The 53,988-nt window shown below is 60.4% G+C and carries 62 protein-coding genes and 3 pseudogenes (1 of these 65 only partly in view); 31 read left to right on the top strand and 34 right to left on the bottom strand.

Annotated elements, in window-relative coordinates; all coding sequences use genetic code 11:
• On the bottom strand, positions 1-960 hold the start of the coding sequence (locus tag ATI53_RS07050) for a bifunctional class I SAM-dependent methyltransferase/DEAD/DEAH box helicase (protein ID WP_111550049.1). Its footprint begins 3,423 nt before the window's first position; the window shows 960 of its 4,383 coding nt (coding positions 1-960); the start codon lies at positions 958-960; the stop codon falls past the left edge of the window.
• Between the two features lie 175 nt (positions 961-1,135).
• Between ATI53_RS07050 and ATI53_RS07045 the strand changes: the two genes are divergently transcribed.
• Positions 1,136-1,432: a hypothetical protein gene (locus ATI53_RS07045; protein WP_111550048.1), complete on the top strand. Its 297-nt coding sequence runs from the start codon at positions 1,136-1,138 to the stop codon at positions 1,430-1,432.
• Positions 1,433-1,460: 28 nt separating this feature from the next.
• On the opposite strand, the gene ATI53_RS07040 is transcribed toward ATI53_RS07045, so the two are convergent.
• The 9 genes and pseudogenes from ATI53_RS07040 to ATI53_RS07000 form a co-directional block, all read right to left on the bottom strand.
• The gene (locus ATI53_RS07040; protein WP_111550085.1) at positions 1,461-1,817 is read right to left on the bottom strand and encodes a hypothetical protein; all 357 of its coding nucleotides are present in this window, start codon (positions 1,815-1,817) and stop codon (positions 1,461-1,463) included.
• Between the two features lie 52 nt (positions 1,818-1,869).
• Positions 1,870-2,124 carry a type II toxin-antitoxin system prevent-host-death family antitoxin gene (locus ATI53_RS07035; RefSeq protein WP_240778553.1) on the bottom strand — a complete coding sequence of 85 codons (255 nt, stop codon included), beginning with the start codon at positions 2,122-2,124 and terminating at the stop codon, positions 1,870-1,872.
• 77 nt (positions 2,125-2,201) lie between these two features.
• Complete coding sequence (locus ATI53_RS07030) at positions 2,202-2,846, bottom strand: DUF8835 domain-containing pootine (protein WP_111550046.1); 645 nt, start codon at positions 2,844-2,846, stop codon at positions 2,202-2,204.
• The gene (locus ATI53_RS07025; protein ID WP_111550045.1) at positions 2,839-3,258 is read right to left on the bottom strand and encodes a hypothetical protein; all 420 of its coding nucleotides are present in this window, start codon (positions 3,256-3,258) and stop codon (positions 2,839-2,841) included. Before ATI53_RS07025 ends, ATI53_RS07030 begins: the two co-directional genes overlap by 8 nt.
• A 75-nt stretch (positions 3,259-3,333) precedes the next feature.
• Positions 3,334-3,531, bottom strand: coding sequence for a hypothetical protein (locus ATI53_RS07020; RefSeq protein ID WP_111550044.1), 198 nt, complete (start codon positions 3,529-3,531; stop codon positions 3,334-3,336).
• Position 3,532: 1 nt separating this feature from the next.
• Positions 3,533-3,910: a DUF6915 family protein gene (locus ATI53_RS07015; protein WP_111550043.1), complete on the bottom strand. Its 378-nt coding sequence runs from the start codon at positions 3,908-3,910 to the stop codon at positions 3,533-3,535.
• A 10-nt stretch (positions 3,911-3,920) separates the two neighbouring features.
• Positions 3,921-4,412, bottom strand: a complete 492-nt coding sequence (locus ATI53_RS07010) for a DUF6878 family protein (protein WP_111550042.1) — start codon at positions 4,410-4,412, stop codon at positions 3,921-3,923.
• 103 nt (positions 4,413-4,515) lie between these two features.
• A complete protein-coding gene (locus ATI53_RS07005; RefSeq protein WP_111550041.1) occupies positions 4,516-5,034 on the bottom strand; it encodes a DNA repair protein RadC in 519 nt (172 codons plus the stop codon).
• 106 nt (positions 5,035-5,140) lie between these two features.
• Positions 5,141-5,473 (bottom strand): annotated as a pseudogene (locus tag ATI53_RS07000) (JAB domain-containing protein); the annotation flags it as partial.
• A gap of 166 nt (positions 5,474-5,639) precedes the next feature.
• On the opposite strand from ATI53_RS07000, the gene ATI53_RS06995 reads away from it, so the two are divergent.
• The 3 genes from ATI53_RS06995 to ATI53_RS06985 are packed head-to-tail and all read left to right on the top strand — an operon-like array spanning position 5,640 to position 8,757.
• A complete protein-coding gene (locus ATI53_RS06995; protein WP_111550040.1) occupies positions 5,640-6,854 on the top strand; it encodes a tyrosine-type recombinase/integrase in 1,215 nt (404 codons plus the stop codon).
• Positions 6,851-7,771 (top strand): tyrosine-type recombinase/integrase, encoded by a 921-nt coding sequence (locus ATI53_RS06990; RefSeq protein WP_111550039.1) that lies wholly within the window; start codon positions 6,851-6,853, stop codon positions 7,769-7,771. The genes ATI53_RS06995 and ATI53_RS06990 overlap by 4 nt, the downstream gene beginning before the upstream one ends.
• Positions 7,768-8,757, top strand: a complete 990-nt coding sequence (locus tag ATI53_RS06985) for a tyrosine-type recombinase/integrase (protein WP_111550038.1) — start codon at positions 7,768-7,770, stop codon at positions 8,755-8,757. Before ATI53_RS06990 ends, ATI53_RS06985 begins: the two co-directional genes overlap by 4 nt.
• A 43-nt stretch (positions 8,758-8,800) precedes the next feature.
• On the opposite strand, the gene ATI53_RS06980 is transcribed toward ATI53_RS06985, so the two are convergent.
• The 5 genes from ATI53_RS06980 to ATI53_RS06960 form a co-directional block, all read right to left on the bottom strand.
• The gene (locus tag ATI53_RS06980; RefSeq protein WP_240778552.1) at positions 8,801-8,953 is read right to left on the bottom strand and encodes a hypothetical protein; all 153 of its coding nucleotides are present in this window, start codon (positions 8,951-8,953) and stop codon (positions 8,801-8,803) included.
• Positions 8,954-9,080: 127 nt separating this feature from the next.
• Complete coding sequence (locus ATI53_RS06975) at positions 9,081-10,280, bottom strand: DUF932 domain-containing protein (RefSeq protein WP_111550037.1); 1,200 nt, start codon at positions 10,278-10,280, stop codon at positions 9,081-9,083.
• A 173-nt stretch (positions 10,281-10,453) separates the two neighbouring features.
• Positions 10,454-11,593 (bottom strand): three-Cys-motif partner protein TcmP, encoded by a 1,140-nt coding sequence (gene tcmP, locus ATI53_RS06970; protein WP_111550036.1) that lies wholly within the window; start codon positions 11,591-11,593, stop codon positions 10,454-10,456.
• Positions 11,594-11,605: 12 nt separating this feature from the next.
• Positions 11,606-12,361 (bottom strand): DUF5131 family protein, encoded by a 756-nt coding sequence (locus ATI53_RS06965; protein ID WP_111550035.1) that lies wholly within the window; start codon positions 12,359-12,361, stop codon positions 11,606-11,608.
• Positions 12,362-12,601: 240 nt separating this feature from the next.
• The gene (locus ATI53_RS06960) at positions 12,602-13,006 is read right to left on the bottom strand and encodes a single-stranded DNA-binding protein (RefSeq protein WP_111550034.1); all 405 of its coding nucleotides are present in this window, start codon (positions 13,004-13,006) and stop codon (positions 12,602-12,604) included.
• Positions 13,007-13,439: 433 nt separating this feature from the next.
• On the opposite strand from ATI53_RS06960, the gene ATI53_RS06955 reads away from it, so the two are divergent.
• Together ATI53_RS06955 and ATI53_RS06950 are read left to right on the top strand one after the other, a co-directional pair.
• Entirely contained in the window at positions 13,440-13,760 is a 321-nt protein-coding gene (locus tag ATI53_RS06955; protein WP_111550033.1) for an H-NS histone family protein, read from the top strand.
• A gap of 233 nt (positions 13,761-13,993) precedes the next feature.
• The gene (locus tag ATI53_RS06950) at positions 13,994-15,004 is read left to right on the top strand and encodes a hypothetical protein (RefSeq protein WP_111550032.1); all 1,011 of its coding nucleotides are present in this window, start codon (positions 13,994-13,996) and stop codon (positions 15,002-15,004) included.
• 159 nt (positions 15,005-15,163) lie between these two features.
• On the opposite strand, the gene ATI53_RS23220 is transcribed toward ATI53_RS06950, so the two are convergent.
• The 7 genes from ATI53_RS23220 to ATI53_RS06920 all read right to left on the bottom strand — a co-directional run bounded on the left by ATI53_RS23220 (position 15,164) and on the right by ATI53_RS06920 (position 23,154).
• Positions 15,164-15,328 (bottom strand): hypothetical protein, encoded by a 165-nt coding sequence (locus tag ATI53_RS23220; protein WP_007803240.1) that lies wholly within the window; start codon positions 15,326-15,328, stop codon positions 15,164-15,166.
• Positions 15,329-15,714: 386 nt separating this feature from the next.
• Positions 15,715-16,188, bottom strand: a complete 474-nt coding sequence (locus ATI53_RS06945; protein WP_111550031.1) for a UCP036055 family protein — start codon at positions 16,186-16,188, stop codon at positions 15,715-15,717.
• Between the two features lie 100 nt (positions 16,189-16,288).
• Positions 16,289-18,466 (bottom strand): ParB/RepB/Spo0J family partition protein, encoded by a 2,178-nt coding sequence (locus ATI53_RS06940; protein ID WP_111550030.1) that lies wholly within the window; start codon positions 18,464-18,466, stop codon positions 16,289-16,291.
• Positions 18,467-18,580: 114 nt separating this feature from the next.
• A complete protein-coding gene (locus ATI53_RS06935) occupies positions 18,581-19,714 on the bottom strand; it encodes a helix-turn-helix domain-containing protein (protein WP_111550029.1) in 1,134 nt (377 codons plus the stop codon).
• A gap of 203 nt (positions 19,715-19,917) precedes the next feature.
• Complete coding sequence (locus ATI53_RS06930) at positions 19,918-20,841, bottom strand: ParB/RepB/Spo0J family partition protein (protein ID WP_111550028.1); 924 nt, start codon at positions 20,839-20,841, stop codon at positions 19,918-19,920.
• A complete protein-coding gene (gene repA, locus ATI53_RS06925) occupies positions 20,831-21,976 on the bottom strand; it encodes a plasmid partitioning protein RepA (RefSeq protein WP_157729110.1) in 1,146 nt (381 codons plus the stop codon). Before repA ends, ATI53_RS06930 begins: the two co-directional genes overlap by 11 nt.
• A 293-nt stretch (positions 21,977-22,269) precedes the next feature.
• Positions 22,270-23,154: a recombinase family protein gene (locus tag ATI53_RS06920; RefSeq protein ID WP_111550027.1), complete on the bottom strand. Its 885-nt coding sequence runs from the start codon at positions 23,152-23,154 to the stop codon at positions 22,270-22,272.
• A 125-nt stretch (positions 23,155-23,279) separates the two neighbouring features.
• On the opposite strand from ATI53_RS06920, the gene ATI53_RS06915 reads away from it, so the two are divergent.
• Together ATI53_RS06915 and ATI53_RS06910 are read left to right on the top strand one after the other, a co-directional pair.
• Positions 23,280-23,525 carry a type II toxin-antitoxin system ParD family antitoxin gene (locus tag ATI53_RS06915; RefSeq protein WP_111550026.1) on the top strand — a complete coding sequence of 82 codons (246 nt, stop codon included), beginning with the start codon at positions 23,280-23,282 and terminating at the stop codon, positions 23,523-23,525.
• A complete protein-coding gene (locus ATI53_RS06910; protein ID WP_311135981.1) occupies positions 23,431-23,820 on the top strand; it encodes a type II toxin-antitoxin system RelE/ParE family toxin in 390 nt (129 codons plus the stop codon). Before ATI53_RS06915 ends, ATI53_RS06910 begins: the two co-directional genes overlap by 95 nt.
• A gap of 2 nt (positions 23,821-23,822) precedes the next feature.
• On the opposite strand, the gene ATI53_RS06905 is transcribed toward ATI53_RS06910, so the two are convergent.
• Positions 23,823-24,938, bottom strand: a complete 1,116-nt coding sequence (locus ATI53_RS06905) for a tyrosine-type recombinase/integrase (protein ID WP_111550024.1) — start codon at positions 24,936-24,938, stop codon at positions 23,823-23,825.
• Positions 24,939-25,094: 156 nt separating this feature from the next.
• Between ATI53_RS06905 and ATI53_RS06900 the strand changes: the two genes are divergently transcribed.
• A complete protein-coding gene (locus tag ATI53_RS06900) occupies positions 25,095-25,979 on the top strand; it encodes a DUF1403 family protein (protein WP_111550023.1) in 885 nt (294 codons plus the stop codon).
• Between the two features lie 3 nt (positions 25,980-25,982).
• A complete protein-coding gene (scpB, locus tag ATI53_RS06895) occupies positions 25,983-26,579 on the top strand; it encodes an SMC-Scp complex subunit ScpB (RefSeq protein ID WP_111550022.1) in 597 nt (198 codons plus the stop codon).
• Here scpB and ATI53_RS06890 read toward each other — a convergent pair.
• The 3 genes and pseudogenes from ATI53_RS06890 to ATI53_RS06880 all read right to left on the bottom strand — a co-directional run.
• The gene (locus tag ATI53_RS06890) at positions 26,576-26,953 is read right to left on the bottom strand and encodes a hypothetical protein (RefSeq protein ID WP_111550021.1); all 378 of its coding nucleotides are present in this window, start codon (positions 26,951-26,953) and stop codon (positions 26,576-26,578) included. The two genes, scpB and ATI53_RS06890, sit on opposite strands and share 4 nt — an antisense overlap.
• Positions 26,954-27,198: 245 nt before the next feature.
• A complete protein-coding gene (locus ATI53_RS06885) occupies positions 27,199-28,401 on the bottom strand; it encodes a Fic family protein (protein ID WP_111550020.1) in 1,203 nt (400 codons plus the stop codon).
• Between the two features lie 278 nt (positions 28,402-28,679).
• Positions 28,680-28,847: pseudogene (locus ATI53_RS06880) on the bottom strand (IS256 family transposase); the annotation flags it as partial.
• Positions 28,848-29,403: 556 nt separating this feature from the next.
• Here ATI53_RS06880 and ATI53_RS06875 point away from each other — a divergent pair.
• The 3 genes from ATI53_RS06875 to ATI53_RS06865 are packed head-to-tail and all read left to right on the top strand — an operon-like array spanning position 29,404 to position 32,709.
• A complete protein-coding gene (locus ATI53_RS06875) occupies positions 29,404-31,038 on the top strand; it encodes a TnsB C-terminal domain-containing protein (protein WP_111550019.1) in 1,635 nt (544 codons plus the stop codon).
• Between the two features lies 1 nt (position 31,039).
• On the top strand, positions 31,040-31,921 hold the full coding sequence (locus ATI53_RS06870; RefSeq protein ID WP_037932131.1) for a TniB family NTP-binding protein: 882 nt from the start codon (positions 31,040-31,042) through the stop codon (positions 31,919-31,921).
• Positions 31,918-32,709, top strand: coding sequence for a TniQ family protein (locus ATI53_RS06865; RefSeq protein WP_037932134.1), 792 nt, complete (start codon positions 31,918-31,920; stop codon positions 32,707-32,709). The genes ATI53_RS06870 and ATI53_RS06865 overlap by 4 nt, the downstream gene beginning before the upstream one ends.
• 194 nt (positions 32,710-32,903) lie before the next feature.
• Here ATI53_RS06865 and ATI53_RS06860 read toward each other — a convergent pair whose 3' ends face one another.
• Positions 32,904-34,223 (bottom strand): MFS transporter, encoded by a 1,320-nt coding sequence (locus ATI53_RS06860; protein WP_067293074.1) that lies wholly within the window; start codon positions 34,221-34,223, stop codon positions 32,904-32,906.
• Between the two features lie 8 nt (positions 34,224-34,231).
• On the bottom strand, positions 34,232-34,492 hold the full coding sequence (locus ATI53_RS06855; protein WP_007120627.1) for a metal-sensing transcriptional repressor: 261 nt from the start codon (positions 34,490-34,492) through the stop codon (positions 34,232-34,234).
• A gap of 501 nt (positions 34,493-34,993) precedes the next feature.
• Between ATI53_RS06855 and ATI53_RS06850 the strand changes: the two genes are divergently transcribed.
• The 12 genes from ATI53_RS06850 (at position 34,994) to ATI53_RS06795 (ending at position 43,134) form a co-directional block, all read left to right on the top strand.
• On the top strand, positions 34,994-35,722 hold the full coding sequence (locus ATI53_RS06850) for a HupE/UreJ family protein (RefSeq protein WP_067293076.1): 729 nt from the start codon (positions 34,994-34,996) through the stop codon (positions 35,720-35,722).
• Between the two features lie 17 nt (positions 35,723-35,739).
• Positions 35,740-36,363 (top strand): hypothetical protein, encoded by a 624-nt coding sequence (locus ATI53_RS06845; RefSeq protein WP_037929504.1) that lies wholly within the window; start codon positions 35,740-35,742, stop codon positions 36,361-36,363.
• A 655-nt stretch (positions 36,364-37,018) separates the two neighbouring features.
• Positions 37,019-38,458: a multicopper oxidase family protein gene (locus ATI53_RS06835; protein ID WP_082899302.1), complete on the top strand. Its 1,440-nt coding sequence runs from the start codon at positions 37,019-37,021 to the stop codon at positions 38,456-38,458.
• A gap of 40 nt (positions 38,459-38,498) precedes the next feature.
• On the top strand, positions 38,499-38,954 hold the full coding sequence (locus ATI53_RS06830; RefSeq protein ID WP_037929510.1) for a DUF411 domain-containing protein: 456 nt from the start codon (positions 38,499-38,501) through the stop codon (positions 38,952-38,954).
• A 66-nt stretch (positions 38,955-39,020) separates the two neighbouring features.
• Entirely contained in the window at positions 39,021-39,155 is a 135-nt protein-coding gene (locus ATI53_RS24195) for a hypothetical protein (protein WP_007121580.1), read from the top strand.
• Positions 39,156-39,304: 149 nt separating this feature from the next.
• Positions 39,305-39,730 carry a c-type cytochrome gene (locus ATI53_RS06825; protein ID WP_037929512.1) on the top strand — a complete coding sequence of 142 codons (426 nt, stop codon included), beginning with the start codon at positions 39,305-39,307 and terminating at the stop codon, positions 39,728-39,730.
• Positions 39,727-40,323 (top strand): DsbE family thiol:disulfide interchange protein, encoded by a 597-nt coding sequence (locus tag ATI53_RS06820; protein WP_037929514.1) that lies wholly within the window; start codon positions 39,727-39,729, stop codon positions 40,321-40,323. The genes ATI53_RS06825 and ATI53_RS06820 overlap by 4 nt, the downstream gene beginning before the upstream one ends.
• Positions 40,320-40,832, top strand: a complete 513-nt coding sequence (locus tag ATI53_RS06815; RefSeq protein WP_037929516.1) for a TlpA family protein disulfide reductase — start codon at positions 40,320-40,322, stop codon at positions 40,830-40,832. The genes ATI53_RS06820 and ATI53_RS06815 overlap by 4 nt, the downstream gene beginning before the upstream one ends.
• A gap of 82 nt (positions 40,833-40,914) precedes the next feature.
• Positions 40,915-41,205: a hypothetical protein gene (locus ATI53_RS06810; RefSeq protein ID WP_037929519.1), complete on the top strand. Its 291-nt coding sequence runs from the start codon at positions 40,915-40,917 to the stop codon at positions 41,203-41,205.
• Entirely contained in the window at positions 41,205-41,909 is a 705-nt protein-coding gene (locus ATI53_RS06805) for an SCO family protein (RefSeq protein ID WP_037929522.1), read from the top strand. Before ATI53_RS06810 ends, ATI53_RS06805 begins: the two co-directional genes overlap by 1 nt.
• Positions 41,906-42,397: a hypothetical protein gene (locus ATI53_RS06800; protein WP_081855445.1), complete on the top strand. Its 492-nt coding sequence runs from the start codon at positions 41,906-41,908 to the stop codon at positions 42,395-42,397. Before ATI53_RS06805 ends, ATI53_RS06800 begins: the two co-directional genes overlap by 4 nt.
• Positions 42,394-43,134: a cytochrome c biogenesis CcdA family protein gene (locus ATI53_RS06795; RefSeq protein ID WP_037929528.1), complete on the top strand. Its 741-nt coding sequence runs from the start codon at positions 42,394-42,396 to the stop codon at positions 43,132-43,134. The genes ATI53_RS06800 and ATI53_RS06795 overlap by 4 nt, the downstream gene beginning before the upstream one ends.
• Here ATI53_RS06795 and ATI53_RS06790 read toward each other — a convergent pair.
• The 5 genes from ATI53_RS06790 to ATI53_RS06770 all read right to left on the bottom strand — a co-directional run bounded on the left by ATI53_RS06790 (position 43,131) and on the right by ATI53_RS06770 (position 49,037).
• Positions 43,131-44,240: a permease gene (locus tag ATI53_RS06790; protein ID WP_037929531.1), complete on the bottom strand. Its 1,110-nt coding sequence runs from the start codon at positions 44,238-44,240 to the stop codon at positions 43,131-43,133. The two genes, ATI53_RS06795 and ATI53_RS06790, sit on opposite strands and share 4 nt — an antisense overlap.
• An 86-nt stretch (positions 44,241-44,326) precedes the next feature.
• Positions 44,327-45,052, bottom strand: coding sequence for a MauE/DoxX family redox-associated membrane protein (locus ATI53_RS06785; protein ID WP_037929534.1), 726 nt, complete (start codon positions 45,050-45,052; stop codon positions 44,327-44,329).
• A gap of 61 nt (positions 45,053-45,113) precedes the next feature.
• Positions 45,114-45,983 (bottom strand): DUF305 domain-containing protein, encoded by an 870-nt coding sequence (locus ATI53_RS06780; protein WP_037929537.1) that lies wholly within the window; start codon positions 45,981-45,983, stop codon positions 45,114-45,116.
• A gap of 107 nt (positions 45,984-46,090) precedes the next feature.
• Entirely contained in the window at positions 46,091-46,510 is a 420-nt protein-coding gene (gene cueR / locus ATI53_RS06775) for a Cu(I)-responsive transcriptional regulator (RefSeq protein WP_037929540.1), read from the bottom strand.
• Between the two features lie 19 nt (positions 46,511-46,529).
• Positions 46,530-49,037 carry a heavy metal translocating P-type ATPase gene (locus ATI53_RS06770; RefSeq protein WP_067293079.1) on the bottom strand — a complete coding sequence of 836 codons (2,508 nt, stop codon included), beginning with the start codon at positions 49,035-49,037 and terminating at the stop codon, positions 46,530-46,532.
• A gap of 138 nt (positions 49,038-49,175) precedes the next feature.
• Between ATI53_RS06770 and ATI53_RS06765 the strand changes: the two genes are divergently transcribed.
• From ATI53_RS06765 to ATI53_RS06740, 6 genes and pseudogenes are all read left to right on the top strand, one after another.
• The gene (locus ATI53_RS06765; RefSeq protein WP_037929722.1) at positions 49,176-49,385 is read left to right on the top strand and encodes a heavy-metal-associated domain-containing protein; all 210 of its coding nucleotides are present in this window, start codon (positions 49,176-49,178) and stop codon (positions 49,383-49,385) included.
• 280 nt (positions 49,386-49,665) lie between these two features.
• Positions 49,666-49,974, top strand: a complete 309-nt coding sequence (locus ATI53_RS06760; RefSeq protein WP_232367722.1) for a hypothetical protein — start codon at positions 49,666-49,668, stop codon at positions 49,972-49,974.
• 73 nt (positions 49,975-50,047) lie between these two features.
• Positions 50,048-50,269 carry a hypothetical protein gene (locus ATI53_RS06755; RefSeq protein WP_223865963.1) on the top strand — a complete coding sequence of 74 codons (222 nt, stop codon included), beginning with the start codon at positions 50,048-50,050 and terminating at the stop codon, positions 50,267-50,269.
• A complete protein-coding gene (locus tag ATI53_RS06750; RefSeq protein ID WP_037929551.1) occupies positions 50,269-51,729 on the top strand; it encodes a TolC family protein in 1,461 nt (486 codons plus the stop codon). The genes ATI53_RS06755 and ATI53_RS06750 overlap by 1 nt, the downstream gene beginning before the upstream one ends.
• 11 nt (positions 51,730-51,740) lie before the next feature.
• Positions 51,741-53,099 carry a multicopper oxidase family protein gene (locus ATI53_RS06745; RefSeq protein ID WP_111550018.1) on the top strand — a complete coding sequence of 453 codons (1,359 nt, stop codon included), beginning with the start codon at positions 51,741-51,743 and terminating at the stop codon, positions 53,097-53,099.
• A gap of 46 nt (positions 53,100-53,145) precedes the next feature.
• Positions 53,146-53,661: pseudogene (locus tag ATI53_RS06740) on the top strand (cupredoxin domain-containing protein); the annotation flags it as partial.
• A gap of 25 nt (positions 53,662-53,686) precedes the next feature.
• Here the strand turns inward: ATI53_RS06740 and ATI53_RS06735 are convergent.
• Positions 53,687-53,988: IS66 family transposase (locus ATI53_RS06735; protein ID WP_146609892.1), on the bottom strand; the 302-nt coding region annotated here is incomplete at its 5' end.

Here is a 53,988-nt window from a genome sequence, read left to right as displayed (position 1 = left end):
CGCCAGATCGGCGGTGATGCCGCCCGCCTCGCCACCACGACATTTGTCGAAGACCGAAATCCGCGTCTCGAAGCTGGTGCCGTGTTTGGCGAAGGCAGCACCAGACACAGCGCCGGTGAAGACCAGATGCGCGGACTCGGTCAGGCGAGCGAAGGTCTCGGCCCAGGCGGGGGCATCCGGCGCGAACCCGGCGCCGGTGATGGCGACCAACCGTCCGCCGGGGGCCAGACGCGCAAGCGCCGAGCGCAGATGCCGGGCTGTCGCCTCGGTGGTGCGGGCGTCGACATTGGCCACCGCCGAGAATGGCGGGTTCATCACGACGACGCTCGGGCGGACGCCCGCGTCGAGATGATCGTCGATCTGCGCCGCGTCAAAGCCTGTGACAGGCCGCCCCGGAAACAGGCGGCGGAGAAGATCGGCGCGGGTGTCGGCCAACTCGTTCAACGCGAGGCTGCCGCCCGCGATTTCTGCGAGGACCGCCAGAAGGCCCGTCCCAGCCGATGGCTCCAGCACCAGATCGCGCGCGGTGATCTGTGCTGCAGCCAGTGCCGCCAGCCCCATGGGCAGCGGTGTCGAGAATTGCTGGAACCGCTCCATCTCTTCAGACCGCCGCGTATGGGTCGGCAAAAGGCCCGCCACCTTGACGAGGATCGGCAGCAGCGCCGCGGGCGAGCCCGCCCGGGCCAGGAGCGCACGGCCGAACTTCCGCAGGAACAGGACCAGCGCTGCCTCGCCCGCTTCATAGGCCAGCTTCCAGTCCCAGGCGCCGGTCGCATCAGAGCCGCCAAAGACGCGCTCCATCTCAACGCGCAGGCGAAGCGCGTCGATCTGGAAACCCTGCGCCAGATCGGGCTGCAGCGCTTCGGCCACGCTCAAGATCGCAGCGGCCGTATCGAGGGACGGGATGGGGGAAACAGGCGCAAGCGCGCGCTCGGTCGCAAAATGGGCGAGATGGGTCATCGGGAAACTCCGGAATGAGGAACAGGATCAGGCCCGGACACCCTCTTTCGGGCACCCTCAGGCCTGACCTTCCCCGGCCCTCCTCTCCCTCTCAAACCCCATGATTTCCGCAGGCGGCTTGCTTTTGTTCCTGTTATGTTCTATTTTAAAACCAAGCTATGAAGGGAGATCCCCGATGGAAAGCACCACTTACGCCCTGCCCGCGACGCCCAAGCAGATCGCCTATGCGCGCGCGCTGGCCCTGCGCAACCAGACGCTTCTGCCGTGGGAGGTTCAGCAAGATCGGCGGTCGCTGAGCGCGTGGATCGACGCACAAGCCAAGCTCACACCCGCGACAGCGCTGGACAGCCTGCCCTCGTCCAAACAGGTCGCCTTCGCCGAGCGCCTCGCCCGGATCAAACGCCGCGCCGTCCCGGATGAGTGTTTCCGCGACAAAGGGCTGATGTCGACGTGGATTGATGGGAACAAATGAAGCTGGTCTGATCCTGCGGTGACCGAGATTACTTCAGCCGATCGACAACGGATGCCCCGCCCGACCTGGCAAGCGCGATGAGGCTGGATTGGATTTTGGATGTGAAGACGGAACTGAACGTGCCGATGGGCGTGCGGTCCTCCCAGACATAGGACCGCTCCAGAATATCCGTGTTGATCTCGTCCAGCATGACCCATTTGCGGACATGGGTCTCTAACCCCACGCGCTGCGACTCGATCTGTGGCAACTCGATAAATTTGCGCGAGGGCAAGGGCGGCTGCGTGGTGATCGGCAGGATGAACACCACAGTCTCGCTATCGGACTTGGCGACAGTGACGGCGATACAGACAGGCCGCGTCTTGCGGCCCTCAGTCTCGCCCGCCATCTGCTCGCGTTTCCATAGGAACGGGTAGCGGAAAACCTCTCCCGCACTCGGCTTAGTCATCCGCCTGCGTCAAGTCCCGCTCGAGCCCCTCTATCATCAGCGCCTTGAGATCCTCTGGCATCTCGTCAACCATGTGAGCCTGTTGCGTGGCCCCCCGGGTGAGCTGCTGGTACTGGTCCATGCTCATCAGCACGAATTTCGGCTTGCGGTGCTTGGTGATCGCAATCGGCGACCGAATGGCCGCGTCGAACAGGTCACTGGTGTGCCGCGTCAGGTCGGCCGCCTTGAACTCGGGAAGATCATGCACGATCTGGGTCTCCATTTGTGCAGAATATACATACATTCTGGATATTCTGCAAGAGATGGGTTGAGCCCTCCCATGTGTCATCCGAACCGCCGCCCCCCTGCGGTGAAGGTGTATTCATTGGCAATGATGCCGTCCTCAACGGACTCGTCCGAGGTAAGGTGGTCGTATTCAGCCTGAAGCTGGCGGTAGAGCCAGCGGGCAAGGTCGCGCAGCGCCTCGGTCACGATCTCCTCCGCGTCCTCGGTGGGCGGCTGCCAGGTCGGGCTATCACGGGTGACGTCCACGGACATGGCGTATTCGTGGTAGTAGCGGCCCCGATGGCTGACCTCGGCGGCAAGCTGGTAGAAGTTCCGCCGCTGGATGGCCTGCAGCCGGTCGGCAATGCCATGCAGCGTCGCATCCTGGGGCGCATAGTCCCGGATGCGCGCGGCCGCGCCCTTGGTGTGGCTGAGGTATGCTTCAAAACAGGCCCCATCCCCTTGGCTCCAGAACCCTGAAAACCAGATGCAGGGCTTGGTGCGTGTCCCGCCGCCCATCAGGCGGACGGGGGTTGTTTTGAGCCGGACGCCGAGAATATCGCAGATGCGCTCGAAATCCTCATAGACCGCGTCCCACCAGTCGTCGTGGGGCCCGAGCTCACGATACCAGCTGCGCGCCTTTTCCTTGGCGACGTCGGAGAGTTCAGGGAACTGGTAGACTGTTGTGCAGATGACCTCAGGCATCGACGTCCTCCCCGTTCAGCGCCGCGACCAACCATTCTTGCGTACTGGACCAGCCGATGGATTTACGAGCGCCGAGATCGATGGCATGCGCGCCGCCACCAATGGCGTCGAGCCGTGGCCGGGAGCAGGTCAGAGCATACTGGAACCCCCAAAGGCCGGTGAGGTCGAGGTCTGCGGCGAGGCGCAAGACGAAGCGGATGACGGCTTCGACATCGCCGTGGTCGTCGTCATGGATCCAGAGGGTGCTGCCCTCGGGAGCATCCTGGCGCACGAGATCGAAGCCAGCGACCTCCGGGTCGTCAGCGTCCTGATCAGCTTCGCGCAGTTCTTGGAACAGCGCGAGCGCGCGGGCGGCCTTGTCGGGCGTGCCGACGTCGAGCAGGCACGAGAATTGGGTGAAGTAATCCGCCATGGGGACCTCCTGAATGGGAAAAACCCGGCCGGGCGGCCGGGCGTTGTGTTGGAATGAAGGGGTGGTTGGGGGCGATCAGCCGGCGGGCTCGTCGCCCCCCGCCTGTCGCGCGGCATGCGCGCAAAGCATCTGCCGGTAGAAGCGCTTGCGCGCGCCCCGGAAGCCGCGAACGGCGCGCGTGTCGGGGTGAAGCGCCCGGACCGCCGCGCGAACCACTGCCAGTGGCGAAGCGGTCGGCGGCAAGGCAAGACGTAGATAAGTGGGATCGGTCATGTCACGTGACCTCAACCACGGGCGAGGCGAGATGCGGATCGACCAGTGCCTCGATCCGCGCGGTCCGACCCATCCAGGGCTCGGGCCGGACGGCCTTCACCCAGTCAGCAAAGCTCGGGATGAAGCCGAGGTCTTCCTTCACATGTTGCTCGCCGACCCAGCGGGTCGGGATAATGCGCCCGGTCGAGAGGGTGAGGGTCGGACCGAAGATCGTCTCGGCCATGAATATGCCCTCGGCATGGTGGCGCAGCGCCCGGTGACGGAAGTCGGCGGTGATCTCCTTGCTCAGGTCGAACCAAGCATGCACCGCGATGAAATCGTCGACCGTGCCGCCCCATTTCTTCACTGAAGACAGGGCATGGTGATAGGGATGTGCCATTGCTGCCCCCTCAGAAATCGTGCGTGTAGAGTTCGGACGAGGTGAAGCGCTCGTTGAACTCGAGATGGATGCAGCGTGCGGACGCGTCGAAGCAAAACTCACCCCACGCGCCGTCGTTGTTTTCCCAACCGCCATGTGTGTCAGACAGGAAGTCGTAGGTGAGCTGCTCGACAACATCCTCCAGTGACAGGCTGCGCATCTCGACCTCGGGATCATCCCACGTCAGCGCGGCATAGGGGATTTCGGTCGCGGGGAAATCGACAGCCGTCTCGCCCGCCCAGGCGCCGATGCTTTCGATCTGGCCGCTGTCACCGGAACCGTCGAAGGTCACGGTGACATGGGTGATGCCGGCGGCCATGAGGCCATCGAAGAGACGATCTTTGTTGCCCGGGCGCATGGCGAGGGTCCGGGCGGCGCGTTCGGCATGCGCGGCAAGGATCGCCCCGAAATCGACGGTGGATGGTCGCAGCGGGGCGGCCAGAGTGGGTTCAGTCTGGGTCATGGATAACTCCTTTCGGTGAGGACAGGTCAGACCCCCCGGGTGGCGCACTCTTCTGCCCCCCGAAGGCTCAAACCCTTCCCATCCCTCCTCTGTCTCTCGGGCGTCACGCCGCGTTCTGCAGCGCGCGGGCGGCAAAAGCGCGCCAGAGCGGGTCGACAAGGCGGGCATCCAGCAGATCGGCACGGTGACGCAGCCGCTGCGCCAACTCAGGCTCGCGCCAATCAATGGCACGGCCAGCCTGGGCGCGCAGCTGAACCGCCTCGGTCACGACGGCCCGCGCCTCAAGAGCATTGGCGACAGGCTGGCACCAAGCCACAGCGCCATGACTGGCGGCCCCGGCAAGAACCAGGCGCTGGTCGCAATCAAGGATTGCCAGAAGCTGCGGCGCTGCATCGGAGCCGTTGTCCTCGGCAAGCTCAAACGCCCCCTGCATGGCATCAGCCAAGGTCGCAAAACGCTCAACGACCACGGGGGCAGCGGTGCCCGACATCAGGGCTGCAGGCGTCCTGTGCATCCGCGTCAGCGCGAAAGGCAAGCTGGGATCAGGAGCGACAGTCGGGCCATTTGGAACGGGGCCCATCGGACGCGGGCCCGACTGGTTCGGCAGGGGAAGGTCAAACATGGCAATGTCTCCAACGGAGCGGAAAGCCACTCTCCCCGCCTCATCCGTCAAAGACCAAACCGCCGCCCTCTTACTCGAAGGGGCGACGGCAGGTCTGCTGGCACCATCAGAGCTTGCCGAGGGCCCGCAGGCTCAGCTCCGTTCCGGCACCCACGATGATGTGGTCATGCAGCGTCAGGCCGAGATACTTGCAGCCCTTCTGGATCTCCTTGGTCATGCTGAGATCAGCCTCGGACGGCGTGGGATCACCCGACGGGTGGTTGTGGATCAGGATCAGGGCGCTGGCGTTCAGCAGCAGCGCCCGCTTGATCACCTCGCGCGGACAGACCGGGACATGATCGACCGTGCCGGTCGACAAAAGCTCATCGGCGATGATGCGGTTCTTGCGGTCGAGATAGAGGACATGGAATCGCTCGATGGGGCCTCGGACGGTGAGCGCATTATGCAGACTTCGGCATAATGCGCTTTATGCCGAGGCCAAGATTATGCCGATATAGGCACTCTAAGTGCTTATATTCCCTCGAAGCCTTTGCATCGTAGTTGGCATAATCCTCGGGACTGAAACTGGTAGCGTCTTCTCGTTCACGACGAAACGAGGAGATATCATGGTGATTGAACCGAAAAAGAAACGGAGTGCGAACCCGGTCACGGCCCTTTCCAATGGCCTCGAAGAGGATTTGCAGAGGCAGGGCTACGGGGTCGGCACGATCTGGAAGCAACGCAGGCTATTCAATGACCTCCTCATTTGGTTGGAGGGCAAACAGCTCGCGATGTCCGATTTGACGGTGGCCAAAGTAGACCTGTTCATGGCCGACCGCCGTGCTGGCGGTGTCCGCAAGCTGAAGACGCGCAAAGCACTGGGTGCCATTTTGGTCTATCTGCGTGGGTTGGGGCTGGTACCACCCGCCGAAAGCCCCGTTGAAGACGGCCCCGCTGGTGAAATCCTGGAGCGGTACACGCGGTTCCTGGCAGTAGAACGCGGGCTGACAGCTGCGGCGATCCTTCGATATGTCGATTGCCTGCGTCCGTTCCTTGATCGTCAGACGAGAGATGGCAATCTCGATCTTGCCAGCCTGACCTCTTCTGATGTCACCTCCTTCGTGGTGGCTTGGTGTCCCTCCGTGAATTCCTGTGTCGCGAAGCTGACCGTCACGGCGCTGCGATCTTTCTTCGGGTTTCTCCATCTCGAGGGTGTTTTGAGGCGCTCGCTTGTCCCGGCAGTACCGACGGTCACATATCGACACCAGGCCGGACTGCCCAAGGGGCTCGAACCCGATGAGGTGCGGCGCATTCTCACATCTTGCGATATCACCTCGGACAATGGCGTCCGCGACTTGGCGATCCTGACCCTTCTTGTTCGGCTCGGCCTGCGGAGGTGCGAGGTCTCCAGACTAGGGCTTGACGATATTGACTGGCGTGCGGGCACGATCTGCGTGCATGGCAAAGGAAACTGTCTTGAACGACTACCCCTTCCCGTGGACGTAGGCCACTATCTGGCTCAGTATCTACGTCACGCACGACCAGCGAAGGCGCGGGGCCGGACCGCATTCGTCCGACACTTCGCACCTTATAACGCGCTCAGCGCGTCTCGGGTCAGTACCATCGTGGCGGATGCCGCGCTACGGGCAGGCGTCGGGCGGGTGCACGCGCATCGCCTGCGCCATACCGCGGCGACGCAACTGCTGCGTGCTGGCGCATCTTTGCCGGAAGTCGGGCAAGTCTTGCGTCATCGCCGTGCGCAAACCACGGCGATATATGCCAAGGTCGACCACGATACCCTGCGCGTGATAGCACGCCCCTGGCCGGAGGATGCGCAATGAGCCATCTGCGCAAAGTTCTGGCCGACTATCTGAGCATGCGGCGCGCCTTGGACTACAAGATGGACCAGGTCGAGCGACGTCTCCGCCAGTTTATTGCCTTCGCAGAGGATCATGGCGAGACCCATGTCCGGACCGTGACGGCGCTGGCCTGGGCAACGCTTCCTCCTGGCGCTGATCCGATCTGGACCCACGCGCGACTGGCCGATGTGCGCATCTTCGCCCGGCACCTGCATACGCTCGACGATGTGAGCGAAGTGCCGCCAGACGATCTTCTTCCGGCGCGGAGACGGCGCACAACGCCCTATCTCTACACACCGCAGGAGGTGGCCGACTTGATGCGCGCCACGGATATCCTGCCCAAGACACACGTGCAGGCAACCTACCGGGTGCTGGTCGGCTTGCTGGCTGTGACCGGCATGCGGATTGGCGAGGCGATCGGCCTCGACCGCGACGACCTCGACATGGGCGGCGGCATTGTGACGATCCGGAAGGGCAAATTTGGCAAGGCGCGGGCATTGCCGCTGCACCCGACGACAGTCGCTGTCTTGCAAAACTACCTGCTTCGAGCTGATCGTCCGAGTCCTTCCGGCGCGCCGGTTCTTCTGAGTAGTTCAACGGGCAAGCGGCTGCGCTATAGTAACGTGCATCCGACTTTCCAGAAACTGCTGCATCATTGCGGGATTGTTCCACGTTCGGCAACCTGCCGACCCCGGATTCACGATCTAAGGCATAGCTTCGCCGTCAGCACCATCGCCGAGGGGTACCGGTCAGGTAATCCCGGCTCCGGCCTCGCAACTCTGGCCACCTACCTCGGTCATGTCGATCCTAAGCACACCTACTGGTACTTGTCGGCAGCGCCCGAATTGCTTGGCCTGGCTGGTGACATGCTTGAGCGCCACCTTGCAGGTGAAGCATGACTGGGCTCGCAACGACACTGCAAGCGTTCTTCACTGACCGCCTCGTCCGCCAGCGTCAGGTCAGCGCCAACACGATCCAAGCCTATCGCGACACTCTGCGCTTGCTTCTGGTCTTCGCTTCGGAACGACAAGGCAAGTCACCGGTAAGGCTCGACATCGACGATCTTGATGCGCCGCTGATCGGTGCCTTCCTCGATCATCTGGAGCGCGAACGGAAGAATGGGGTACGCACCCGAAACGCCCGGCTGGCCGCAATCCGTTCCCTGTTCCGTTATGCAGCCCTGCGCCATCCCGAACATGCCGCCACCATCGAACGCGTTCTCGCAATACCGCCGAAGCGCTTTGAGCGACGGCTGGTGACCTGGTTGACCGAGGCCGACATCGATGCATTGCTGGCCGCTCCGGACCGGGCGACATGGACCGGGCGGCGCGACACGGCGCTGTTCAGTCTCGCAGCCCAGACAGGACTGCGGGCGTCTGAACTGATCGGGCTGACCCGTGCAGATGTCCAACTCGGAGCAGGTGCGCATGTCAGTTGCACCGGAAAAGGGCGCAAGCAGCGTATCACGCCGCTCACATCTGGCACCATCGCGATCCTGAGGGCGTGGCTTGCCGAGCGGTCAGGTCATCCTAGGGACCCGCTGTTCCCGACGCAGACCGGACGCGCCCTTAGCCGCGATGCGCTTGAGCGCAGGCTGGCCAAATACGTTGCGGAAGCACAGGTCAAATGTCCAACAATGGCAAAAAAGCGCGTCTCCATGCATGTGCTGCGCCATTCTGCCGCCATGCGCCTCTTGCGCGCCGGGATCGACACCTCGGTGATCGCACTCTGGCTCGGCCACGAACAGATCGAAACGACCCAGATCTACCTGCACGCGGATCTGCAGATCAAGGAAAGAGCCCTCGAAAGGACAGCCCCGATCACCATGAAGCCCGGCCGCTTCCGGCCAACTGACAATCTCCTCGCCTTCCTCGAGGCTCTCTGATTATGCCAACTCCTTCCCAGCGATCTCCGCCAGAAACAACGATCTAAAAAACGAACATCGGCATAATCTTAGCCTCGGCATAAAGCGCGCAATAGTCCATCAGCGCCTGCCAACTGCCGATGACCGGGTTCTGGCTGAGGTAGCGGCCGAGGATGTCACGGGCCTCGAGGACGATAGTTTCTTCTTGGGGAGTCATGGGTGTCTCGCTGAAATCCGCACACCGACGCCCCCTGCCCTTTCGGGGCAAAGCCAACGGCGTGCATGTTGAGAAAAAGGCTACAGCGACCGCCTCGGTGTCGGGCGATCGCTGCTTGAGCGCTCTATCAGCCGACCCGGTCGAGCAGCTTTTTGGCGCGCCCTTCCATGTCGAGGCGCGCATCCTGCTGTGTCTTGTCGCGCGCAAGCCGCGTGATGCCCTGCACGAAGTCGAAGATACTCTCGGGCGGGCGGCCTTCTTCCATCAGCACTTTCTCGATGATCTTGCCGGACTCCGCCTTCGAGAAGCCCCGCTTGCGCAGGAAATCCGCGCGATCCTCGTCGGTCCGTGCCACGATCTGCTGCCGCGCGGCCTTGATGCCGTTCACGAAGCCCTGCGGCGAGGAATTGGCGAAGCGCGTCAGCGCCGGGGCCGCTTCATGGGCAAAGCGCGAGGCGGCGTATTTCGAATGCCGGATGCGAATCTCCCGGAAATCCTCGACGCCCCACAGATTCCTGTTCTGGCACACGGCCCGCAGGTAGAAGCTCGCCATGCCAAGGGTCTTGGCTCCCACCTCCGAGTTCCAGCAGTAGAAGCCCCGAAAGTAGAGATCGGGGGAGCCGTCCGGCAGCTTGCCCGCCTCGATCGGGTTGCGATCATCGACCAGGAACAGGAAGACATCGCGATCCGAGGCATAGAGCGTGGTCGTGTCGCGGCTGATTTCGACATCGGTGTTGTAGACTCCTGTCGACCAGTCCAGCACGCCCGGCACCTTCCAGCGCGTGTCGCCGGTGCCATTGCCCGCAATGCGCTGCACCGCCTCGACCAGTTCGAAATCGTGGATGCGGCCATAGTCGGGACCCGTCACGGCGCGCAGTTCGGTGCGGCCGTCTTCGGTCTCGAAGGTTTTGACCTGTTCGGCGCGGTGGTTGGTCAGACCATATTGCAGGTTGATGCCCGCCAGCGGCGCAGGCAGCTGCCGCAGGTAGGAGGCCGGCGCGCCGACGATGCTGGCAAGCTGGCCGAAGGCCCAATGCGTGGGCGCGACCGGTTCTTGCGCCTTCGGCAACATCAGGTGCAACCGCTCGGGATTGTCGCGAGCGGCCTCGACCCGGATATCCGCCGTCTGCACCACGCGGCTACGGCTGCGCTCCGACCGGCCTTTCACATTGGCCCAGAGATCATCGAGCGACAGATACCGCTCGTCATCCGGCCGGTTGAACCATTCGGACGACACCCGCCCGTTCCGCTCACCCCGGCTCACATCCACTTTCCAGCCACCCGCCCGCGCCGGTGCGACCGGATCCAGAACTTCCACAACACCCATCGGTATTCCTCCGTGACAGGCGCCGGAAGCCACTCTCCCAGCCTTTAACCTGTCGCGAAAGCAACCAGCCTTTCTCTCACTCTAAATCGGTTTGGGAAGAGGGTGGGCGTCTGATGAACATGCGAAGGCCAGCTTGCGCTTGGCGCGAGCCGCTATTCGTGGCTTTAGGTCTCTCAGACCAAGAAGATCGCGGTATCCGGCTGGGGAACTCGCTTTCTCGGCGGAAGTTCGAAATTGATGACGCCCCGCTCCCGCATATCCAAAAGGACACTGTTCAGATGCTTGCGGCGAATTGGAACTTCCTCCATCGCCTGATTGAACATCGGGCCAGGAAATGCCCGCATTCGGCCTTTCAGGAAACTCACGATTATCTCCTCAGCCCGTTTTCTATTCGCTTTGCACCCGACGCCTTTCTGTTCCTGCTGGATCGCTGCGATGTCGGCAGAAGAGAACAAGCTGACTTGCGGGCTGTCACCTTCGCGGAGGTTGTGACGCATCACTAGTTCCTGCTTCTCGACCTTCTCTTGAACGTCGCGGAATACTTCCAACCCGGACGGGCTCTGCGTACCGAGTATTAGACGCATCTTCACTCGCTCGCGCCTCGGCACCATGATCGAGAAATCGGGTAGATATGATGCCACTTTGTTCGAGCGCATCGCGGCCTTCATCAGGTACAGCATCTTCTGCTCGTTGCTCCAGCCGGCGGGTAGGTGCGCGAACTCATCAGCCCATGCCGCGTCCGCTAGGAACCGCCCGAAGGACGCCTCAACCTCGTGATATTCAGCATGTCGGTTGATGTGGTCCGACATGAAATTCAGCATGAACTCGCCATTCTGTTCACGCAGGAAGCGGAACACCTCTTCGTTACGAATGTTCCATCCGGTCGGGTCAATGAAGGTGAACGTGAAACCGTCAGTCAGTTTGGCGGCGATCGCATTGAGGTTGTCTTCGAATGCACCTTCGAAAACGTGTATCTCGAACCGCCCTTTCGAAGCAGCGTACTCCCGAAGGCGCGCAACCGCTTCTGGACGCTGTTCGCAGAAACAGAAGCGAATTTTCAGTCCACCGACGCCGCGCTTTTCTAGATCAGCGCGAACAGCTTCCAAAGTGTTGATTGCCTGATCGAACGACGCATCTGAATACTTAGCGTCATCAGATATGCGCCAAGGTCCGGCAAAGGCATCTACGAAATTGAACGTAGGAGAATGGCCTTGCAGCGTCTTGTATGCCGCTGCTTGGAGGTATTTCGTCAGGAACTGGTGCTTAATGAATGATTGTTCGCGGTCGCGGTAAAAGTCTAAATCTGCTTCCATACGTGTCTCTCGCTATTGCAATTCGGCCATGATCGCCTTCGGCACGATTTGCCACGGGAACCCGTTCCATTCTTCGCCTTCGAGCAGACGACCGCCGGATTTCGGCCGCGCACCGCCCCACTGTTTGAAGAAGAAAGCAACTTCGTATCGCTCACAGGCAACGCGCAATTCGGTCGCCCACGCCGCTTCCATCGGACGAGCGCCGGGCCCACTTTCGCCGCCGACAATCGCCCAAGCAACACTTGTCAGATCGACCTCGCCAATCGGGCCTAGCAGCGGTTCGAATGAGATGAAGCGCGCATCCGAGTTGATCTGCCGAAGGTGTTCAATCCGCCCTTTGTGTGCGGCATCCTCGACGGACACGCCAAGCCAGATATGCGACGGCACTCGCCCACCGTTGTAGCGGCGGCGCACGTAGTTGCGCATCAGTGATGAGCGCTTGGTCAGGACTTGATAGACATGCCAGTCGGCGGCCTCCATCGCATCGAACACGTGGTCGATGAACTCACGCGGAATATCCTTGTGGAACAGGTCGCTCATCGAGTTGACGAAGATCATTCGCGGCTTCTTCCACTGTGCGAGCTGCCCAAGGCGTGACGGCCATAGGCGCAAGTCGAAACCTTGTTCGTATGGATGTCCTTGAATACCGCGCCAGCGTTCAGCGAACCTTTCTGCGTAGCAATGTTCGCAGCCGGGACCGACCTTCGTGCATCCCGTCACAGGATTCCATGTCGCATCCGTCCATTCGATTTCAGATTTCTGTGCCATCCTGCTCCACCTCTTTTTGTGGATAACTCTAATGGCATATACACAGATGAGGAACTCCTAAGTTTGTTGAACATCGATCTACGGAAACCCGCGATGCAAACTTTCAATCTTGGAAATGTTGTAAGTTGCGTCAGCGGCAGGTCGCTAGAGGTCAATTTGTAGAGGCGCCAGACCGGTTTGAGCCAAGATTGGCCAATCCCGGCGGGTTTCCCCGCCGGGCCTAAGGGGAAGACCCCGTTCTCAGAACGGGATCTCGTCGTCGCGGTCGACCAGCTCGGGGTTTTCGTTCTCGGCCGACTTCGGGCGGCTCAGGAAGTCGACCTTCTCGGCGATGATCTCGCAGCCGTAGCGGTCGTTGCCCATGCTGTCGATCCACTTGGTGTAGTGGATGCGGCCGTGGACGAGGACTTTCATGCCCTTTTCGCAATGCTCCGCGACCGTCTTGCCGAGACCGTTGAAGCAGGTGATGCGGTGCCATTCGGTGTCCATGACACGGTAGCCGTTCTCGTCGCGCAGGACGCGACCTTCCGAGAGGCGGGGGCGAGAGGTGGCGAGGCTGAAGTTGGTGATGTTGGTACCGCCCTGGGTGGTGCGGGTTTCGGGTTTTTGACCGATGTTGCCGGCGAGGATGACGATGTTCTGCATGATTAGCTCCTGTGTTTCCTGTCTTCGGGACCGTCCCTTCGACAAGACCCGGAAAAAGCCCGTCGGGTGACGCGTGCACGGTGGACAGCACGGACACCGGAAACCCCCAAAGGACCGGGGTGGAGCGGGCAGGACGCCATAGGCGGCCAACACGGCCCGGGCTGACGCGGGGTTGCGCGCAGGAGGACGAACGGGATTAGGGGATTGTCAGTCGAAGGGATGGACCAGAAGCCAGAAGTACGCGGGGAGCCCATGCCAGACCCTGTCACCCTGCCAATCGGGACTGCCTGAACCCAAGCCCAGCACCCGTAACTGGCGCCAAAGACTGCAGATCAACCAACCATCGTCACCTGCCCCCCTTGCCTACGGGAGTTGCGGGACCATGCCGCGGCGGTCTATCGATACCGGAACATTCAGGACACCGACCGCATCAATGGCTGATTACGATCTCGAGGCACTGTCGCTCGGCGAGCTGAAGAAAATGCAGAGGGACGTCGTCAAGGCGATTTCCACATTTGAAGATCGGCAGAAGGCGGAAGCCCGCGCCAAGGTGGAAGCCCTCGCCCGGGATCTCGGCTACTCCCTGGCCGAACTTGTCGGCACCGAGACAAAATCCTCTCGAGCGCCTGCAGCGGCGAAATACCGACACCCTGAGAACCCGGCGCTCACCTGGTCGGGCCGGGGGCGCAAACCGCAGTGGTTCGTGGAGGCGTTGGAGGCGGGTAGCACCGCAAGTGACCTAGCTATCAGTTGAGGGTGTGGGCGATGCGCTCAGCCCTTTGCCGACAGCCGTGCGGCGCGCAGTTGATGACCGGTTTCTGCGCCTGGAAGCCATCGTGTTCGTCAGAGCGAGCCTCCCGAAACTGTCAATTTGTTAACTAGCTGGAGGATGCTGCTCGAGGAAAATTAGCAAGCGATGCCGCGGCGTTTAACAGGATGGCCAGCCCAGGCAAATATCATTTCATCGAGCGGAGAAGGTAGGGTTGTATGTTGAACGAAAATGCATATCGAGACAGCGTCCGGGAGAGGGACCTGGACAACTTTCTGGTCGAAGAGCTTTCGTCCTCTGATGACTTTCGCGACTGGCTTCTGAGCCGCATCACGACAGATTTCCTTCCGCCGCGATCCAGCGATATCCGCTTGCGCAAGAGCCCTGTCCGCGCCAGCCTCGACGGCCGGCAAACCGATGTCGAGCTGGGCTGGTTCTCCGGCGGCGAACAGCTGGCCTGTTTGCTGCTGGAGAGCAAGATCGCCGACGACTTCCAGACGGGACAGGCCGAGTCCTATCTCAGCGAAGTTCAGGCGCAGCTTTGCAAGTTGGGGCCCAAGAGGGCAGCCGCCGTGCTAGTGGCCCCGGCCGGCAAGATGGCAAGCTTACAACACAACGGCGCGTTCGCGGCAGATGTGACGATCGAGGAGATCATCGCCTTCTTGGAGAGTCGGCTCGACGATCTCGAAGAAGGGGAGCTGTCACGGCGGCTGTCGGTGCGGATCGAGCTCCTAGAGGCCCTGGCCGGGAAACGGGCGTCGAGTGGCTGGGTCGCGAGCACCGTGGCCGAAAAAAAGGACTTCGCAATCGCCTACGAGCAGCTGGCCTCGGCAATCCTGCCCGATGCTAGGGTACGGCCTTCGACGAATGGGCCTCAGGCGATCACCCGCATTTTCGAGGGAATGAACATCCCGGCGCTTCCCGGTATGAGGCTGAGGCACGAATTCGGAAACCAGGTCGCTTGGAAGTACACAAATGTCCAATTCCCACATCGGGCAAGCCAGGTCGAAGTGGTGCGGTCAAGCGCGCTGCTGAGGGGGACGCCCTACCAAGTGGAAGCCGCGGGGCAAAGCCTCTCCATTCGCGCCAGGACGCCCGGCGTAAATCCGATGCGCCCATTCGAGGAGGAGCGAGACAAGGTCGAGGCGGGCCTCATCGCGACCCGGGACCTTCTGGCATGGATCCGGGCCAATGCGGCCGAGATCGCCCGCCTTATTGAGAACCACTGAGCCGTCTCCACCGCCGCCTGATTTACCCGTTTCGCGCATACGCCCGAGATAGGAGGATGCCCGCGTTCCTCAGATCGGCATCACCGATCACTTGGTCGTCGATAGGCCCGTAGGCGCACCTGCGCCGTGCCCGGGCCCTCGGGAAGTGAGGCCAAAGCCTCACCCGAAGGGATCGTACTCCGAGACGATCACGACCTCGTCGCCGTCGATTTCATCGGCGGGGACGGCGCCGAAGGTTCCATCCCCTGCCTGGAAGACGACGATCGAGACCATGAGCGTGGCGGCGAGGGAGGCGGCGAAGGCGTGAGCATCTTTGCGGGACATCTGTTTGGCTCCTGTCTTGGAGGCGGGGGACCATCCCCCGCGCGACAGGACCCCGCAGGCCCGAAGACTGGCTGACATCACCGGGTGCGTTCGGCTTGCCCGAATCCATCCGGCGGCACGGGCTTGCCCGTAGTCCGACCCCTCGCGGGTTGATCTCGAAGACGGGATTCGGGCCAAGGAAGGGAATGGCGAGCGGGGGATGGTCCCCCAACATCAGGAGCCGGTTGTCCCGCTGATGTTTGGAACGCCGCCAGCCTCCCGGCCACGCTCTTGGTTGAAGACTTCTTCTTTGGGGATGGATCCTTTGGTGCCCCGCGAACTCAAAGGACAGGGTTGTGATGGATGAGAGGCCCGAACTTTGGCGGGCCCCTCGGTTTCAGTTGGGCTCAAGCGGCCAGGTCCGCGCCCCTTGCCCTTTCGCCCTGTTCATCGCCGACGATTTCAAGCCGCGCGTTGCGGTATCCTTCCTTGGCGATCCAAAGCTCGGCCGCGGTGATGGATTCCGCCAGATGCAGCAGCTCGGTGTTGCCGCTGAAGTCGAGAAGCACGCGCACCTGCCCGGGCTTCGGATCCTCGGCCACCTCGAAGACGAGGGTGCTGTCAGCCGAATGGCTGCGCATGATGGTGACGAGGATCACCCCGTCCGAGGAGAAATTGCCCTCATGCAGCGTGAACGACGCGGGAGCCGTCCATGTCGGGTAAGGTCGGGGTGGCTCCTTTTTCACAAGACGGCCAACGCCGTTCGAGCGCTCCCAGGCCGCCAGCTTCTTGGTGAAGCGTGCCGGCGGCTTGGGACTACCGTCGGTGTAGCGAATGAGCGCCCCAAGGGGCGCGGTGTCGATGATGGTTGTTGCAGACATGATTCCTCATTCCGAATGCGAGCATTCGCACTCATCTTATTGATATTGTTACTCTATTGGGTGATTGGGGGCGGAATCCCCGCCCCCCCGCTGGATCACGTTATTCCGCGGCCAGCATCGACGCACCTTGAGCAGGCAGGTCATCCGTCAGGAATGCGGGAAGGTCAGCTTCACTGACGCTGTCAGCCACTTCGACATCCACCCCCTGCCCTTCGGCACTGTCCTCATCGTCCAGCGCCACGAGATCGTTCCGGCGCAGCACCTCGGGCAACCAGCCGCTGCCCTTCAGCAATCGCTCGGCCTCACTGGCCATCTCGCCTTTCTTCAGGTGATCGAGAAGCTGGGCAGTCCCCTCCCCTTTCGCCTCGCGCACGGCCTCGAGGATACGGGCCTTGGGCACGCGGTTGAGATAGGTGTCGACGGTCGGCTCCCAGCCCGCCTCGACCATGTCGAGATCTGTGGCACGCGCCACGAGATCGGAATGCGCCATCCGCCGGGTCAGACCGCCAGCGGAGATGCCTGCACCGTATGGGTTCACCTTCTCATGCAGCGCGTTGACGCCGAAGCTGAGGCAATGCGCCAGCAAGGCCAACCGACTGCCCTGATCGAGGACCGTCAGATAGTCCCAGAGCGCTGCATCATCGCCAAGCGGCAGATCGGCTTCCCATTCCGCATGACGCTCGTCGACCAGCTTCGCCACCACGCTGTCCTTCAGATCGGGCGCCTGCGCCGACATGTAGACCTGACGCACTGAGGCTTCGAGACAGCTGCCCGAAGCTGAGGAGGTGCGGAAGGTGTCCGTCACCAGCTTCAGCAGCAGCAGCGTCAACGCCACATCCGGCGAGCGCCCGATCGCTTCACGCAGAGCCAGCGTCCGGTGGGCCGTCAACTCCATGACCAACCGCTCGGGCAGCGGCTTCAACGCCCCGTCGTCCTCATCCTCCGGCAAGTCAGCTCCGATCGGCTGGCCACCCGACATGATGACGGTTCCGCCATGAGCGGCACTGCCATGGCCATCGGCGAGACCACGATCATCCCCCTGCCCCGCTACCGCAGGATCAGTACCATCCTGGACCGCGGTCTCCTCAACAGGCTCATCCTCTGACCGCACATAGCCGCGATAGACGGCCAGCGCGCCGTAGCGGTCGAGCGTGACGAACGCCCCTGCCCGCCCGATCTCCTCCGCGTCGAAGATCAACGGCCGGGTCTCGATCTTTTCCATCTCCGTTTCCAATACGCCAAGCCGCGTGTCGATCTCGTCGGGGATGTCATCCTGATCCGCGTATTCCTCCTCGAGCGCTCGGTACTCGGCGAGCAGCTTGGCATGAGCTGCACCTTCGTCATCCGTCATCGGTGCCGGATCACCAGACAGAGACCGCAGGCCGTGGCTGTAGCCGTAGGGCAGGTCAAGCGCGACCTCGATCCACTTCCAGCCCTCAACCGCAACCGTCTCAGCCTCGGCCTGGAGTTTTTCCGTCACCAGCCGATCGAGCAGGGCAGGGTCCTCGAGCCAGCCACCGTCATCGCCCTGAAAGAGGTCATGCAGCATCGTGCCGCCCGCCGCTTCGTAGGCCTCAACACCCACAAAGATCGCGCGCCGGTCGGACGCCCGGACCGAGGTCTCGGTCAGCATGCGCCGGATTTGGAATGGCTCCTTGTTCCAGGATGAATGGATCACATCCCAGACCTGAACCTGACGCGCGTGATCGGGGTTCACGGTGAAGGCCATGAGCTGCTCCAGCGTCATGCCATCCTCGGCATAGACCTCAAGCAGGGCAGGGGCGACGGAGGCGAGTTTCAAGCGCTGCTTCACGATCTGCGGCGTCACGAAGAAGGCGGCAGCAATCTCTGCGTCGCTCTGACCCTTGTCCCGCAGCGCCACAAACGCACGGAACTGGTCGAGCGGGTGCAGGGCGACGCGCTGCATGTTTTCTGCAAGGGAATCGTCCTCGGCCAGGATGTCGGACGCAGCATCCCGCACGATGCAAGGAATGGGCGTGGTCTTCGCCAAACGCTTTTGCTTCACCAGCAGGGACAACGCTTGGAACCGGCGGCCACCGGCCGGGATCTCGAACTTGCCGGTCTCGGTGCCATCCTCAGCCAACACGGGCCGCACGCTCAGGCTCTGCAAGAGGCCGCGGCGGCCAATGTCTTCGGCGAGTTCCTCGACAGACACGCCAGCCTTGATGCGCCGCACGTTGGACTGGCTCAGCACCAGCTTGTCGAAAGGGATATCCCGGGACGGGGACAGGGTGATTTTCTGGACAGCTTTCGTCATCAGATGTTCTCCACGACGGGCGTCGGAAGCCACTCTCCCGATCTCACTTCCCGTCACCCTCAAACCAACAATCCTTTCCCTCTCGATGATCGTTCTTGACCGCGGTCAAGAAGTTCACGTGGGAGCAAGTTGTGTGCGTAGGATCCTTTCGAAATAGGCGTCAGGGTGTTTGATCGTGTCTGCTCTTGCTATCAGGTAGTCGAAGACGAGAAGCAGTTTTCCCGCGCCAGCTTTCTGGATGCCATACCGAAGTTCGTCTTGTCTTATTCTAAGCAATCGACCGAGCTCGTATAGAATGCGGGTAAGGGCTTCTCCTGTCCGCGGCGGTTCTGGGAAAAATCCTGCAACATGGGTGAAATCCTCCCATGCCATGCGTGCTGGGTCTCGGTTCATCGTCGGGTTGGTTTTTGCGGTTTGTTCACTGCGATTGACCGTAGAGGGCGCAATCTTTTTAATATCTTTTTTTATAGACTCTATGTGCCGGACATTTTGTCCGTTTGTGGCGGGCAGATCGTTGGATTCTGGTGCATAACGTCGGTGTTCGATAGCTTGTAAATTATCTTCGGAACCAGCTTTTTCTGCGGCATGGTGTTCACCGTAGCTTGCGTCGGTATCGGCTCCGAGGGCTCTAAGTTCCGAGATAACGCTCAGGACTGCATCAACGGTTAATGTTGCTCGACGCAGGACATTTCTGATCATGTTGAGGGTAGAGAGCTTTGCGTCATCGAAGCGTGTCTGTTGGAGTAGCGAAGTTCGTAGGGCCAACGCCTCAGCCTTCAGTGAGCGCAAGCGCTCGCGTTCCTCGGTGAGTTGCAAGGCTTGCGTCGCGAGCGAGCCGTACCTCTGGATTAAGGGCTTCAGGTCGATGCCAAAGGCATCTCTGATAACGCCTCCATACCGCAGCGGAAAGCGTTTGCCATTTGCTGAGTTCTTGCGTTCGATTAGTTCAGCAGCTGAGAGGCGTCCTAGGCTGCGTCGAAGTGTTCTCTCATCGAGTCCATTTGCGCGCTCTGACAGAGAAGCGTTCGACGGGAACACGACAGTGAGCGTAAGTCGCTGGCTGTCCTGAATCTCACGTTCTTTGCGGGGTAGGAAGCTAATGAGCGCGGTCAGAACGGCGAGGTCATTGGTTGTGAGACCGAGCTCCTTCCTCAGTACGCGAACTGGACCCAGAAGCTCGTAGGGGTTAGGGCAGGGCAGAGATATCCGTTCCGCCAGGGCGGTCGTTGTTTCAGTTGCATGTCTCATGGTGTTTCGGAAGAAAAAGCTTCCCCGTTCACCGCGAGCGGTGTTGAAATCGATTCGTTTTGGGGGTATCAATCAGGTGTCGAGACTGATTGAGGCCCTTCGGAAGCATCGCTTTCGGGGGGTCTTTCTTTTTCTAGCCGGTCCTCCTTTCGTTTTCTGCTCGTTGCTTTTGATGTCTTGACCGCGGTCAAGACACGGGGTCGTCACTCTGGCCCGTCTTGACCGCGGTCAAGAAGCTCCATGACCAGCTTCCGGACTGCCTCCTCAACACGAGGGACAAGATCAGCGTCCACATCGATGGTGATGCGGTTGCCCTTTCGGCCGATCTTCACGCGCTCACTCGGATGTGTCTTCTGCGTCGATGGTTTGGTGGCTGTCAGCAAGGCAACCGCCGCTTCGAGACGGTCGGGGCCCGGTATGTTGCGAGGGATTTCGCCGGCAATTTCTTGGGCTCTCGCGACGTCTTTCTCGCACAGCCTGAAAAGCTTTTCCCAAACCCGTCGGCCAACACCGTGTGCAGGTCCGATAGCCTGGATCAGTTCCATCGGAATGCCCGTAGCGATACGGTTCATCCGCGAGACGAGCGATTCATCGATCTGAAGTGCCCGATACGCGATCGTTTGAGCGTTCTTGCGCGTTTCGTCGGTTTTCCCAAGTTCTCGAATGATCCCGGCGACAAACAGAGCCCTTTCGATGAACGATGGGTCTTGACGCGCATTATTCTCCACGCCTTGGGCAATGAGAGCTTCCTCGTCGGTCATCTCCATGACCGTGGCGCGCACTTTCTGACCAAGTTGGCGACAAGCGAGAAGCCGACGGCGTCCATAGACGATCTCAAGCGCACCGTCCTGGGTTCGGCGAACCAGCACTGGAACCTTTTGACCGTGCTCGCGGATCGAAGAGACAAGCTCATCCAGACCATCGCTTGGATCGATGCGGTCCATGACCGCGGACATCCGTATGGCGGTCGGGTCGATCAGCCGCGTGGCGTGTTTATCTTCTTCGAGCACGGATGCTTGTGCGCGAGCTACAGTTGGGCTCGTTCGCTTCACATCCAGATCCTCGTCCGAAGGCGGCGTTTTGCCCATCGCGTTCTTGAGTGAGTCCCCGAAGACCTTACGCGCCATGGCTACGCCCCCATGCTTTCAGGATTTCGCGTTCGACTTCGTCGGTCACGCGCGAGACGGACTCGATCGCGCGCTCGTAAGTTCTGCGATTCACGTCGCGAGGTTCGACCTCGAAGATGCTCTGCTGGGTGTTCGCAGCATCACCCACGGCTGTTGATTTCAGGAACTCGGCAGACAGCACGGCATCCCCGAGGACTGTCCGAAGCAGAGACGAGATCTGCACCTGCGGACCATCCGTATTTTCGTAGCGGGTGATCAGAACGCGCACGAAGTTCAGTCCATGTTCCGGGGCGTGTGCCTCGACGACGCCCATCAGGTTGCTCGCCATGCCCAGAAAGCTCGCCAGCGACATGACATCGAGCATCGACGCGTTGAGCGGGATCAGGACCCCAGTTGATGCAAAGAGTGCAGAGATCACAGAGAAGTTCAGCTGCGGTGGGGTGTCAAATATCACCACATCATATCGGTTGAGGACGGGCTCAAGCGCTTCCCGGATGCGGCTATGGAACGTGGTAGCGCCGTGCCTGAAGCTCAAGGCGACCTCGAACTCGTACTCCATGATGTCCATGGATGCTGGAATCAGATCCACAGTCGGGAAGTTCGTTTTGCGAATGATATCTGCTGCGGGCAATGGATCGTCGGATCGGATAAGATCGTATGAAGTCGGCATATCCGGATCGAGCTCGGGAGTAACCCCGAACAGGTTTGTCAGACTTGCCTGGCTGTCTAGGTCGATCAGCAAGACCCGGTAGCCGCGCAGACCCAGTAGTTGTCCTACATGGGCAACAGATGACGTCTTTGCCGAACCACCCTTCAGGTTGAAGATCGTCAAGACCTGACAAGCCTCTCCCGGTCTTCTGTGCGGGTGTTCTTCTGGCTTGATCCTTCCAGTCTCGAGAAGTACGCGTTGTGCCTCGACCATCTCCTCTGCAGAGAAGCTACGGCGGTTGCCGCCCTCCAGGACACCTTCGGGAAAGCCTTCGAGGTTTGACACATGATGGCGAAAGGTATTCTGATTAATGCGAAGCAGTTCAGCCGCTTCCCGCATGGCGAAGCGTCGGAGGCCCTTCTGAGCGTCCGGTGGGAAGGTTTCCTGCGCATGTTCACGCAACCGACTACCAAGCCGCTTGGACATGACTTCAAATCTCTGGGAGGCCCGTATCCCGTTCATCACTGCCCTCAAGTCTTTATTGTTTTGCAAAGCTTAACAGATATTGTGGATAAATCCAGACCAAACCGTTGAGCGGCCTGGGGGCGTTGAAGGCACCGATTTCTGTCGACGGTAAACTGTTAAAAATCAGCGTCTTGGGCGACTGCGCTCTCGCTCTACTTCAACACCTCGTTGCCAACTACGTAGTGACCACAAGATGTATTGTGAGTGCGTACAGAAATCAGTCGGCAGAATCGGATGGGCGATTCTCGGGAATCTCAATCGAGCAGCCCCAGCCTCTCAGCCCGCTCCAGTAGCATCTTGACCGAAGAAGGCTGCCAGCTTGTCCGCCCGCGTGGTGTGCGTTCGCGCATCGCTTCCAGCCGGGTACAGATCGCCTGAAGCGTGATGTCGGGGTCCGCGCCCTTGATGCCGGCGACGATGGCGGGCAGACGGTCGCCGGTTTCGCGGCGCCCGGCGCGGGCCAGCACCTCGGCCGGCAGGAAGCCGTCGCGGACATAGGCATTCACAGCGCGCAAGAGACGGCTTTGGGTCCAGCGACGCGCCTCGGGCAATGGGCCGTTGATGATGCGCACCACGTCTTCCCAGGCCAAGTCGGGTCGCAACCGGCGCACATGGGGCACCCAATCTTGTGCCGTCTCGTTCAGACGCTCCATGTAGCCGTCTTGTCGCGCCAGCCGCACTTTGCGAAGAGCAGCAGGGTCTTTGGCCCGCAGTCCAGGGTTCCCGCCGACCCGGCCCTTGGTACGGGCGCTCGCCAGCCCCGCCTTGGTACGTTCCCGGATCAGCGCCCGCTCGAACTCGGCCGCGGCGCCCAGAACCTGCAGTGTGAACTTGCCTTGCGGGGATCCGGTGTCGATCGGGTCCTGAATGGAACGAAAGAACGCACCCTTGGCCTCCAGCCGCTCGATCACCTCCAGCAGATGCGACAGGGATCGCGCGAGGCGGTCAATCCGCACGACCACCAGCGTGTCGCCCTTGCCGATGCGCTCCAACACCCGCGCAAGCACCGGCCGCGCACGATTGCCGCCCGAGGCCTGTTCTTCATGGATTTCGGCGCAGCCTGCGGATTTCAGGGCCTGCGACTGGGGCAGGGGGGTCTGATCTTCGGTCGATACGCGGGCATAACCGATCAGGGGCATCAAAACAGTCTTTTTGCAGTTCTATCTATCACTACTAAACGACCATTTGGTTCCGAGTGTGTGGCTACTCTTGCAGTATGGCAAACTTTGCCATATTTTCTGTCGGAAACTGGAAGGAGACCATAATGGGCACTATGAATATTTCATTGCCGGACCCAATGAAAAGTTGGGTCGAAGATCAGGCAAAAACCGGACGGTATGCCAATTCCAGCGATTATGTGCGCGACCTTATCCGGCGCGACCGTACGCGACGTGAGGCGATCGCAGAGATACAAAATGCTATTGATTTTGGCCTCTCTAGCGGCACCGCAGCCCCACTCGATCGCAGCACGTTCAAGTCTCGGATGCACGGCAAGTATGTCGGAGAGTAGCAGTTGGGTCATTCTGCCTGCAGCGGAAACCGACTTATCCGATATCTGGCGTCATGGAGCTGGCAACTGTGGCATTGCGCAAGCGGATCGCTATACCGATGGTCTGTTCGCGCTCTTCGATCTGCTCGCTGACTTTCCAGAGATGGCTCGGGAGCGGGGCGAGTTCACATCCCCAGTACGCATCCACCCCAGCGGAGTGCATTTGGTAATCTACCGAGCGGACGGACAGGGGGGTGAGATCATCCGCATATTGCATGCCCATCAGAACCTTTCTGCCTATCTGCTTGAAGGCTGACATCACAGCCCTGCAGCTTTGGTCAGGTTCACGCGGAACCGGTCCCGGCGGCGCTGATAGCGGCGGGTCATCTCGGCGGAAGCGTGGCCGAGGTGTTTCTGGACGTAGCGTTCGTCGACTTCTGCGGAACTGGCGAGACCGGCGCGCAGCGAATGGCCGGAGAACAGCGCTAGGCGGTCTTTCTCAGGCAGGTCCGACCGGATGCCCGCGTCCAGGACCGTGCGCTTGATCAGGCGCGCTACATGCTTGTCGTTGAGCCTCGTTTCAGATGCCTTTTTACCATCGCGCGAGGTGCCGACGAAGACCGGACCGAAGTCGATCTTCGCGAAGTGCAGCCATTGCTCCAGCGCATGCACGGGGCAGGTCTGATCCTTGGAGCCGCGGCCAATCTCGACCTCGCGCCAGCCAGTCTTGGCATTGAGGGTGAGCAGGGTGCCCTTGTCGAAGATCTCGATCCAGCCGCCAGAATCCGGCGTGTCGTCCTTGTGAACGTCGAGGCTGACAATTTCCGAGCGTCGGAGGCCCCCAGCATAGCCTAGCAGCAGGATGGCCCGATCCCGTAGCCCGCGCAGATCGAAAGGAAGGGTGGCGACCATCGCGAGTATGTCCTCGGCCAGGATTGCTTCCTTTTGCACCGGCGGTCGGGCGTGTTTGCGTTTGATCCCGGCCAACACCGTGGCGATGTGGCGGTTCTTGCGATCGAGGGCAAAGCCGCGCTGCGCATAGTTCCAGGCGAGGCCCGACAGGCGGCGGTCAATCGTTGAGACCGACAGGGGTCGAGACGCCGACTGCGAAGGGGAGGGGCCCGACCCGGAGGCGAGATCGGCGAGATAGAGCCCGATCATCTCGGCCGAGGGGGGCAAGGGCTCCGCGCCCCTCATCCGGCACCAGCGCGCAAAGTGCGCCCAGTCTTTCGCGTAGGCCTTTAGCGTGTTGTCGGAGGCCGCGGCGCGCGCATAGTCGCGGGCCGTGTCAACCAGGCGATCGAGATTGCCGGAACCGGCGACATGAGCGGGCAGGGCGATGCTGTCGCTTTTCTCTTGATCGCTGTCGCCGTTCTGAGCGATACTAAACGCACCAGAGTTTGATGACGTCGACTTTTCGTCCTCTGAGGCCATTTTTCAGTGAATCCAGTAATGAAATTGAACTGCTTTCCAGCATATATTTTGATGTCCGATAATGCAAACTTATTGGACATAACGGAAAGCTACAAGGCGGGGCGGTTCGTGCGCTATTATCTGGCAGGAAGCGCCGCGTGAGTGTAGGCTACGGGCATGACATTTGCCCGACCGGACCACTCCATCGACCTCGACACGCTACCCCGGATGCCCGTCTGGGTCACCTCTGAACGCGCTGAAACCCTTGAGGATGTTGCGTTTTTGTCGGGCACCGCGCTGAACCACCTGCATGTTGTGTTGGGGCACTCGGAGGTGCCGCAAGCCTTGTTGCGTGACCGTCTGGCGTTGCGCGCAGCGGAGGCTTGTCTCGCGTTCTCTGGCCGACCAGAGAGGGCAGGGGAGCTGCGCGACGCGGTGCACCTTCTGCGCCCCGGCGATCTGCCAGGGCCGGCCGGTGAAACCTGCCTCGTCTGGCGGCGTGCGGTGGAGCGGCCGGTGTCGATCAAGGCTTTGGGACGAGCCTTGTCGGCCTTCGAGCCGGGCCAGATCGGGACGTGGCTCGATGCGGGGAAAGGGGCGCCCGTGGCCCGTGCCGCGACTGTGCTGGAAGCAGTGCTGACCGACACGCCGCGATCCGACGTGTCGGCGCTCGTCCTCGCTGACGCGGCTCTGGCGCAGGCGCTCAGCTGGGATCATCTTGTCCCGCTGCTGGCCCCAGGCCTGAAACGGGCCGACCTGCGCAAGCAAGGCGATAATCTTCGCGTCGCCTGTCATCGCGCAATCGTCTCATCGGCGGTCGAAGTGTCGCGTATCGCCGTCGACCTCACGCGTCAGGCGACGCACCTGAGAGCTGTCGCGCCGAAGCTTCGGGCCAAAGGCGCGGGCGACGCAGTCGAGATGTTCCTGACCCGCGATGCCGTGGCGCCTTCGGCCCTACCCCTGCCGGACCGTTCCGCGCGGCGTCTCTGCGACCGGCTGGTCGACCTCGGCACTGTGCGCGAGCTGACCGGGCGCGACACCTTCCGGCTCTACGGGGTCTGAGCGATGGCCAAGGATCGACGAGAAGCAGACATCGACCGCGAACTGGCAGAGCTGCCGCCAGACCTCCGCTGGCGCGAATGGATGCGGCGGATCGAGGCGGTGCTGTTTGCCTCTGCCTCCCCTGTACCGCGCAAAGATCTGGCGCGGATCGTGGGGCAGGGGGCCTCAGTCGACTTGCTGGTCGAGGACCTCGCCGCCGATCTGGAGGGGCGGGCGTTCGAGATCGCTCAAGTCACCGGCGGCTGGATGTTCCGGACGCGGGCGGCCTACGCGCCCGTGATCCGCGCTGCGGCAGATGTCGGCGACCAACTTCTGGACGTGAGTGAATTCGACGTCGCAGTGTTGGCTGCTATCGCCTACCATCAGCCGATCACCCGCGACGGACTGAAGGACATCTTCGGCAAGGAGATCAGCCGTGACCTGATCGGGCGGCTGCATGCACGCAATCTGATCGGGACCGGGCCAAGGTCGCCTCGGCGCGGCGCTCCCTATACCTTCGTGACCACGGAGCAGTTCCTGGTCGCCTTCGGTTTGGAGAACCTGCGCGATCTTCCCGATCGCGAGCAGCTGCTGGATGCGGGCATGAGTGCGGGTTCTTAGGAGGCATCGACAGGCTTCAGCAACGCGTGGGTCAATGTCGCGGCCCGGAGCACCCTGACCAACAGCTGCTCGAGTTCCAGTTGATTTTCGATTTGAACGGCGTGGTGGACAGAGCCAAGGATACGCGTCGCAAGAATGAGGTCCGCCGCTTTTTCATGTTCTCCACCGTTACCCCTGAGTGCGTCTATCTCTTCGAGCAGGTCTTCAAATGGCAGGCCGCGCTTCAGTAAGGTTTTCTGTTTCTTTAAGATCCGCCCGACCTCGGTCCCATCCCATAGGTCACGGAACATTTTCGAAAGCTGGGTGCCTTGTCCGCCCAGGGCACGAACCACTTGTTCAACCGCAACCGACATTCCCTGAAGGTCACTTTGCATGCCGGCGATCCGGGCGTGGGATCGGGCCAGTAGAGACGGATGCGCGGAGGCAAGAGTCCCAGTTCTTCGAGGCTTTCCAGCAGCGTGGGGTCGGCATATTCGCCGCGGAAGGCCTTCAATTGTGCTAGGTCGGACAGGAAGTCGCGTGCGCGCGGGTATCTCCCAACGGTGATCCGTACTTTGTAGTCCATTGGTTGTTCACCGACCCGTTTGCGAAACGGTCAGGACAAGTGTTTTGACTTGCATCATTCCGGCAAATCTCCATCGGCGAACAGGTTGGGGAAAAGCCTTTCGCGGTAGTCCAAGGGAAACGCCAGTCTTACGGGGGTTTTCGGGGAAGCGGAGGTCAGATACCCGGCAGAGGTCAATTTGCTAAGCGTGTTGCGTGCGGTGCGCTCAGACGTCTTGAGGACAATCTGCGCGTCGCCACGCTCAAGCGCGCCATGCCGAAGGACGGCCGAGATCAGTTCGGGCGCACGTTTGTCATCGACGGTGTCCTCTACAAGGCGCCGGTAGCGCTTTTCCAGTCCAGCGAGGTCAAACAGCTTTGTGGAAAACGTAATTTGATCGAGCGAGACCTTCAGGAACCATTCGCAGAAGGTCTTCAACGCGGCTTCAGATAGGTTGCCGCGCCCGTCGCGGTCTCCACGACGCGGGCTGTCCGCGAGATCCATCATGCGCTTGTATTCACCGCGATCCGCCAACCCGCGCGCAAGCCCGCGCGACACAGACCACAGTCCTTGACCTCCAATCCTGGCCGTCAGGGCCATGGCATGCGACATCAAGCGGCTGACGCGTCCGTTACCGTCCGGGAATGGATGGATGTAATTCAGCCTGTGATGTGCCGATGCGATCGCGATGATCCGTCCGCTCGAGGACCGCGCGGCGATCTGAAATCGCTTGTCGAAGTGATCCATAAACGCGGCGACGCGCGACGAAGAAGGGGGGAGATGGCGCCCCACTGCCACTTCCTTGTCGCCCTCTTGGCGCATGTGCCCTGGAATGATCGGTTCCCTGGTTCCATCGGGATGCTCGATCACCCGAAATTCGTCAGGCATTTCGTCGTAGAAGGCCTTGTGCACCCATGTGAGAAATTCAACGGATGTGGGCCGAGGTAGAGTGCCAGCCCGATGCATCTCGTCAATGGCCCGCTGAACAATGACATGTGCCCGGGCTTCCAAGGCAAGCGGGCGGGTCTCTTCTTCGAGTTCGGCACCGGCGAGGGCGCGCTCAATATCTCGCGGGCGTGTGTTGTGGCCTTCGATCAAGTTCGAATAGTAGCAGTTCATCACGCGGATGAGGTCCGCAAGTTCCGCCGCACTGTCCGGGTGCAACCCTTGTCCTAGCTGCGCCGCTTCTCTCTGGATGTCGACCGAAAGGTCAGCCAGTTCGGCGGGGATGTGCTCTTCGAAGAAACACGGTTCGATTCTGCCGGGTGTTTCCAACATTTTGCCGATCTTTTCTGCCTGAAGTTCCTATGTAACATAGGGGTTTCCATAAAGAAATTGAAAGAATTTGCCGATATGGATTGCCGATCATCAGTGCCGGTGTGTCAACTGGGTTGCACGACAAAATGAAGCGAGAGTATGCCCGCCGCAGGTTTCTCAACACTGGGCTGGAACTGCCCTGCGGCTTTTGAATGCAACCGATCTCGCCAAGTGCTATCCGTAGCCTGCTTGTCCATCATGTGACGCATCCAGAATCTGTCCGCCCCGTGCGATGTAGCCTGCTGCGCCAGACGCTCGACGCTCTTCTCGCCATAGTCAGCGCCCGTCTTGGCGCCGGCCTCCAGGTCCATCAGCTGCTCGGCTGCAAAGCCGGTCATCTCGCGGAGCAGGTCGGTATCGGCGCTCTTTTCCACGAGACCGCGCAGGTTCATCATCTGTTTGGCTATCGGGTTCAACCGTCGGTTCAGGTTGGTGGTCACTACCCGACCCTACCGAGAAACCCGATGGCCACCGCAAGCCACACTTCCTCCGAGAACGTCACCCTTCACCACATCTCCCTTTGGGGGTATGCTGACTATATGAGGCGTCTCTGCCCCACTGGGTATTGGTTTGATATTTCAAGGCTGGAGGCTGTCATCCGCCCGTTATGGCATCAGGCAGATCATCAGACGCTGTGTCGGGGGTAGCAAAGAACAGCTTAATTCTTTGTTTACTTCTTCCAGATAAATCTGTCAGCGGAACTTGTTAGGGGAGGCGTTCATGAAGTCGAAAGTGACGCTATCAGACGTCGCACTCGATTACATCTCGCGTTACGGACTGACAGATATGGCACGCCAGTATTTTATTGGTAGACCGGTGTCGCGTAGCCCTTAATTGTGAGATGAGAAATCCAACGAAATCAACAGCTGTGCTTTGCCCTTAAATATGAGATTTTGCCTTTAATTCCGATATTTTTGCTCTTAAACCTGAGACAGGGTTCACAGACATTTGCGGCAAATATCGATGGATGATGATGGCGAAGACTCCGTTGCCGTTGGTGCTGAAGAAGCGCGCAGAGCCGCGGTGCTGCGTCCCCTTGTTCAGGCCTTTCTCAAAGGGACTGGCAGTCTGGAAAGTGGCATCAATGACGCCGTTTGGGAGCTTGGTGTCAGCAGGGCGACGGTCTGGCGTTGGATAAAGCGGTTGGCGGAAGAGGGTGGGCGCACCAGCGCTCTGGCGCCGCGGAAACGGGGCCGCCCGACCGGGACGCTCTTGATATCCAGCAAAGTCGAAGCGGTGATCGAAGAGCACCTTCGCCGTTATTTTTTGCGCCGGGAGCGTTCGAGCCTGTCGCGCGTCGTGACAGAAATCCGCAGTGTGTGCTGGCAACAGGGCTTGCAGGCGCCGACACGGCGGACGGTTCAGCGTCGCCTGGATGCGATGGATGCCCGCGAAGTTGCGAAGGCACGAGAGGGCGCAAAGGTTGCCCGCCAGAAATTTGCGCCGGTCACAGGTGAGAACAAGGCCAGTGTGCCACTGGAGATCGTCCAAATTGATCATACGCCGGCGGACATCATTCTTGTCGACAGCTTTGAACGCCAACCAATTGGGCGGCCTTGGGTCACGCTGGCGATCGACATCGCAACGCGGATGGTAACCGGATACTACACTTCTCTCGAGGCGCCTTCGCGACTGTCAGTGGCGCTTTGCCTGACACAGGCGGTGGCCCCCAAGGCGGAACTTCTGACGGAATTGGCGTGCAATATTCCTTGGCCCGCACAGGGCAAACCGCTCAGCCTCCACGTCGACAATGGCCGCGATTTCCGGTCGCGGGCCTTTCGTTCGGCATGCGCGGAATGGGGGATCGATCTGGTCTATCGGCCGCCGGGAAGTCCTCACTTCGGAGGTCACATCGAACGTTTGATCGGGACGATGATGGGGGCCGTCCACCTGTTGCCGGGAACAACGCAATCCTCGATCGCGACCAAGGGCGACTATGATGCCGAAGGCATGGCCACGATGACGTTGAGCGAATTCGATCGTTGGTTTGCTTTGGAAATCTGCCGTTACAACAACAGCATTCATTCGAGTCTTGGCTGCACGCCCGTTGCCAAATGGGAGGCGCTCTCAGAGCAAATGACGGGCGACATCCCATTTGATATCGAAGCCTTTCAGGTGAGTTTCCTGCCGAGCGAACTGCGCAAGATCAGGCGTGACGGCATCCATCTGTTCCAGATAAGATATTGGTCCGATGCCCTTGCAGGCCACATCGGGCGCGGGGATGGAAAGGTGGTCGTTCGCTACGATCCTCGTGATATCTCAATGATCTGGGTTGAACTGGACGATGGCCGGTATGTTGAGGCGCGGTACAGAAACCTCGAGATTCCGCCCGTCTCGCTCTGGGAATATCGCGAAGCCATGAGGAAGGCTCGTGCCCTTGGCGCGTCCGGGTCCAATGAGCTGGTTCTGGCTGAGCTGATCCGACAGCAACGCCAGATAGAAGCTGAAAGCCGGGGCCTAACGAAGGCCGAACGCAGAACCCGTGAAAGAAAAGGGACATTGGAGGGTGCCAACTCGGCCGTCTCGTCAACCGAAGGGCTGCGAGCGATCGATACGGGTGATACATCGCGCCCATTGTTCAAGGTGGAGAGATGGTGAATTGAGGGCAGGGACAACTGAAGAAGACGGCCGGATCGCCCTCATTCAATCGGATATCTGGATCGGCTTTCCACGGGCGGAACAGGTGTTGGACCGCTTGCAGGGCATGATCGAAGCGCCACGACAAACCCGTATGCCTGGGCTTCTTGTGCATGGCGCCTCCGGGATTGGAAAGACGATGATTGCCCGAAACCTGTCGCGCAAGTACGCACCAGAATACGATCCGGCGTCGGGCATCACCCGCACACCGCTTCTGCTGTTGCAAGCGCCGCCCGCGCCTGATGAACGGCGGTTCTACCTGCACATCCTGGCCGCCGTCGGCGCCCCGGCGACGGCACTGAGCGCTCGCGCTCAAAATGTGGCTTCCCTCGAAGTCCGTGTCATCGCGCTCTTGCGTGACCTTGGCCTGCGGATGATCATGATCGACGAGGTTCACAACCTTTTGGCCGGGACCCACCGCGAACAGCGCCGCTTTCTCAATGTTTTACGGTATCTCAGCAATGAACTCGAAGTATCGCTGGTCTGCCTCGGGGTCAGCGAGGCCGTCGATGCCATCCGTGGTGATATCCAGTTAGCCAGGCGGTTGGACGAACATCACCTCCCAAACTGGCGCGACGATGCCGAGTTCTCGGACATGATCCAGACACTCATCGCGGCAATGCCCCTCGAGAAGAAATCCAATCTGAAGGTCAAGTCACTCAAGCAGATACTTGCGCTGACCGGTGGGGTGACCTCGCGCATCTTCGCGCTGATCAAGGATCTTTCCATCGACGCCATTGTCACAGGTGATGAATGCATCGCCGATGACGCAATCGCAAAATGGACCCCGGTTTGGTCGCGCCATGCGAACGCCCATCGGCGGCTTGAGATGACCGGGCTGTGAAGCCGCGTTCGCTGCCCAAGACTGTCGCGCCGCTGCCAGACGAGTTGTTGTCAGGTTGGCTGTCCCGGCTGGCTGCGGCCAACTACTGCAATGACGCGGAACTGCTGGCTCATATCGAAATCGATACCACGCATGGCACCGCCTTGGACTTCAGCATCGACGCGGCTGCGGCAGAGAAGATTGGCAATGCCGCACGGGTCGCCCCAGATGTCGTGCGATCTTTGGCCTTTCCGGCGATGACGCCACGAGAAGCCTCGCTGACGGCCCAGATGCCATTCCAGCATTGTCTGCAATGCTCCCGAGAGGGCCTTTCGCTCAGGCATTGGAGGCGGGCCTGGGCATTCGACTGTCAAGTTTGCGGGACGAGACTTGTGCAGACACTTGGTAAAACAGGTGACGAACAATTACCCGACAAACTGATTTACCGAGCGCGCCGCGGGGCAGGGATGCTTGAGTGCGCCGCGCGATCTCGAAGCCCCAAGCAACTTCGGCGCGCAATGCGCGCGGTCACCTTTTCCATGTCACTTAAGGGCTGCCACGGGGAGCCGTTGTTCGCTCTTCAAAGCCACAGACCAGAAGTGAGGCTGTTTTGCCTTGCCGCAATCGCCGCCGCGCGATCTCATCCCTTGGCTAAGGCAGCCATCGTCAGCTTCGCCATAGACGACTTTGCCAGGGTTGCTCTCTTACGCGCCTTCGAGAAGGAGCATCGATTGCTAGCCGCGGTCGATCACATCGCGCAAAGGCGCGCGAGAAGCAAAGTCCCCATGACAGCCGAATCTCGCAATTAAGGGCAAAACTCGATGCCGAAAGCGTCTCGTCTCAGATTTAAGGGCAACGCGACAGCTAGAGTCAACGCCTCTGTCCGCCAAACTTGCAGAGAATTCGCGCATCTAGCCCAGTTTGACGAATGTTGCTCGAAGCACGAATGTCCGCACAGATGAAAACGAACCGCCCGTGTCCAGTCTTCGTCTCTTGCTGCGATTTATAAATGCGTGGCCCAGCGAGGATGGCTCTCGTCAATGATCAAGGCATGGCTGTGCCTGCGATGTCCCCTTAGGTGGGGATGGTCGAGTGGCAAATTTTTGTGGGTGTGCTCAAGCTCAACGGGATCGCCGGACGGCCAGAGTTTCAGCGCTGCGAGCATACCGAAGGCGGCGATGAGGGCCAGTCCGATCAGTGCGGGAACGACACCATAGACCGTCAGCAGCCATCCCGACAGCGGATAGGTCACAAGCCAGCAGGCGTGGGACAGCGCGAATTGCGCCGCGAAGAGTGCCGGGCGGTCCCCGGCGTGGGCGGAACGGCGCAGCAACCGGCCCGAGGGGGTGAGAACGGTGGAATACCCCAACCCCACTAGCAGCCAGGCTGTCAGAAGGATGGACCAGCCAAGGCCTGCTCCAAGGACCGTCAACGCCAGACCGACCAGAGTAGCCACCATCAGCGCGGCTCCGCCGAACATAACGGGCCGGTCCGGCAACACATCGAGAACACGCGGCAGGACCAGCGCGGCGATCATCGACCCTGCGCCGAAGGCGAACATCGTCCAGGCCAGAGCACTTTCCGAAAGGCCGAGCGAGCCGCGCACAAGAACGACGGTATTGACCAGCACCATCGCACCTGCCGCCGCCGCCGCGAGGTTCAATGCCAAGAGCCCGCGCAAGCGCGGCGTGGCCAGATAGATGCGGATGCCGCGCGTTGTGCGGTCATAGACACCGCGCGGCTCGGATGGGCGGGGACTCGGCAGCACGATCGAAGCAACCAGAAGGGCCGATGCGGCGAAACCGAGGACCGTTCCGAGGAAAAGTGAATTGTAGGACATCACCGCGAGCAGAAGGGCCGCCAGCGTCGGGCTGACGATGTTTTCCAGATCGTAGGCCAGCCGCGACAGCGACAGCGCGCGGGTATAGCGCGCCTCTTCGGGCAGAACGTCCGGGATCGTGGCCTGAAAGGTCGGCGTGAAGGCGGCGGAAGCCGATTGAAGAAGGAAGATCAGGACGTAGACCTGCCAGACCTCGGTCACGAAGGGCAGTGCGAGGGCGACACCGGCACGCACCAGATCGAGCATCACCAGAAGCGCGCGGCGCGGCACGCGGTCTGCGAAAGCCCCTGCAATGGGCGCGATGCCCACATAAGCAACCATCTTGATGGTGAAGACTGTGCCGAGGACCAGCGCCGCCCCGTCGCCCGAAAGATCAAAGGCGAGCAGGCCGAGTGCGACTGTGGCGAGTCCGGTACCCAGAAGGGCTACGACTTGCGCCAGAAAGAGGTGCCGATAAGTGCGGTCGGAGAGAATATCGAGCATGGTCGGCCTCAGAGATATCGGGCGATCGCCCGCAACTCTGCGCGATCAGTTTCAGAACTTTCAACGTCAATACAATGGTCCATGTGATCATGGATCAGCGCACGCTTGGCGTTCGTCACGGCCTTTTCGACCGCTTGCATCTGCTGAGCAATCTCCAGACAGGGTTTGCCCGCCTCGATCATTTCGATCACGGCGCGCAAATGGCCGTCAGCGCGTTTCAGCCGGGCGACAAGGGCGGGATGGGTTGCATGGACTGGATGTTTTGTCATAAAGTAGTTCTATCCCCCCCGGGAGGATAGAACAAGATGGTGCCACGACGCACCACGCTAGAGACGGGCAGACGGGCAGAACCTATGGAAACCTTGAGGACAGTTGTAAACGCCGCGTTTGCGACACTCTTATGTTTAGCCGTACTTCTCTGGTCTGTGGTGCCCGCAACCTCGCACGCGCCCTCAGTCTTCAGCGTCCTCCAAGAGCACGCAGAAATGATTGCTGAGCACGGTCATTCGCATGGACTGGAAGAAGACCTTGCCTGGGCCATGCATGGACACAACCATGACAGCGTCGATCACGATCACAGTCAGGCGGTTGTGCCTGGCCCCGACCGATCGCCGCACCCGCTCGATATTTACAGAGCCGCATGGCCTTTGAGGTCGGCCACGTCGAACACCTTACAGACATACCAAATCGAACGACCTCCGCGCGTCTGACCGACTGCGTGCCAACAGCGCGCTGCATTCGATCATCAACACATATGCGGAGTCAAATCCATGAATATAGTCCACCGGGGCTGGACCGATCCCGGCATACGCCGGATCGTGATCCTGTCCTTAATAACGCTGTCGGCACTCGTTCTGAGTGCAAGCCACGCGTTTGCCCACAATGTCACCGAAGGTGACGCGGGCTACATCCAAGAAATCTGGGGGATCAACATCATTCCCTTCATGTATCTCGGCGCCAAACACATGGTGACGGGATACGACCACATCCTGTTCCTGCTCGGCGTCGTCTTCTTCCTCTACAAGATGAAGGATGTCGGCGTCTACGTCAGCCTCTTCGCCCTCGGGCACTCGTCCACTATGCTGGCCGGTGTCTGGTTCGGCTGGGGCATCAACGCCTACATCATCGACGCGATCATCGGCCTTTCGGTCGTCTACAAGGCGCTCGACAATCTCGGGGCGTATCAGCGCTGGTTCGGGTTCCAGCCGAACACTAAGGCCGCAACGTTGATCTTCGGCTTTTTCCACGGCACGGGCCTGGCCACGAAAATCCTAGAGTATGAAATCGCTTCGGACGGGCTGCTGGCCAATCTTCTGGCGTTCAACGTGGGCGTCGAGCTTGGCCAGATCATGGCGCTTGCCGTGATCCTCATCGTCATGGGATTCTGGCGGAAATCCCCAAACTTCTTCCGCCAAGCCTACACCGCCAACGTCGTCATGATGTCCATGGGATTCATCCTCATGGGCCTGCAAATCACCGGCTACTTCGTAGCCACCTGAGAAGTTAGGAGACCAAAATGTTTAACGCAAAAAAACCGAGCCTTGATGAGCTTCCCAGCTCCGCGCAGCTTATCCGTTCCACTGCCATTGCGGCGGCCAGCGCCGTTGCGATCCTTGTGACCGTCGTGCTGCCTGCCGAATACAACATCGACCCGACCGGGATCGGCGGGGTTCTCGGGCTGAGCGAGATGGGGGAGATCAAAGCCCAGCTTGCGGAGGAGGCCGAAGCCGACAGGCTGTTGGAGATCGAAGCCGAAGAGCAGTCGAGCCTTATGAACGATATCTTTGGACTCTTTGTCGGCACGGCACATGCACAGGAGGCCGAAGTCTGGCGCGACGAAACCACCTTTACGCTGGCACCCGGCGACAGCGCCGAGTGGAAGCTGGTCATGGAAGAGGGCCAGACAGTGGAATACCGAATGCTGGTCGATGGCGGTCGGGTGAATTTCGACATGCACGGCCACGGCGGCGGTCAGTCGGTGACCTATGAAAAGGGCCGCGGTTCGACCGGCGACGAGGGCGAGATCATCGCGGCATTTGACGGCGAACACGGATGGTTCTGGCGGAATCGGGACAGCCAGCCCGCAACCGTGACTGTCCAGGTGCGCGGCCAATACACCGAATTCAAAGACGCAAGTTGACACAAGGGCAGCCACCCGCATGAAAAGATGCGGGTGGCTGCCTGGCTCCGAAACAGACCTTGGATGAGTCCGCAGTCTCGCCTCAGATTTTCCCCTGAAACCAACCTCGGGCATCCGTTGGCCAATCAGTGAGTACCCACGTGGCAATGTCACGCCTATGTTACAGGATACTTCTTGACCTCCCCCTACTGGAAGCTTGCATAAGAATTGCATGATCCGCGTTTTTCGCCTCATTTTGATTCTTGCATTGAGCTTCGGTGCCGTGGTTGCGCCGGATGTATCGGCAGCGAATGCGGCTGAGGCAGCAATGGTTCAGATGGTGGGCGCCGAAAGCGCGGACGACCATTGCGGCGGATGCGATCCGATCGGATTTGCTGACGGGATATCCTGCGAGGGTGGGTGTACGGTCCCATGTGGCGCGGGAAGTTCGGCCGGTATCGTAGCTCGTACGTCAGCGATGACGCTTGAGATGGCCTTCGGTGTTGTCATCCCGGTCGCGGGACCTGTGATCCCGATTGGCGCGATTCCCTCGCTTGATCCATTCCCTCCCAAGCTGCCTGTCTGAACCTGATAACGGCCTAGCTTATTGCGGGGCCTGACCGTTGCCTTGGCCGAAGCTGGCTGAGCGCGACCCCTTCAGATCAAGGCAGAAGTGATGACCCTCAACAGACTGATTTCACGACGGCACGTGCTGCGCACCGGTGCCGCTTTCACGGCCATATCCGCTCTGTCACCGGCTCGAGTAGCGATGGCAGGTCCGACAGAGGACCCATTCTTGCTACGCGCTGCGGCCGGACAAGCCGCCCTGCGACCGGCACCCTACGGCTCTACCGACGTCTGGAGCTACAATGGATCCCTCCCCGGCCCCGAGATCCGGGTGCGGCAGGGAGACCGAATTCGGGTTCTGGCCCGGAATGGGCTAAATGAGGGGACGACGGTCCACTGGCATGGCATTCGCACACCCAATGCGATGGATGGTGTGCCGTTCCTAACACAGGACCCGATCCCCGTCGGTGGCGATTTTCTCTATGAATTCGATGCACTGGATGCTGGCACGTTCTGGTATCACCCGCACCAACGCAGTTCCGAACAGGTCGGACGCGGGCTTTACGGGCCGCTGATCGTCGAGGAAGCAAACCCGATCCGCGTAGATCGCGATCTGACCTGGATGCTCGATGACTGGCGGATGACCGGCGACGGACAGATTGCGACAGATTTCGGAAGTCGGCACGACGCCGCGCACGGCGGGCGTATCGGCAATTCCGTGACCATCAACGGCCAGATACCGGACCGCATCGCCGTGCGATCCGGAGAACGCATCCGCCTGAGGTTGGTCAACGCAGCCAATGCCCGGATATTCGGGCTGGATTTCGGGGGGCTTGCGCCGGTCGTGGTCGCTCTGGACGGTCAACCCGTGGCACCTCATGCACCAGACAGTGACGCCGTGGTGGTCGGCCCGGCCATGCGTGTCGATCTGGTGATCGACATGACCGGCAAGCCCGGAGAGAGCGTGACCGTCACCGATGTCTTCTACAGGGATCTGGAATACCGTCTGGTCGATCTCGCCTACGGGCCTGACAGGCTGCGGGACAGTGTGCCGGATTGGTCGATGGACCTGTCGCCCAACCCGCTGGCCGAACCGGATATGGCGTCGGCTGCGCGGCATCAGATCGTCTTCAACGGCGGCATGATGGGGCAGATGATGATGGGCGGCGGCATGGGGTCCATGATGGAGCAGATGCGCGAAGGCAACATGTGGTTCATCAACGGCAAAGCAGCAACGGGGCACATGATGGATCCCTTGCTGGTCCTGCCGCAGGGCACGTCGCATGTGCTGCAGATGGACAATCGCACCGCGTGGCATCACCCGATGCATTTTCATGGACATTCGTTCCGTGTGATCACACGGAACGGGCAACCGACACGGCACCGCGAATGGCAGGACACCGTCCTGATGGCGCCCGAGGAACGGGTCGAGATCGCCTTCGTGGCGGACAATCCGGGAGACTGGATGTTCCATTGTCACATCCTGGAGCACCAGGCGGCCGGCATGATGGGCATCATACGTGTCGATCCTGGCACGACCAAAACCTGAAACAATCTCACGTAACGATCACCACGAAAGGAAAGAACCGATGAAGAAACTAATTGGACTTGCCAATCTTGGCACCGCAGGTGCTGCCGCTATACTTGCAATGAGCCTGAATGCCGCGCCTGCCGCAGCGCAAGAGGCCACGCTCTACAAGAACCCGCAATGCGGATGCTGCGAGAGCTATGCGGACTACCTGCGCGAGAATGGCTTCACAGTCGAGGTGAAGCCGACCCACGATCTGGCTCAGATCAGCCGTGATGCAGGTATCCCGGACGATTTTCAGGGCTGCCATACGACCTTTCTGGAAGACTACGTCGTCAGCGGTCATGTGCCGGTCAATGTCGTCAACAAGTTGCTTGATGAGCGCCCGGACATTGTCGGCCTGACACTTCCCGGCATGCCGTTGGGATCGCCGGGTATGGGGGGTGCGAAGCAGGAACCGTTCAAGATTTACACCGTCGAAGAAGGTGTGAACCCGACCGTCTATGCGGTCGAATGATCAATTGCGCGGTCTGGTGCGATCCCGTGCCTGACCGGTTTCAAGGGAAAACAAAGGATGAAGTGCATGATGATGGATGGTGGAATGATGGGTGGCGGCATGATGATCGCGATGGGACTGGTTTGGTTACTCATCGTGGCGGTGCTGGTGCTCGCGGCAATCGCCTTGGTCAAATACATCCGCTCGGACAGCGGAAAATAGAAATGCGCCAAGATGCGGAATGAGGGCGACAGCAACGGCGACGGCCTGTTGTCGATGGGGATTGGTCTGGGGGCGTCCGTCCTGCTTGTCGTGGCATCGATAGTCGCACTCTCGTTGTATTTGGATAGCCAGAAGAAGGCACAAGCGACATGAAAATTACCATTAGGCTCGCAGCACTTTTGCTGGCTGCAACGGTCTTGCCCGTTTCGGCGCAGGATGACTCGCTCGCGGGCGAACGCCTTTATCAGGAGAATTGCGCCAGTTGCCATGGCGCAAACCTGGAGGGGCAGCCCGATTGGCGCTCCAGATTGCCGAACGGCCGGTTGCCTGCCCCGCCGCATGACGCCTCGGGCCATACTTGGCACCATACGGACCGCGTGCTTTTGGACATCGTGAAGCGCGGAACGGCGGCGATTGTCGGGAATGGCTATGAAAGCGACATGCCCGGTTTCAAGGAGGTGCTGACGGATGAAGAGATCACGGCGATCATCGATTACATCAAGAGCACATGGCCCGATCGGATCCGCGCTTCGCAGGAAAGCCGTACCCTTGCGGATGAGCAGGTGCAGCCATGACGCAAGAGGTCGTCAGCAAAATCGACCCCGTACCGCGGCGCAGGATCTCCGGGTTTGTGCTGGTGCCGCTGATAGCTTTTGCCCTCATGGTCTTGTTCGGCTGGGGGCTTTTCAGGGGCGGCGACGACTTGCCATCGGCGCTTCTCGACAAACCTGTGCCGGAGTTTGCGCTTGCTCCGGTGCTCCGCCGCGAGGAAGGTCTTTCGACGCAGGACCTGATCGGCCATGTCTCGCTGGTGAACGTCTTTGCCTCGTGGTGTGTGCCCTGTCGGGCCGAACACCCGCTGTTCATGGAGCTGAGCGCCACCGGTGAGGTGCCGCTCTACGGGATCAACTACAAGGACCCACCCGAGCAGGCGCGCGCCTGGCTCGACGAATTGGGCGATCCCTACGCGCGCATCGGGGCCGACATCGACGGACGTGCTGGCATCGAATGGGGCGTTTACGGCGTGCCCGAAACCTATGTCATCACGTCCGACGGCACCATTGCCTACCGCCATGTCGGCCCCATCACGCGAGCGATTCTGGAGGAAACCCTTTTGCCGATCGTCCGTGATCTGAAAACCCAAGCTGGCAAGGAGCCAACGCCATGAAATATCTCAAAACGGCGCTGCTCGTCTGGGCATTGTCCGTCGGCACGGCGTTTGCCGGGCCGCAAGGCTTCGCACTGCACGACACGCCGCAGCCGGTGATCAATGTGCGCTTCGAGACCGAGGACGGCAGCCGTGGGGACATGGAGGATTTTCGTGGCAAGGTGATCCTCGTGAACGTTTGGGCAACCTGGTGCGTCCCCTGCCGGGAAGAGATGCCGACGCTGGATGCACTTCAGGCGGAACTTGGCGGCGACCGTTTCGAGGTCGTCGCCCTGTCCATCGACAGGGCCGGGTCGCCCGTCGTGCGGCGGTTCTACGACGAGATCGGTGTCAACAATCTCAAGATGTATGTCGACAAGACCATGCTGTCGATGACCGCGCTGCGCACCGTCGGTCTGCCGACAACGATCCTGATCGACGCGCAGGGGCGGGAGCTTGGGAGACTGGTCGGCCCGGCCGAATGGGATGATCCCGAGATGGTCTCCTTCTTGCGAGGCTTTATCGAATAAGCGCCCCTGAAAGAGCGCCGCCCGCCCTTGACCGCCCAGTTATCAGAATGACCAGTACTCAAACGTCAGAAGGATTTTCCGGATGACCGACATATCATCTTCCAACGATGCGGGTGCCGCCGACATCGAAAGCGCAGGCAATTGGCCCCGGTGGTTGACGCGCAGACGACTGCTGTTCGTCGGTGCGGCAACCGTTATGGGCGGCGGCATGGCGCTGAACTGGGGATGGCTCACCGCGATCGGTCTCGCGCCTGTCTTGGTTTCGCTGGCACCCTGTGCCGCGATGTGCGGGCTTGGTCTGTGCATGAAGGGCGGGTCTGGCGGGAAATGCGACGATGCGGGTGGTGGCAAGCCCCATCAATCCGAAAGGTGATGCAGTTGATTGTCTATCTGACCCGGCGCGCCGCCTTGGCGACATTTGCGGCCACGATCTCCTTTCCGGCCTCCGCCGATCATCCGGGTGAAAATCTGGATGCGCGGATGTTCGAGATGGAGCCATACTTCCAGGCCATCGACGCAGCACAGGCCCCGGATTTCGAGTTGCAGGATGCGGAGGGCAATCCTGTGCGCTTGGCGGATTTCAGCGACAAGGTCGTCATCCTGCATTTCATCTACGCCAACTGCCCGGACATCTGCCCGCTCCATGCGGAAAAGATCGCGGCGGTCCAGGCTTCGATCAACGACGGGCCGATGAGGGATCTGGTGCAATTCATCTCGATCACAACCGATCCCGTGAATGACACGCCTGACGTTCTGCGCGGGTACGGGGACCGGCATCGGTTCGATCCGACCAACTGGGTCATTCTGACCAAACGGCCTGATCAGGCTGACGACGCAACGCGCCTTCTGGCGCGGAACTACGGGCTGGAGTTCACGATAGCGGACGACAGCGACATGATGATGCACGGTGCGGTCACCCATGTCGTGGATATCGGGGGGCGGTTTGCCGCAAAGTTCCATGGCATGGAATTCAAGAATGTGAACCTGATCCTCTATGTCAGCGAGTTGATCAACAATGCCCAGCACCGACGCCGGGAACGCGGTTGGTGGGACCGGCTGACGGGGGCGTTTCAATGAGTAATGCTGCGATTGGCGTCATGCAGTCCGCGCCGGATAGAATTTCCCTGACAGCACTCCGTCGATATTTTTCGGTGATCATCCCGGCTAATCTGATCTGGGAGTTCGCCCACATGCCGCTCTACACGATCTGGAACGAGGGCACCTGGGGTGAGATCGCCTTCGCCGCGGTTCATTGCACGGGTGGCGACATCCTGATTGCCATGAGCGCGCTGATGCTTGCCTTGATGCTGACCGGCCGCGGCTGGCCCTTCGTGGCGCCGACACGACGATCGGTGACCGTCCTGACAATATTGTTCGGTTTGGGATATACGCTGTTCAGTGAATGGCTCAACATCGTGATCCGCGCGGCTTGGGCCTATTCGGACCTGATGCCGATCATTCCGGTCCTCGATGCAGGGTTGTCGCCGGTACTGCAATGGATCGTAATCCCGCTGATTGCCTTCTGGTGGGCATCACGGCCCTTCAGCGGACATGGTAACGCATGATGGATATTTCCGGCATCGGCATCGTCGCGGCGTTTCTGGCGGGAGCCATTTCGTTCCTGTCGCCCTGCGTCCTGCCGCTGGTGCCGGGCTATGTCTCCTATATTGCGGGCCAGCCGGATTTGCGCACGACACGGTCGGTCGGTCTGCGGGCACGCGCCGGGGCACTTGGGCTAAGCGCCTGTTTCGTTTTGGGATTTTCCACGGTCTTTGTCGCGTTGGGTGCCGGGGCCAGCGCGCTCGGGTCGCTGCTTCTGTCCTGGCGCACTGAGCTCAACTATCTGGGCGGGGCGATCATCATCCTGTTCGGACTGGTCATGCTGGGTGCCTTCCGTCTGGAAGCGTTCTCGCGTGACACCCGCTTCACACTCGACATTCCGGGGGGTCGCCCGCTCGGAGCCTACGTCCTGGGCTTGGCCTTCGCGTTTGGATGGACGCCGTGCATCGGACCGATCCTTGGCGCGATCCTGACACTCAGTTCGACTTCCGGCGGCATGTCGGACGGCATTTGGCTGCTGTCGATCTATTCCGCCGGGCTAGGCGTGCCGTTCCTGCTGGCCGCGCTGTTCACCGACGCCATCGCCGCGCGGGTCAGACAGATCGGCAAGGCCGGTCGCTGGCTCTACAAGGGCGCAGGCGTCGCCATGATCATCATGGGCGTTGCCATCATGACCGGCCAATTGTCCCGGTTTGCCTACTGGCTTCTGGGAACCTTCCCATTCCTGGCTTCAATCGGTTAATTTTCCTTGGCGTTTCTGAGGTGAAGCCAGATCAGTATTGCCCCGATGACGAGAAATATCAGGTTGAGGAAGAACGTGTAGTCGATGCTGAACCGGACCATTTCCTGAAGCGAGGGCCGCTCGGTCGGGATCATCCCTACGAGAGCAAACAGGTAATGCACCGTAATTCCCGCAGCGACCATGCACAGGTACAGCAAGCCTGAAAGATAGAGCGCATACTGCCAGCCATAATACTTTGCGTGCACCCATATCACCGTGGCAGCAACAAGATCGGCTCCGAGAAAGGCGATCACGCCTCCGAACGACGCATCACGCGACCAGAGCATCGCGGCCAGGGGGACATTGCCCATCGACCCGATGAAGGTGAAGAAAGCGACGACCGGTGCCACCAGCGCGTTTTCGAGAACGATCAGGAAGCCCGGCGCGTCCTGCGCACCGCCATCTGCGACCAGGAAGATCGCGTTCCAGAAGCTCTGCGGCACAAAGACGGAAATGAATCCCGCGACCGTGAAGCCGAAGAGGATCTCCTTCCAGACCATCTTCCATTCCATGAAGAAAACGCGGGCGATCCGGTCCCATCCTTCGCGGGACAGCAGTTTGTCGCGGAACGATCCCTTCATGGTCTGGTCGGTGTCCATACCTTCGTCGGACTGGGCCTTCTCCGCATGCTCTTTTTCGCTTTCGACAAACGACCTTGGAAGCCACATCAGGGAGAGGGCATAGGCGTAGATCGTCATCAGGATGCCAAGCAGGAAATTCGCCACCATGAATTTCCAGCCCAGCAGGACCAGAAGGACGATTCCAAGCTCGATCACCAGATTTGTCGATGAAATCAGGAAGGCGATCGAATTGACCGGATGCGCACCTTTCACGAGGATCGAACGCGACGCGGCAAGAGCCGCGAAGGAACAGGACGACGACACGAAACCAAAGGAGCCGGCAATGCTTGGCTTCCTGGCACCACGATCACCCAGAACACGCGCCATCTGATCCCGTGTCACGAAGATTTGGATGCCTGCGGAGATGATATAGCCGAAGATCAGCGCCCAGAGCGCCTTCCAGAGCATGCCCGCCCCGGTCGTGAATGCTTCGACTATCTGGTCCATTCAGCTTGACCTTTTTCGCAGTGCTGTCTGACCTGCGCACCTGTCGGGAGAACGGGTCTGAGGGATGTGAAAAAGGCACCCGCCTTTCAGCCGATCAGATAGACCCTGATCGGCATCCAAATCCCCATGACCATCATCATCAGGTTCTCCGTGAGCGAGACAAAGCCAAGCGGCACATTGCTGTCACCGCCGACACAGGCGCATTTCAATTCACGCTTGTCGATATAGACCGCCTTGAAAACCGATACTGCGCCAACAGTGCCGATGAACAGGGCCACCGGTGCCGAAAGCCAGGTCAGCGCCCCGGCGACCATGAGGATGCCTGCGAACGCCTCTCCGAACGGATAGATCTTGCCATATCGCACCCACCGACGCGCCAGCAGGTCGTAGTTCAGGAACATGGTCGAAAAGCTTTCGACATCCTGAAGTTTTTGTACGGCCAGAAAGCACATCGAGATGGAAATGAACCATTCCAGGGCGCGCAGGGTAATAATGGTCTCGAAGCTGTACCACGACAAACCGAGCGCCATCAGGAACGCGACGGCAAAGATCGCAATCACCGGCTGATAGGATGTGTCCGAGCGTTCGTCTTCGGGCGCATCCATGCCGAAATGGACCCGAAGGTCGTCATATCCGCCGATCCGCTCGTCGCCGATCCAGGTTTGCGGGGTGGTTTCGACGCCGTGCTCTTCCATGAACGCGTCGGTTTCCTCACGCGTGGTCAAAGGGTGATCCTTGACTTCAAAACCCTTGCGCTCCAGCAGGTCCTTGGATTTGAGCCCATAGGGACAGAGGTGGTCGGGCATCACCATCCGGTAAAGCTTGGCTGTCTGGGTTGTGTCTCTTGGCAGGTCATATCCTCCGTTTCAGGGTTCAGGCGTCGCAGCCATAATAGCCGCGATAGCCTGCCCGCAGGCCGGCATCGAGCTCGAGCACGAGGTTGGCGTCCTGCACTTCACCACTGTTTTCCAGCGCCGCAGCCCCGTCCGGCGCACTGAGGGCCACGGACATTCCTTCGGTGCGCAGGGTGCCGGTTCCGTCGGTTGAACCAAGACGCACCAGATCGCCGCTGATCTTTGCCAGCGCCGCCGGGGCGCCATCGATCTGTCCTGCGGCAAGCACAGGTTTGCTGGTCGCGGTATACTTGAAGGTGCAGATGGCCCCATCCGGGAAAAGCTGCGCGATCTCGTCGCCGGTCAGGAATTCCAGATCGAGGATAGCGATTTCGGCGGATGAGAGCGCCTCGTTCAGATCGACGATGCGGGCCGGACCATCCGGGCTCTCATCGGCCGCGTCACCATTCGCGTCGATGTCATTCACCAGATACCGCATCTCGGCGATTTCCTTGTCCTGGGCAAAGATGATCTCGTCAGCCAGTTTGCGCACCCGCGGGTCAGAAATGTTGGCGCGGCTCGACGTCATGATCGCGATCGAATGGTGCGGGATCATCGCGCGCATGTAGCTGGTATCGCCAACGGTTACCTGGCTCCGGACCAACCAGAGGGATCCGGCAAACACCACAGCGCCGCCAATGAAGATGGCAGCGTTGATCGCCTTGCTGGAGTACATCGACAGCATGAAGCCCAGCATGATGATCGACATTGTGGCCCCCATCAGCACGGCCATATAGGCGCGTGTTTCGGACCAGAAGATATGGCTCAGCAGATAGGTGTTGAGATACATTAGGATGAACATCACCACCGTGGATGTGGCGATCATCGCGAAAAAGCGTATGTATGTCATTGGAAACCTCCAGTCTCGAAAAATTGATGTCCTATAGAAGGAACAACATTGCTGCGCTGGAATGTTCCGTAGTTTTCGGGAAAGTTCGGCTTTTGCAGACGTCAGAGCTATCCGGACGCCTTGCTGATACTGCCCGCCTTTTGTTCCATCGCCAGATCGGCCAAGATGGGGCAATCGGGGCGGTGATCACCCGCGCATGCATCCACAAGATGCGACAGCGTCGCGCGCATTTCGGTTAGTTCAGCGATCTTGCTGTCAATCCGATCAAGATGCTCTTCGGCAATCTGCTTCACCTCGGCACTGGCGCGGTCAGTATCGGCATAAAGCTTCAGCAGGCTCCGGCAATCCTCGATGGTGAACCCAAGGGCCCGTGCCCGGGCGAGAAAGGCCAGCTTGTGCACGTCGCTTTGCCGAAAGCTGCGATAGCCATTTGAACTGCGCAGCGGTTCGACAAGACCGATGTCTTCGTAGTAGCGGATCGTTTTGGCGGGAAGGCCGGAAAGGTCGGCCACATCTCCGATGTTCATAATCGTTTCCTCCTTGAGTTCATTCAGCTGGAATCGGGGATGCCGAGGCTTCGGAGACGGGGCGCGCCGTTTCGTCCATCGCCGGGCGCACGCGGCGCAGCCGCAGCGCATTCGTCAGCACGAAGACAGAGCTGAGCGCCATCGCACCTGCTGCCAGAACAGGTGAGAGCAGAAGTCCTGACACCGGATAAAGCACGCCCGCCGCAACCGGGATCAGGGCGACGTTGTATCCAAATGCCCAGAAAAGGTTCTGGCGGATGTTGCGCATGGTGCTCCGCGACACCTCGAGGGCGTTCACGACGCCGCGCAGATCGCCGGACATCAGCACCACATCTGCGGATTCGATGGCCACGTCGGTGCCGGTGCCGATAGCGATACCCACGTCCGAATGGGCGAGCGCGGGTGCGTCGTTGATCCCGTCGCCAACGAACGCGATGCGCTGGCCGGTGCCCCGCAGATCGTCCAGCGCCGCCACCTTGCCGTCGGGCAGAACGCCCGCGATCACATGGTCTATCCCGGTTTCGCGGGCGATAGCCTCTGCCGTTTCGCGCTTGTCACCGGTGATCATGGCCACCTTCAGTCCCTGTGCGTGCAAGGCGCGGATTGCAGCGGCGCTGGACGGCTTCACCGGATCGGCTACCGCGATGACGGCGGCGACACGACCGTCGATTGCCGCGAAAAGTGCGGTGCGGCCCTGTTCGGCCAGTCGGCGCTCCTCGTCGGCCAGGTCGCCGATCTTCAGCCCCTCGCGGGTCATCAGGCGGTCGGCCCCGACAAGCACCTCGCGGCCCGCCACCCTGGCCCGCACGCCGTAGCCGGTGATGGATGCGAAATCCATGACGTCATGCCGCGCGACGCCCTCGACCTTTGCCGCGCGCACGATTGCCTCGGCGATCGGGTGTTCCGATTGCGCCTCGACAGCGGCGACCAATGCCAGCACCTCGGCGCGGTCAAAGCCGTCCGCAAGCACGAGATCGGTCAGTTCCGGGCGGCCCTGGGTAACCGTTCCGGTCTTGTCCAGCGCCACAACATCCACGCTGGATAGCTGTTGCAAGGCATCGCCCTTGCGAAAGAGCACGCCCATCTCGGCGGCACGTCCCGTGCCGACCATGATCGACGTCGGCGTGGCGAGCCCCATCGCGCAGGGGCAGGCGATGATCAGCACGGAGACGCCGGCCACCAGCGCAAAGGACAGCGCGGGCGAAGGACCGACCAACAGCCAGACAATCACCGTCAACAGCGCCAATGCCATGACCGCGGGCACGAACCAGAGCGTGATCCGGTCCACCAGGCCCTGGATCGGCAGCTTGGCGCCCTGTGCCTCTTCGACCATCCGGATGATCTGGGCCAGTGTCGTGTCGGCACCCACACGCGTCGCGCGGAAGTGGAAGGCACCGCTGCCGTTGACGGTGCCGCCGGTGACGGGATCGCCCACGGATTTGGCGACCGGCACCGGTTCGCCGGTGATCATGCTCTCGTCGACACGGGCACTGCCTTCGGTCAGTTCGCCATCCACTGCAATCCGCTCGCCGGGGCGCACGATCAGAATGTCGCCCGCGACGATGCGGTCGATGGCCACATCCTGCGGCTCGCCGTCAACCAGCACACGGGCTGTCTTGGCCTGAAGGCCGAGCAGTTTCTGTATCGCAACCCCGGTCCGGCCCTTCGCGCGGGCCTCCAGCCAGCGGCCCAGAAGGATCAGCACCACGATGACTGCCGCCGCCTCGAAATAGACCGCGCGCGATCCCGCGGGCAGCAGCGTCGGTGCGAAAAGCGCCACGAGCGAATAGATATAGGCCGCCGATGTGCCAACCGCGACAAGACTGTTCATGTCCGGCGCGCCTTTTAAAAATGCCGGGAAACCGCGTGTGTAAAACGTACGTCCCGGCCCAAACAGGACAGCCGTGGTCAACACGAACTGGATCATCCAGCTGGCCCGATGGCCAATGGTGTCGCCGATCAGACCGTGCATGCCGGGGATCAGATGTGCGCCCATCTCGAGCAGGAACACCGGCAGGGCGAGGGTCGCCGCCACGACTGTCCGGCGCGCCAGATCCCGCGCTTCTTCGTTCTTGCGGGCTCCTGCGTCTTGCGATGAACTGTCTTCGGCCTGCGTGGCGGGGTAACCCGCGTCGCTGGCCGCCTTGATGAGGTCGGCAACCGCGACCGCGCCCTCCAGGTAGGTGACCGTAGCGGTTTCCGATGCCAGGTTGACGTTCACGTCCAGCACGCCCGGCAGCACTGCCAGAGCCTTGTCCACCCGACCGACGCACGAAGCACAGGACATGGATGCGATGTTCAGACGAACGCTTCGGGTACGGGCCGGATACCCGATCTCATCAAGGGTTGTCGCAATTTCGGCAATGCGCTCCGGTGCGTCGATCTGCGCCTGGGCGGTCTCGTTGGCGAGATTGACGCGGACATTGCTGACCCCCGGCAGAGCCGTGAGGCCACGTTCCACGCGCCCGACGCAGGAAGCGCAGGACATGTTTTGCAGCGAAAGCTGAAGGGTGCGCGGATCCGACATGAGAATCTCCTTGATCTGATCCTCCTATAGATAGGGCCTCCAGTTACTGGAAGGTCAACAGCCATGTTGAGTAAAATTCTGGCCATTGACCTTCCCATGCAGGAACGCCTTACATGCATGTCTTCAAAGGAGACTGCGATGTTCAGATTCAGCGTACCGAACATGAGTTGCGGCCATTGTACCGCTTCTATCCAAAAGGCCATCATGGCTGCCGACCCGGATGCAACGGTTTCGTGCGATCTGACTGCACGTATCGTCGACGTCAACAGCACCCTGGGTGAAACTGCATTGGCCGCAGCGATCCGCGATGCGGGCTACAGGTCTGAGAAGCTGGCAGAGGTTCAGTAGCCAAGATGCGTCAGCAACGCTCTGCTGAACGGAAATAGCGGCTCTCTCTATGTCGCTGATATGCAACATTCTCTGACAGCAGCGGCCAAAACTCGCCGGTTTCAAAAAAAGCGACGAACCTTCCTGCGCAGGACGGATTGACTGTACTGCATGGGTATCCGATGTTCGCGGCATGAGCTTTCGAGTTTTCATATCAAGCTGGTCAAGGGCGTTTACGTGCATTGCGTTTGCGCTGGCATTGGTATTGTCACCACCTTCTGCCGCTCACGCGGCGTCCGGCATGCATGACGGACATCAAGCCAAGTCTATTGTTGTCGTTGGTGCCGCCATGACTCATGACACCGGAAGCGATGCGCATCACGCGCATGAGAAGCTTAGGGTCGCAAGCGACATCGCAGCGTCCGACAAGGATGGCAAAGAGCAACAATCCCAAGAGTGTTGCAACGGTATCTGTATTTCTGTCGTCTTCCTCGAAGACACCAAGATCGAAGCAGAGCCGGTTGGTACAAGTGAATATGTCATTCTCGACGGTCAAACGTATTCGGTGGAAACAGCAGGGTTCCTGCGGCCCCCTCGATTCCTGATCTGAACCGACGCCCAAAACGGGTGTGAGCCTTGCGCAGAGTCTGCGTGAGACAACGTTCATCAATCAGGTTACGTTCATGAAAATTCATCTACTTATGGGGGCTTCGGCCCTCGGGCTTGGCGCATGCGCCTATGAGCCCACCCCGTTGCCGTCCGTCGCGACCCAACAGGCCGTCGCCAACACGGCAGTTTCATCGCTGATCAGCTATCAGGACCCCTTGGCGGGCTACACCTACCGCGGCCCCACAGGTCCCCGCGACTGGCGTTCCGTCAATCAAGAACAGACGGAGGGCAACTGATGCGGGTATCGAAGTTTCCGCTGGTTTTCGGCTTTCCGCTAATCTTGGGTGCCTGTGCTGCAGCTGTACCGGGCATCTACACGGAACCAAAAGCTGGCTTCGCCAACATTTCCAGCCAGGTCACACCAGCCATCGGCAAACGGACAGCCTTCGCCGAAACCCAGGCCGAAAACGAGGCCTTGAAGAAGCAGGTGCACGCAATGGTGCACCGCAAGACCATTTCGGCGGACACCGCCGTTCAGGTCGCGCTTCTGAACAACAAGGGTTTGCAGGCGTCATATGCGAATGTCGGCCTATCCGCCGCTGAGGCCTGGCAGCAATCGACCCCGGAAAACCCGATCGTCGCGATCGGTGTACTGGGCATCGGTGCGCCCGAACTAGGTGCCTACAGGGCGATCGAGGGACTGATACGGTCGAATGTGCTCGATGCCACCACTCGCAAGCAGCGTACGGCCATTGCAGACGCAAACTTCCGGCAGGCTCAACTGAGCGCCGTGAACGAAACACTCGCACTGGCCAATCAGACGCGGAAGGCATGGGTCGATGCCGTAGCTGCCTTCGAGGCCGTGAGCTATCTGCGCCGTGCGAAAGCGACCTCTGACGCCGGATCGGAATTGGCGATGAGGCTTGGCGAGACCGGCGCGCTGAACAAAGCCGGGCAGGCCCGTGAACAGGCCTTCAACGCCGAACTCGCCGGACAACTTGCCCAGGCACGCCTGAATGCTACCCGGTCCAAGGAGCAGCTGACCAGGCTCATGGGGCTGTGGGGCACCGAAGTCGACTATTATGTGCCCGATGCCCTTCCTGCGCTGCCGCGTTCCGTCGGCCGTGTGACTGACATCGAAGCGAAAGCATTGCGAAATCGGGTTGATCTGCGCGTTGCCAAACTTGGCCTGGAAGCACAGGCCAAAGCGTTTGGTCTGACTGATCAGACTCGCATTATCAGCGATCTCGAATTCATTGCCGGGTTCGAAGCGGAGCGGGAGGTTGAGGACGGAGAAACGGAGACCGTAACCACCCCTCAGGTGGAGGTGGAGTTCGCAATCCCGATCTACGACACCGGCAAGGCCCGGATGCGCAAGGCGGAATTGTCTTACCTGCAAGCAGCCAACGTGCTGGCAGAGAGAGCTGTCAATGTCAGGTCCGAAGCGCGTGGCGCTGAAGCCTCCTATCACGCCGCATATAAGATCGCCCGCCACTATCGCGACGTTCTTGTGCCTCTACGCACGACCGTCGAAGAAGAAGGGCTGCTGTCTTATAACGGCATGATCACCAACACTTTCGAGCTGCTGACAGATGTGCGCGAAAAACTTGGCGCATCGCTGGAAGCGGCAAACGCAAAACGCGAATTCTACATGGCACAGGCTGATCTGACCGCTGCGATCTATGGCGGTGGCGACGGCGGTGGTGCTGGTGGAGAAGGCGCGACACTTGCCGCCGGTGGCGGCGCAGGACACTGAAAGGAACTGACATGTTGAACAGACGTCAATTACTCGGAGCCGGCGCGGCAGGTGCAACGCTGGTCTCTTCGAAAGCCTGGGGTCAAACCCTGAACATGGGTTTGCCCGAAGCCGCGCAGATGGACAGTGCGGCTACGGCGATCACGGCGCGTCCCAATTCCGGGCCGGACTACACACCTGTGGTCACATTGAACGGGTGGACCCTGCCGCACCGGATGAACAACGGGGTGAAAGAATTTCACCTCGTGGCCGAACCGGTAGAACGCGAGCTGGCCGATGGCATGATCGCGCATTTGTGGGGCTACAACGGCCAATCCACCGGCCCGACGATCGAAGCTGTCGAAGGCGACAGGGTGCGCATCTACGTCACCAATAAGCTGCCGGAAGGCACAACGGTACATTGGCACGGGCTGATTCTCCCCTCGGGCATGGATGGGGTCTCCGGGTTGAGCCATCCCAGCATCCCACCGGGCAAAACCTTCGTCTATGAATTCGACTTGGTGAAGTCCGGGACGTTCATGTACCACCCCCACGGCGATGAAATGACCCAGATGGCGATGGGGATGATGGGCATGTTCGTTGTCCACCCCAAGGATCCTACATTCATGCCGGTGGATCGTGATTTCCTGATCATGCTGAACGCTTTCGACATCGATCCAGGGACCTATGTACCCCGCATCATGACGATGACGGATTTCAACCTTTGGACCTGGAACAGCCGGATCTTCCCCGACATCGATCCGCTGGTCGTGAACAAGGGCGACCGGGTGCGAGTGCGGGTTGGGAACCTTACGATGACGAACCACCCGATCCATATGCACGGCTATGACTTCAAGGTCACATGCACGGATGGCGGCTGGGTGCCGCCTGAAGCACAGTGGCCGGAGGTGAGCATCGACATTCCCGTAGGTGCGATGCGCGCCTACGAATTCGTCGCCGATCATCTGGGAGATTGGGCGATCCATTGCCACAAATCGCACCATACGATGAACGCCATGGGCCATGACGTGCCGACGTTCATCGGGGTGAACAAGAAGCCGCTAACCCAGAAGATCCGTCAATTCCAGCCGGAATACATGCCCATGGGCATGTCCGGCATGGGGGACATGGCAAAAATGGAAATGCCGCTTCCCGACAATACCATCCCGATGATGACGGGCTGGGGTCCGTACGGACCCATCGAGATGGGCGGCATGTTTTCGGTCGTGAAGGTGCGGGACGGCATCGACGCGGACGATTACTCCGATCCCGGCTGGTACGAGAATCCTCCGGGCGAGATGGCCTACGAATGGACCGGCGAATTACCCGACTTTGCCTCCAACAACAGCCCCAAGACCATTCTCACGCCGAAACCAACCTCGAAGGGCTGAGCGGCCCTTCGTCATCTCCAACCAAACCAACCTACAGGACAATAAAATGAGAAATCTTCTTTTGACGACAAGCTTCGCGATCGCGCTATCCGCACCGGCCTTTGCTGCAGGTACACACGACGGCGGACATGGGGAGACCAAGCCAGCCGCAATGATGGTCGGCATGCCGGGTGACGCCGCCAAGGTGGATCGTACAATCGACGTCACTTTGCTCGAAAACGATGAGGGCCAGATGCTGATCGAGAGTGAGCCGATGGATATCAAGGAGGGCGAAACCATCCGCTTCAACATCACCAACAAGGGTGAGCTGGAGCATGAATTCGTCCTCGACACGGTAGAGCGTAATGCCGAGCATAAGATCGAAATGGCCAAGATGGACATGGAACATGACGATCCGAACCGTATTCGTCTCGATGCGGGCGCCTCGGGCGAGGTTGTGTGGACTTTCGCAAATTCTGGTACGTTCGAAGCGGCGTGCCTGATCCCTGGCCACTACGAATCCGGCATGCACCGTGAGGTCGCAGTCGGTGACCAGATGGCTCAGGCTGACGTGGAATACACGGTAACCGGCCGGTAAGGACCGCAGATCAGGCGACGGCCTTGGCCTCCTGAGCGATCGGCGCCCAGTTCCACGGCAACAGCTCGTCGAGGCGGTTGATCTTGTGATCGCCGATGCGGGCCAGGATGTCGGCCAGGTAGCCTTCAGGATCGAGACCGCTGAGCTTAGCGCTCTCGATGATCGTCATGGCCTCCGCGAGGGTCTCTCCCCCGGCATCAGCCCCGGCGAAGAGCCAATTCTTCCGACCAATCACCACCGGCTTGATCGCGCGCTCGGCCGGGTTGTTGTCGATGGCCACGCGGCCGTCCTCCAGGAAGAGCGTGAAGGACG

This window comes from Salipiger aestuarii (assembly GCF_003259905.1).
Taxonomy (GTDB): domain Bacteria; phylum Pseudomonadota; class Alphaproteobacteria; order Rhodobacterales; family Rhodobacteraceae; genus Salipiger; species Salipiger aestuarii.
Note: the sequence above shows the minus strand (reverse complement) of the source record. Positions and strands in the feature narration are given on the sequence as shown.

Excerpts from the sequence above, each read along its gene's own strand:
- ATI53_RS07045 (WP_111550048.1), top strand. The coding sequence starts at position 1,136 with ATGGAAAGCACCACTTACGCCCTGCCCGCGACGCCCAAGCAGATCGCC.
- ATI53_RS07040 (WP_111550085.1), bottom strand. The coding sequence starts at position 1,817 with ATGGCGGGCGAGACTGAGGGCCGCAAGACGCGGCCTGTCTGTATCGCC.
- ATI53_RS07030 (WP_111550046.1), bottom strand. The coding sequence starts at position 2,846 with ATGCCTGAGGTCATCTGCACAACAGTCTACCAGTTCCCTGAACTCTCC.
- ATI53_RS07025 (WP_111550045.1), bottom strand. The coding sequence starts at position 3,258 with ATGGCGGATTACTTCACCCAATTCTCGTGCCTGCTCGACGTCGGCACG.
- ATI53_RS07020 (WP_111550044.1), bottom strand. The coding sequence starts at position 3,531 with ATGACCGATCCCACTTATCTACGTCTTGCCTTGCCGCCGACCGCTTCG.
- ATI53_RS07015 (WP_111550043.1), bottom strand. The coding sequence starts at position 3,910 with ATGGCACATCCCTATCACCATGCCCTGTCTTCAGTGAAGAAATGGGGC.
- ATI53_RS07010 (WP_111550042.1), bottom strand. The coding sequence starts at position 4,412 with ATGACCCAGACTGAACCCACTCTGGCCGCCCCGCTGCGACCATCCACC.
- ATI53_RS07005 (WP_111550041.1), bottom strand. The coding sequence starts at position 5,034 with ATGTTTGACCTTCCCCTGCCGAACCAGTCGGGCCCGCGTCCGATGGGC.
- ATI53_RS06995 (WP_111550040.1), top strand. The coding sequence starts at position 5,640 with ATGGTGATTGAACCGAAAAAGAAACGGAGTGCGAACCCGGTCACGGCC.
- ATI53_RS06990 (WP_111550039.1), top strand. The coding sequence starts at position 6,851 with ATGAGCCATCTGCGCAAAGTTCTGGCCGACTATCTGAGCATGCGGCGC.
- ATI53_RS06985 (WP_111550038.1), top strand. The coding sequence starts at position 7,768 with ATGACTGGGCTCGCAACGACACTGCAAGCGTTCTTCACTGACCGCCTC.
- ATI53_RS06980 (WP_240778552.1), bottom strand. The coding sequence starts at position 8,953 with ATGACTCCCCAAGAAGAAACTATCGTCCTCGAGGCCCGTGACATCCTC.
- ATI53_RS06975 (WP_111550037.1), bottom strand. The coding sequence starts at position 10,280 with ATGGGTGTTGTGGAAGTTCTGGATCCGGTCGCACCGGCGCGGGCGGGT.
- tcmP (WP_111550036.1), bottom strand. The coding sequence starts at position 11,593 with ATGGAAGCAGATTTAGACTTTTACCGCGACCGCGAACAATCATTCATT.
- ATI53_RS06965 (WP_111550035.1), bottom strand. The coding sequence starts at position 12,361 with ATGGCACAGAAATCTGAAATCGAATGGACGGATGCGACATGGAATCCT.
- ATI53_RS06960 (WP_111550034.1), bottom strand. The coding sequence starts at position 13,006 with ATGCAGAACATCGTCATCCTCGCCGGCAACATCGGTCAAAAACCCGAA.
- ATI53_RS06955 (WP_111550033.1), top strand. The coding sequence starts at position 13,440 with ATGGCTGATTACGATCTCGAGGCACTGTCGCTCGGCGAGCTGAAGAAA.
- ATI53_RS06950 (WP_111550032.1), top strand. The coding sequence starts at position 13,994 with ATGTTGAACGAAAATGCATATCGAGACAGCGTCCGGGAGAGGGACCTG.
- ATI53_RS23220 (WP_007803240.1), bottom strand. The coding sequence starts at position 15,328 with ATGTCCCGCAAAGATGCTCACGCCTTCGCCGCCTCCCTCGCCGCCACG.
- ATI53_RS06945 (WP_111550031.1), bottom strand. The coding sequence starts at position 16,188 with ATGTCTGCAACAACCATCATCGACACCGCGCCCCTTGGGGCGCTCATT.
- ATI53_RS06940 (WP_111550030.1), bottom strand. The coding sequence starts at position 18,466 with ATGACGAAAGCTGTCCAGAAAATCACCCTGTCCCCGTCCCGGGATATC.
- ATI53_RS06935 (WP_111550029.1), bottom strand. The coding sequence starts at position 19,714 with ATGAGACATGCAACTGAAACAACGACCGCCCTGGCGGAACGGATATCT.
- ATI53_RS06930 (WP_111550028.1), bottom strand. The coding sequence starts at position 20,841 with ATGGCGCGTAAGGTCTTCGGGGACTCACTCAAGAACGCGATGGGCAAA.
- repA (WP_157729110.1), bottom strand. The coding sequence starts at position 21,976 with ATGTCCAAGCGGCTTGGTAGTCGGTTGCGTGAACATGCGCAGGAAACC.
- ATI53_RS06920 (WP_111550027.1), bottom strand. The coding sequence starts at position 23,154 with ATGCCCCTGATCGGTTATGCCCGCGTATCGACCGAAGATCAGACCCCC.
- ATI53_RS06915 (WP_111550026.1), top strand. The coding sequence starts at position 23,280 with ATGGGCACTATGAATATTTCATTGCCGGACCCAATGAAAAGTTGGGTC.
- ATI53_RS06910 (WP_311135981.1), top strand. The coding sequence starts at position 23,431 with ATGCTATTGATTTTGGCCTCTCTAGCGGCACCGCAGCCCCACTCGATC.
- ATI53_RS06905 (WP_111550024.1), bottom strand. The coding sequence starts at position 24,938 with ATGGCCTCAGAGGACGAAAAGTCGACGTCATCAAACTCTGGTGCGTTT.
- ATI53_RS06900 (WP_111550023.1), top strand. The coding sequence starts at position 25,095 with ATGACATTTGCCCGACCGGACCACTCCATCGACCTCGACACGCTACCC.
- scpB (WP_111550022.1), top strand. The coding sequence starts at position 25,983 with ATGGCCAAGGATCGACGAGAAGCAGACATCGACCGCGAACTGGCAGAG.
- ATI53_RS06890 (WP_111550021.1), bottom strand. The coding sequence starts at position 26,953 with ATGCAAAGTGACCTTCAGGGAATGTCGGTTGCGGTTGAACAAGTGGTT.
- ATI53_RS06885 (WP_111550020.1), bottom strand. The coding sequence starts at position 28,401 with ATGTTGGAAACACCCGGCAGAATCGAACCGTGTTTCTTCGAAGAGCAC.
- ATI53_RS06875 (WP_111550019.1), top strand. The coding sequence starts at position 29,404 with ATGGATGATGATGGCGAAGACTCCGTTGCCGTTGGTGCTGAAGAAGCG.
- ATI53_RS06860 (WP_067293074.1), bottom strand. The coding sequence starts at position 34,223 with ATGCTCGATATTCTCTCCGACCGCACTTATCGGCACCTCTTTCTGGCG.
- ATI53_RS06855 (WP_007120627.1), bottom strand. The coding sequence starts at position 34,492 with ATGACAAAACATCCAGTCCATGCAACCCATCCCGCCCTTGTCGCCCGG.
- ATI53_RS06850 (WP_067293076.1), top strand. The coding sequence starts at position 34,994 with ATGAATATAGTCCACCGGGGCTGGACCGATCCCGGCATACGCCGGATC.
- ATI53_RS06845 (WP_037929504.1), top strand. The coding sequence starts at position 35,740 with ATGTTTAACGCAAAAAAACCGAGCCTTGATGAGCTTCCCAGCTCCGCG.
- ATI53_RS06835 (WP_082899302.1), top strand. The coding sequence starts at position 37,019 with ATGACCCTCAACAGACTGATTTCACGACGGCACGTGCTGCGCACCGGT.
- ATI53_RS06830 (WP_037929510.1), top strand. The coding sequence starts at position 38,499 with ATGAAGAAACTAATTGGACTTGCCAATCTTGGCACCGCAGGTGCTGCC.
- ATI53_RS24195 (WP_007121580.1), top strand. The coding sequence starts at position 39,021 with ATGATGATGGATGGTGGAATGATGGGTGGCGGCATGATGATCGCGATG.
- ATI53_RS06825 (WP_037929512.1), top strand. The coding sequence starts at position 39,305 with ATGAAAATTACCATTAGGCTCGCAGCACTTTTGCTGGCTGCAACGGTC.
- ATI53_RS06820 (WP_037929514.1), top strand. The coding sequence starts at position 39,727 with ATGACGCAAGAGGTCGTCAGCAAAATCGACCCCGTACCGCGGCGCAGG.
- ATI53_RS06815 (WP_037929516.1), top strand. The coding sequence starts at position 40,320 with ATGAAATATCTCAAAACGGCGCTGCTCGTCTGGGCATTGTCCGTCGGC.
- ATI53_RS06810 (WP_037929519.1), top strand. The coding sequence starts at position 40,915 with ATGACCGACATATCATCTTCCAACGATGCGGGTGCCGCCGACATCGAA.
- ATI53_RS06805 (WP_037929522.1), top strand. The coding sequence starts at position 41,205 with ATGCAGTTGATTGTCTATCTGACCCGGCGCGCCGCCTTGGCGACATTT.
- ATI53_RS06800 (WP_081855445.1), top strand. The coding sequence starts at position 41,906 with ATGAGTAATGCTGCGATTGGCGTCATGCAGTCCGCGCCGGATAGAATT.
- ATI53_RS06795 (WP_037929528.1), top strand. The coding sequence starts at position 42,394 with ATGATGGATATTTCCGGCATCGGCATCGTCGCGGCGTTTCTGGCGGGA.
- ATI53_RS06790 (WP_037929531.1), bottom strand. The coding sequence starts at position 44,240 with ATGGACCAGATAGTCGAAGCATTCACGACCGGGGCGGGCATGCTCTGG.
- ATI53_RS06785 (WP_037929534.1), bottom strand. The coding sequence starts at position 45,052 with ATGGTGATGCCCGACCACCTCTGTCCCTATGGGCTCAAATCCAAGGAC.
- ATI53_RS06780 (WP_037929537.1), bottom strand. The coding sequence starts at position 45,983 with ATGACATACATACGCTTTTTCGCGATGATCGCCACATCCACGGTGGTG.
- cueR (WP_037929540.1), bottom strand. The coding sequence starts at position 46,510 with ATGAACATCGGAGATGTGGCCGACCTTTCCGGCCTTCCCGCCAAAACG.
- ATI53_RS06770 (WP_067293079.1), bottom strand. The coding sequence starts at position 49,037 with ATGTCGGATCCGCGCACCCTTCAGCTTTCGCTGCAAAACATGTCCTGC.
- ATI53_RS06765 (WP_037929722.1), top strand. The coding sequence starts at position 49,176 with ATGTTCAGATTCAGCGTACCGAACATGAGTTGCGGCCATTGTACCGCT.
- ATI53_RS06760 (WP_232367722.1), top strand. The coding sequence starts at position 49,666 with ATGCATGACGGACATCAAGCCAAGTCTATTGTTGTCGTTGGTGCCGCC.
- ATI53_RS06755 (WP_223865963.1), top strand. The coding sequence starts at position 50,048 with ATGAAAATTCATCTACTTATGGGGGCTTCGGCCCTCGGGCTTGGCGCA.
- ATI53_RS06750 (WP_037929551.1), top strand. The coding sequence starts at position 50,269 with ATGCGGGTATCGAAGTTTCCGCTGGTTTTCGGCTTTCCGCTAATCTTG.
- ATI53_RS06745 (WP_111550018.1), top strand. The coding sequence starts at position 51,741 with ATGTTGAACAGACGTCAATTACTCGGAGCCGGCGCGGCAGGTGCAACG.